We start from the raw sequence: 57,671 nt of genomic DNA on the forward strand, positions 1-57,671 counted from the left end.
TCACCGCCGCAGCACCAGCCAGCCGAACGCGCCGAGCGACAACATCGTGTAGATCAGCCCGGGCGCGGCCGCGGTGATCCAGGGCTGCCAGTTGCGCAGGTTGCCGATGTAGCCGAACACGTTGTTCAACAGGAAGAAGCTGATGCCGATCAGCACCCCGCCGAACACGTACCCGGTGATCCCGCGCGTGCGGAAGTGCAGGTAGGCGAAGGGCAGGGCCAGCACCACCATCACCATGCAGCTGAGCGGGTAGAACACCTTGCGCCAGAACTCGATCTCGTAGCGCTGCGAGGTCTGCTGGTTGGCCTCGAGGTGCCGGATGTACTGGAACAGGTCGATGGTGCTCATGCGATCGGGCTTGAGCAGCGCCACGGACACCATCTCGGGGCTGATCTCGGTGGGCCAGCGCAGTTCCGGCACCATGCGCCGCTCCACCCGCACCAGGGTGCTGCCCCGCCGCGGGAACTCGGTGCGCTCGGCCTGGCGCAGCAGCCACGCGCCGTCCGGCGCGAACTGCGCGTTGGCGGCCTGGGTCACCGAAACGATGTAGCCGCGCGCGTCGGATTCGAAGATGCGCACGCCCTTCATGTCGCCCTCGGGCGTGAGGGCGCCGACGTTGACGCTGTACGTGCGCTCCGGCTGCCGCTCCTTCAGCCAGGCGCCGGTCCAGCCGATGCTGATGCGGCCCTCCAGCCGCGCCTTCAGCAACTGGGCGGTGCGGTCCGCCACCGGCGCCAGGTAGTCGCCGGCGGCGAACGTGAGCAGGGTGAAGATCACGCCCAGGGCGAGCAGCGTGCGCATCGCGCGCCAGGGGCCCAGCCCGCTGGTACGCAGGATGGTGTACTCGGAACTCTGCGCCAGCCGCGCCATGACGAAGATCGTGCCGATCAGCACGGCAATCGGCAGCAGCTCGTACAGGTGGGCCGGGATCATCAGCGTCACGTACGCCAGCGCCTGTGTCAGCCGGTACTGGTCCGTGCCGCGGCTGACGTTGGGCAGTTCGTCGACGAAGTCGAAGAAGAAGAACAGGGCCAGGAAGCCGATGGCGACGAACACCACCGCGGCGAGCACTTCGCGGTAGATCAGGCGGCGAATGGTCCTCACGAGGCCGCTTCCCCGGGCCGGCGGCGCCGCAGCAGGTGCCGCAGCGTCCAGTTGTTGTGCTGCTTGGCCAGCCACGCGATCGCGCCCGCGAGCACGCCCCCGTGCAGCAGCAGCAGGGCGGCGCCGAACCCCAGCTGCCCATTGCCGACCCAGCTCTGGCCCAGGTTCAGGAGGTTGAAGTACACCACGAATGCGAACAGGGCGAAGATCAGGTTGCCGCTGCGGCCCGCCCGCGGGTTCACGCTCGACACTGCGACGGCGATCACGGTGAAGTTCAGCGCTGCAAGTGCCAGCCCGACGCGCCACGCCAGTTCGCCCAGGTTCTGCGGCGTCGGCTCGCGCACGAGGTCCAGGGTGGAACGGGTCTTGGGCGGCGGCGCGTCGCGCGCCGCGAGTTCGCCCGGACCGATCCGGTTGGCCAGTTCCTCGAATTCGCTCACCTTCATCTCGCCGGTCTTGTCGATCTCCAGGCGCTGCCCGTTGGACAGGACGACGAACTGGCCTTCGCCGCGGGTGACGATCTGGCCGCTGCGCGCCGAGGTCACCGTCTCCTTGCCCTGCTCGCGGGTGGAAATGAAGATGTTGCGGCCCGACCGGTCGTCCGGCGTGTCCTTGTCCAGGAAGAAGACGCGGTTGCCGCTGGCCGACTCCTGGAACTGCCCCGGTGCCACGCGCTCGATGTCGCCGCGCTTGCCGTACCGCTCGCGCAGCTCGCGTGTCTGCTGGTTGGCCCAGGGCCAGACCACCAGGGCGAGCGCCGCGACGACGAGCAGCATCGGCCAGGCAAAGCGCAGCAGCGGGCGCACGAAGGCGAACAGGCCCTGGCCGGCGGCGAACCAGATCACCATCTCGCTGTCACGGTACATGCGCGAGAGGGTGCCGACGACCGAGATGAACAGGCACAGCGCCAGGATCGGCGGCAGGTAGCCGAGCACCGTGTACCCCATGACCATCATGATGTCCTGGGGGTTCACGCTGCCGCGGCTGGCCAGGCTCAGCGTGCGCACCAGGGTCATGGTCATGACGATGGTGACCAGCACCACCAGCGTGGCGCCGAAACTGCGGGCCAGCTCCTTGCGCAGCGACGAATGGAATAACATCGACCGGATCGGTACAAAAACAATCCGGGGGATTATGGACTTCGAACTCAAGACACTGAGCCTGGACCGGGCGGCCGCCGAGAAATGCGACGCGCTGATCCTGCTGGTGGGGGAATCGTTCAAGCCGGGCAAGGACCCGCTCTCGCGCCTCGCGGCGGACGCGCTGAAGTCGCGCGACCTCGACCCCAAGCCGGGCAAGCTGCTGCATGCCTACCGGTCCCCCGGGATCGCCGCCACGCGGCTCGTCCTGGCCGGCGCCGGCGACGGCTCGGGCAAGCGGGTGCATGCCGCCGTGCAGGCGGCGGTCGGCGCGCTGCGATCGAGCACCGTCAAGCGCCTGGTGATCTGCGTGGCCCCCGATGCCGGCGAAGCGGCCGTGCGCGCCGCCGTGACGGCCACGGCCGAGAGCAGTTATGTCTACGTGGCCACCAAGTCCAAGCCCGAGGGCCGGGAACTGCAGCGCGTGACGATCGCCGTCGCCGACGCGGCCGCGCACCAGCCGGCCTTCAAGGCGGCCCGCGCCGCGGCCGAGGGCATCGAGTTCGCGCGCGAGCTGGGCAACCTGCCGCCCAACTTCGCCACGCCGACGCGGCTGGGCGAGGAGGCGCAGAAGCTGGCCAGGGCCCACAAGTTCCAGTGCGAGGTGCTGGGTCCCAGGGAGATCGGCAAGGCCAAGATGGGTTCGTTCCTGGCGGTGGCGCAAGGTTCCGAGCAGCCGCCGCGCTTCATCGTGCTGCGCTACCAGGGCGCGGCGGCAAGCGAGCCGCCGGTGGTCCTGGTCGGCAAGGGGATCACGTTCGACAGCGGCGGCATCTCGATCAAGCCGTCGGCCGACATGGACGAGATGAAGTTCGACATGGGCGGCGCGGCCAGCGTGCTGGGCACCTTCCGCGCGCTCGGCGAACTGAAGCCGGCGATCAACGTCGTCGGCCTGGTCCCGAGTTGCGAGAACATGCCCGATGGCCGCTCGGTGAAGCCGGGCGACATCGTCACCAGCATGAGCGGCCAGACGATCGAGATCCTCAACACCGACGCCGAAGGCCGCCTGATCCTGTGCGACGCCTTGACCTACGCGGAGCGCTTCAAGCCGCAGGCCGTGGTCGACATCGCGACGCTGACCGGCGCCTGCGTGGTGGCGCTCGGCGGCGTGCGCAGCGGCATGTTCGCGAGCGAGGACGGCCTGGCCGCCGAACTGCTGGCCGCCGGCGACGCGGCGCTCGATCCGTGCTGGCGCATGCCGCTGGACGATGAATACGCGGAAGGCCTCAAGAGCAATTTCGCGGATGCGGCCAACGTCGGCGGGCGCGCCGGCGGCGCCGTGACCGCGGCCAAGTTCCTGCAGCGGTTTGCCGGCGCCTACCCGTGGGCCCACCTGGACATCGCCGGCACGGCGTGGAAAGGCGGGCCGGCCAAGGGTTCCACCGGCCGCCCGGTCGGCCTGCTCCTGCAGTTCCTGCTGGGCCGGCAGCAGGCCGCGGGCAAGGGAACGAAGCAGGCCGCGAAACAGGCCGCGAAACAGGCCGCGAAAGGGCGCCGCGCGAAAGCGTAGGCCCTGCCCCTGGCCCCTACACCCCGGACGAGTGACCGAAGTCGCCTTCCACTTCAACACGCCCGACAAGGTCGGCTATGCCTGCCGGCTGCTGCGCAAGGCGGTCGGGGCGGGCGCCGCGGTGGTGGTGACGGGCGAGCCCGGGCTGCTCGACGAGCTCGACGCCACCTTGTGGACCTTCTCGGCGCTCGATTTCGTACCGCACTGCCGCGATGGCGCGGCGCCGGCACGGGTTGTCGCCGTGTCCCCGGTGGTGCTGACCGGCACGCCGCGGGCCGCGCCACACCACCAGGTGCTGGTGAACCTCGGCGAGACCGTGCCCGAGGGGTTCGAGACCTTCGAGCGACTGATCGAAGTGGTCACCGGCGACGAAGGCGACCGGCAGTCCGCGCGGCAGCGCTGGAAGCACTACGCGGCGCGCGGGTACGACATCAGGCGCCACGACCGGGCGCAGGAGCCGCAGTGACCGGCCGGCGCCCACCGCGCTACGTGCCGACGCTGACGGAGGTGGTTCCGCCGCCGGCGTCGCCCGCGAGCGATCCGGGCGGTGGGGGGGAGGCCGCCGCCATGGCGCAGGAGGAGGTCGTCCGGCGGGTCCTTCAGCGCGTGGATGCGATGCTGGAGCGCCGCCTGCGCGAACGGGTCGCGGCCGTCGTGATGGAGCAGACCCAGGCGCTTGCCCCGCTGCTGCAGGCCGAGATCGAAGCGTCGGTGCGGCAGGCGGTGGCCGAGGCGTTCGAGCAGGAATTCGGGCGCCGCCCGGGCGGCAACTGACCGGGCTGGGCGCCGAGCCGCCGCGCCAGCCGCCGGCTGCTTTCTGCGCTGGCGCAACGATGTGCGCTGCTGCCGGCCGCGGACGGCTCGTCCTAGCTGTTTCCCTCTGGTTGCGGTCCGCGAATTGCGCTATGTTCGCGCCCGTTGAGCACATTACCAATTTCTCAACTTTTCAGAAACTCTGGAGGTTTCCCATGCAGATGAAGATGAAGGTGACGGTGGCGGCGGCGATTGCGGCCGTGGCGGGAATTGCCGCCGCGCAGGACATGGTCGTGAAGATCGGCCATGTGGCGCCGATGTCCGGCCCGCAGGCGCACTACGGCAAGGACAACGAAAATGGCGCCCGCCTGGCCATCGAGGACCTGAACGCCAAGGGCGTGACGATCGGCGGCAAGAAGGTGAAGTTCGAGCTGCAGGCCGAGGACGACGCCGCCGACCCGAAGCAGGGAACCGCCGTGGCGCAGAAGCTGTGCGACGCGAAGGTCGCCGGCGTCGTGGGGCACCTGAACTCCGGGACGACCATCCCGGCCGCCAAGATCTACAACGACTGCGGCATCCCGCACGTCACCGGCGCCGCGACGAACCCCAACCTGACCAAGCCCGGCTACAAGACCACGTTCCGGATCATCGCCAACGACAACGCGCTGGGCGCCGGCCTGGCCTTCCACGCCGCCGACAAGCTGAAGCTGAAGAAGGTCGCCGTCATCGACGACCGCACCGCGTACGGGCAGGGCGTGGCCGACATCTTCAAGAAGACCGCCCAGTCCAAGGGCATGCAAGTCGTCGACTCGCAGTTCACCAACGACAAGGCGACCGACTTCATGGCGATCCTCACGGCCATCAAGTCCAAGAGTCCCGACGCGATCTTCTTCGGCGGCATGGACACGCAGGGCGGCCCGATGCTGCGCCAGATGGAGCAGCTCGGCCTCACGAACGCCAAGTTCTTCGGCGGCGACGGCATCTGCACCCAGAAGATCATCGAACTGGCCGCCGGCGCCAAGTCGCTCGCCAACGTGGTCTGCGCCGAAGGCGGCGCGTCGCTGAACAAGATGCCCGGCGGCGCGGCCTGGAAGGAGCGCTACGACAAGAAGTTCCCGGGCCAGTTCCAGGTGTACAGCCCGTACACCTACGACGCCACCATGCTGCTGGCGGACGCGATGGTGCGCGCCAAGTCGATCGATCCGAAGGTGTACATCCCGCACCTGCAGAAGTCGAACTACAAGGGCGTGACGGCCACCATCCAGTTCGAAACCAACGGCGAACTGAAGAACCCGGCCATGACGCTCTATACGTACAAGGACGGCAAGAAAGTCGCGCTGGACTGAGCCGCCGGCTCCCCCGGGAAGAAGCCGCCGCGAGGCGGCTTTTTTCATGGTGCGCCCCGTCGCTTCTACTCGGGGCAATCCGTGTGCCGCACGTCTGCGGTCCGCGACATGACCTGTAGTGCATTGGCGGCTCTTTCTGTAGGAGCACTCCTACGGGCCGCACCCTGCCTCGGTTTGCAGGGAGGGCATTGCCGAGCACGGTTGTCGCTGCGCGCGGAAGACAGTAATCTCGCCCGATTTATTGCCGTGCCGGCTGGTGCCCGATCGTGCTCCGGCGGCGTGTTGCTCAGTAGGGGGACAGCATGGAAGTAGTGGCGAAATTGCCTTCGGTTGATCAACGCGACAGCGAGCTGCGGCAGGTGCTCCGGGCCCTCGGCGCCTTCCGGCGCGGGGAGAGCGGCGTGACGCTGCCGACCGAATGGGACGGCGTGTACGGCAAGATCGCGGGCGAATTCAACGAACTGAGCGCCCAGACGACGCGCACCTCGCAGAAGCTGAGGGGGCTGGATGCCACCGTGCGCACCAACGGGAAGACCAAGCGGATCGGCGACGAGAAGCTCACCGGCTTCTGGCAAAGCGACGTCGCCTGCGTGAACGCAATCCTGGACGAGGTCGACCTGCTGTCCGAGCACACGCGCACCGTGCTGGCCGCGTTGAGCGACCTCAAGAAGGGCAACCGGGCCGCGCAGCTGCCGCAGGACTGGACCGGCGTCTTCGGCAAGGTGGCCGATGCGTTCAACGACGTCGTGGCGGAAAACCTTCGCATGTCGCATGAACTGGCGCGGCTGTCCAAGGTCGTCGGCAAGGAAGGCAAGCTCAGGGAGCGGGCTTCGGTGCCCAACTCGAGCGGGTTCTGGCGCGATTCCGCCGACTCGATCAACTCGCTGATCGGCGACCTGGTCCACCCGACTTCGGAAGTGGCGCGCGTGATCGGTGCCGTGGCCCAGGGCGACCTGTCCAAGAGCATGGCGCTCGAAGCCGACGGCCGTCCTCTGGAAGGCGAATTCCTGCGCACCGCCATGATCATCAACAAGATGGTGCAGCAGCTGGGGACCTTCTCGGCCGAAGTGACCCGGGTGGCGCGGGAGGTCGGCACCGAAGGCAAGCTGGGCGGCCAGGCCGACGTGCAGGGCGTGGCCGGCACCTGGAAGGACCTCACGGACTCGGTGAACTTCATGGCGTCGAACCTGACGGCGCAGGTGCGGAACATCGCCGAAGTGACGACGGCCGTGGCGGCCGGCGACCTGTCCAAGAAGATCACGGTGGACGTGAAGGGCGAGATCCTGGAGCTGAAGAACACCATCAACACCATGGTGGACCAGCTGCGGTCGTTCGCTTCGGAAGTGACCCGGGTGGCCCGGGAAGTGGGTACCGAAGGCAAGCTCGGCGGCCGGGCCGACGTGCAAGGCGTGGCCGGGACCTGGAAGGACCTCACCGACTCGGTGAACTCGATGGGCTCGAACCTCACGGCCCAGGTGCGCAACATCGCCGAAGTGACCAAGGCGGTGGCCACCGGCGACCTGTCCAAGAAGATCACGGTGGACGTGAAGGGCGAGATCCTGGAGCTGAAGAACACCATCAACAGCATGGTGGACCAGCTGCGATCGTTCGCCTCGGAAGTGACGCGGGTGGCCCGGGAAGTGGGTACCGAAGGCAAGCTGGGCGGCCAGGCCGAGGTGCAGGGCGTGGCCGGCACCTGGAAGGATCTGACCGACTCCGTGAACTCGATGGGCTCGAACCTGACGGCCCAGGTGCGGAACATCGCGGAAGTGACGACGGCCGTGGCGGCCGGCGACCTGTCCAAGAAGATCACGGTGGACGTGAAGGGCGAGATCCTGGAGCTGAAGAACACCATCAACACCATGGTGGACCAGCTGCGATCGTTCGCCTCGGAAGTGACCCGGGTGGCGCGGGAAGTGGGTACCGAGGGCAAGCTGGGCGGCCAGGCCGACGTGCAGGGCGTTGCCGGCACCTGGAAGGACCTGACCGACTCGGTGAACTTCATGGCCGGCAACCTGACCTCTCAGGTGCGCAACATCGCCGACGTGACGACCGCCGTGGCGGCCGGCGACCTGTCCAAGAAGATCACGGTGGACGTGAAGGGCGAGATCCTGGAGCTGAAGAACACCATCAACACCATGGTGGACCAGCTCTCCTCGTTCGCTTCGGAAGTGACGCGGGTGGCGCGAGAAGTGGGCACCGAAGGCAAGCTGGGCGGCCAGGCCGACGTGCAAGGCGTGGCCGGCACCTGGAAGGACCTGACCGACTCGGTGAACTCGATGGGCTCGAACCTCACGGCCCAGGTGCGGAACATCGCGGAAGTGACGAAGGCCGTGGCGGCCGGCGACCTGTCCAAGAAGATCACGGTGGACGTGAAGGGCGAGATCCAGGAGCTGAAGAACACCATCAACACCATGGTGGACCAGCTGCGATCGTTCGCCTCGGAAGTGACGCGGGTGGCGCGGGAAGTGGGTACCGAAGGCAAGCTGGGCGGCCAGGCCGACGTGCAGGGCGTCGCCGGCACCTGGAAGGACCTCACGGACAACGTGAACTCCATGGCCGGCAACCTGACAGCCCAGGTCCGCAACATCGCCGACGTGACCAAGGCAGTGGCCACGGGCGACCTGTCCAAGAAGATCACGGTGGACGTGAAGGGCGAGATCCTGGAGCTGAAGAACACCATCAACACCATGGTGGACCAGCTGCGGTCGTTCGCCTCGGAAGTGACCCGGGTGGCCCGGGAAGTGGGTACCGAGGGCAAGCTGGGCGGCCAGGCCGACGTGCAGGGCGTGGCCGGCACCTGGAAGGACCTCACGGACAACGTGAACTTCATGGCCGGCAACCTGACGTCCCAGGTGCGCAACATCGCCGACGTGACCAAGGCGGTGGCGGCCGGCGACCTGTCCAAGAAGATCACGGTGGACGTGAAGGGCGAAATCCTGGAGCTGAAGAACACCATCAACACCATGGTGGACCAGCTCTCGTCGTTCGCCTCGGAAGTGACGCGGGTGGCGCGGGAAGTGGGTACCGAAGGGAAACTGGGCGGCCAGGCAGACGTGCAGGGCGTCGCGGGCACCTGGAAGGACCTGACCGACAACGTGAACTTCATGGCCGGCAACCTCACTTCGCAGGTGCGCGGCATCGCCAAGGTGGTGACCGCGGTGGCCAACGGCGACCTCGACCAGAAGCTGACCGTGGAGGCCAAGGGCGAGATCGCCGCGCTGGCCGACACCATCAACTCGATGACGGACACGCTGGCCACGTTCGCCGACCAGGTGACGACCGTGGCCCGCGAGGTGGGCGTGGAAGGCAAGCTGGGCGGCCAGGCGAAGGTGCCGGGCGCCGCGGGAACCTGGAAGGGCCTGACCGAGAACGTGAACCAGCTGGCGGCGAACCTGACGACGCAGGTGCGGGCCATTGCCGAGGTGGCGACCGCCGTGACGCAGGGCGACCTGACCCGGTCGATCACGGTGGAGGCGCTGGGCGAGGTGGCGGCGCTGAAGGACACCATCAACGAGATGATCCGCAACCTCAAGGACACCACGCAGCTGAACACGGAGCAGGACTGGCTCAAGACCAACCTGGCCAAGTTCTCGCGGATGCTGCAGGGCCAGAAGGATCTGGTGGCGGTGGGTCACCTGATCCTGTCCGAGCTGGCGCCGGTGGTGGGCGCGCAGCAGGCCGAGTTCTACGTGCTGCGGTACACCCACGAGCAGCCCAAGCTGCGCCTGATGGCCAGCTACGCGTCTGACGGCCACGGTTCGTACGGCAAGGAGCTGGAGCTCGGCCAGGGCCTGGTCGGCCAGTGCGCGTACGACAAGAAGAAGATCCTGCTGACGTCGTCGATCCCGGAAACGCTGAAGATCGCCTCGGGCCTCACCGAGGTGCAGCCGCTGAACGTGCTGGTGCTGCCGATCATCTTCGAGGGCCAGGTCCGCGGGGTCGTGGAACTGGCCTCGGTCGAACGCTTCAACCCGACCCACCAGGCCTTCCTGGACCAGCTCACCGAATCGATCGGCATCGTGATCAACACGATCGAGGCCAACATGCGGACCGAGGACCTGCTGACCCAGTCGCAGTCGCTGGCGCAGGAACTCCAGAGCCGGCAGCAGGAACTGCAGCAGACCAACGAGGAGCTGCAGGAGAAGGCACGGTTGCTGGTGCACCAGAACCACGAGGTGGAGCGCAAGAACCAGGAAGTGGAGCAGGCGCGGCAGGCACTGGAAGACAAGGCCAAGCAGCTGGCGCTGACCTCCAAGTACAAGTCCGAGTTCCTGGCCAACATGTCGCACGAGCTGCGCACGCCGCTGAACTCGCTGCTGATCCTGTCGGACCAGCTGTCGAAGAACCCGGACGGGAACCTCACGGCCAAGCAGGTCGAATTCGCCAAGACGATCCACTCGTCCGGCAACGACCTGCTGATGCTGATCAACGACATCCTGGACCTGTCCAAGATCGAATCCGGCACCGTGGTGGTCGACGTCAACGACCTGCGCCTGTCCGACCTGCAGCTGTACGTGGAACGCACGTTCCGCCACGTCGCCGAGGCCAAGAGCGTGGACTTCATGATCCACACCGGCATGAACCTGCCGACCTCGATGGTCACCGACGTCAAGCGCCTGCAGCAGATCCTGAAGAACCTGCTGTCGAACGCCTTCAAGTTCACGCACCAGGGCCACGTCACGCTGGCCATCGAGGAAGTGTTCAGCGGCTGGTCACCGGACAACGAGGACCTCAATCGCGCGCAGCAGGTGCTGGCATTCGCCGTGTCGGACACCGGCATCGGCATCTCGGGCGACAAGCAGCAGATCATCTTCGAGGCGTTCCAGCAGGCCGACGGCTCCACCAGCCGCAAGTACGGCGGGACCGGCCTGGGGCTGGCCATCAGCCGGGAACTCTCGAAGCTGCTGGGCGGCGAGATCCGGCTCGCCAGCGCGCCGGGACAGGGCAGCACCTTCACGCTGTACCTGCCGCTCGTCTACTCGGGCACGCGGGCGGCGCGCCGCGTGGCGCAGTCGCCGGAGTCGCGCGCCGACTACACGCTGCCGGGCCTGCCCGGCATGAAGCGCACGCCCCGGTCCGAGCCGGAGGTGGTGGACGCGACCCCGGCGGCGCCCGAGGACAGCGGCGCCGTGCTCAACGAGGCCAACGACGACCGCGACACGATCCAGCAAGGCGACATGGTCCTGCTGATCGTCGAGAACGACCTGGCGTTCGCCCGCTTCCTGCTCGACGCGGCACGGGCCAAGGGCTTCAAGGGCCTGGTCACCTCGATGGGCGCCGGCGCGCTGACGCTCGCTTCCCAGTACAAGCCGTCGGCCGTCACGCTGGACATGTACCTGCCGGACATGGAAGGCTGGCGCGTCCTGGACCGCATCAAGCACGACCTCGGCGTGCGCCACATGCCGGTGTGCGTGATTTCCACCGACGACTCGAAGGAGCGCGCGTTCCGCTCGGGGGCGATGGCCTTCGTCGAGAAGCCGATCCAGTCCAAGGAAGTGCTGGACGCGATGCTCGACAAGCTGCAGTCCTACCTGGCCCGCTCCGAGAAACGGGTGCTGGTGGCCTTGCGCGACACCGCTGCGCGGCGCGAGCTGCTGGCGCAGCTGGAGGACGAGCAGATCCGGCCGACCGTCGTCAAGAGCGGCGAGAAACTGGTGGAAGCGCTGGAGGACGACAGCTTCGATTGCGTGGTGGTGGAGGACGGCTTCCCGGGCATCGACCCGCACGAGTGCCATGGGCTGCTGGCCGCGCAGGCCGACCTGGGCCCGCTGCCGCTGGTGGTGTACCGCGGCGGCGGCAAGGATGCGGGCAAGGTGGCGTGGCACTCCGACGACGCCATCACGGTGCGCGAAGCGCACACCGTGCCGAAGTTGTTCGACAACGCGCTGCTGGCGCTGCATGCCAGCCTGGCCCGGCTGCCGGAAGCCAAGCGCGCGCTGATCAACAACGTGCACGAGTCGACCAAGCCGCTGGCCGGCAAGCGCGTGCTGATCGTGGACGACGACATGCGCAACATCTTCGCGCTGGCCACGGTGCTGGAAGAGCACGGGATGGACATCGTGTGGGCCGACAACGGCCGCGATGCGATCAGCCGGGTGGCCTCCGATCCGCAGATCGAGGTCGTGCTGATGGACATCATGATGCCCGAGATGGACGGCATGGCCACCATGAAGGAGATCCGCAAGCTGCCGGCCGGCAAGGACCTTCCGATGATCGCCGTGACGGCCAAGGCCATGAAGGGCGACCGCGAGAAGTGCATCGAGGCGGGCGCCTGGGACTACCTGTCGAAACCGGTCAACACGCAGGACCTGCTGGCCGTCCTGCGCGCGTGGCTGCACCAGTGAGCCCCCGGTTGGAATCGAACGCCGCCCCGCCGCCGGAACAGGAGCAGGTCAACATCCTGGTGGTGGACGACCTGCCCGAAAAGCATGTCGTCTTCCGGACCATCCTGGACGAGCTGGGGCAGAACATCGTCAGTGCCCGCTCGGGCAAGGAGGCGCTGGCCTACATCCTCGAGATGGAGTTCGCGGTCATCCTGCTCGACGTCAACATGCCGGACATCGACGGCCTGGAGACGGCGGGGCTGATCCGGCAGTACAAGAAGTCCGCGCAGACGCCGATCGTGTTCATCACGGCCTACGTCGACGAGGTGCAGGCCAAGCGCGGCTATGCGCTGGGTGCGGTCGACTACATCCCGTCGCCGGTGGTGCCGGAGGTGCTGCGCTCGAAGATCCGCGTCTTCGTCGAGCTGTTCCGGATGAACCGGCAGCTGCAGGTGCAGGCCGCCGCGCGGGAGGCGCTGGCGCGGTCCGAAGCGGCGCGTGCCGCCGCCGAGGAAGCCATCCACCGCGCCGACTACCTGGCCGAGGCGAGCCAGCTGCTCGCGCGCTCGCTCGACCTCGACGACACGATCCGGGCCCTGTTCGAGGTGGCGGTGCCCATGCTGGGGGATCGCGCCGTGCTGGCGCTCGCCAATCCCGATGGCAGCCTGGCGCGAATCGAAACCCATCCGGCGCCGCCCGATGCCAGCGACCCGCTTCCGGAGGGGTTGCGCGCGGCATTGGCGCGCGTCATGGAGTCGCGCCAGTTCGAACTGCGGCGCGATGGCCGCCAGGCGATGGCGTTCTGCCCCCTGCTGGGCGGCGACCGCTCGCGCGGCGCCGTGGTGCTGGTGGCGGACGCAGACAGGATGGATGCGCCACGGCTCGCGCTCGCCAAGGAAGTGGTGAGCCGCGCCTCGATCGCGATGGAGAACGCCCGCCTGTACTTCGCCGTGCAGGAGGCCGACCGTCGCAAGAACGAGTTCCTGGCGATGCTGGCGCACGAGTTGCGCAATCCGCTGGCGCCGATCCGCAATGCCGTGCACATCATGCAGGGCGGGGACGTGACGCAGCTGACCATGAACTGGGCGCGCGACGTCATCGGCCGCCAGGCGGACCACATGGCGCGGCTGATCGACGACCTGCTCGACGTGTCGCGGATCGTGCAGGGCAAGGTCGTGGTCAAGCCGGAGCGGCTGACGCTGCGCGAACTGGTCGACCGGGCCGTGGAAGGCAGTTCGCCGCGGGTGGCCGGCCGTGACCAGTTGCTGTCGGTGCAGCTGCCACCCGAGGAGATCGAGCTCGACGGCGATGCGGTGCGGCTGGCGCAGGTGCTGGCCAACCTGATCAACAACGCGTCGAAATTCTCCGGGCCCAACACCCGGATCGCCCTCACAGCGACCTATTTCGCCGGCGAGCTGAAGATCTCCGTGCGCGACGAGGGCTCCGGCATCGAGCCGGCCTTCCTGCCCCACATCTTCGACCTGTTCGCCCAGGGCGACCAGTCGCTGGACCGGTCCCAGGGCGGCCTGGGCATCGGCCTCACGCTGGTCAAGCACCTGGTGGAGCTCCATGGCGGGCGCGTCGCTGCCCACAGCGACGGGCCCGGGACCGGCACCGAGGTCGAGGTCTACCTCCCGGCCCGCCCGGCGCCGGCCGCCGAGGCGGTCACGGTGGCGACGGACGGCCGCGAAAGCATTTCGCGCGGCAAGGCGCCCGGCCGGATCCTGGTCGTCGACGACCTGGCGGCGTCGGCCGAGACGCTGATGACGCTGCTGGAGATGGAAGGCTTCGAGGTCAAGGTGGCCAACGAAGGCATGAGTGCGCTGCAGATCGCCGAGCAGTTCCGGCCCGACGTCGTGCTGCTGGACATCGGCTTGCCGGGCATGAACGGCTTCGAGGTCGCGCACCGCCTGCGCCTGCAGCCGGGGTCGCGCGATGCGCTGCTGATCGCGCTCACCGGCTACGGCGAGGCGGAGAGCCGCTCCCGTTCGGCCAAGGCGGGGTTCGATTTCCACATGGTCAAGCCAGCGGACGTCAACCTGCTGCTGTCCATGCTCGCCAACCCGCAGCAGGCGCGGCGTGCCAGCGCGAAAGTGGCGTGACGCGGCCGGAAAGCGGGCGGCCCGCTGCTACAATGGCGGGCTTCGCAGGAGAGGTGGATGAGCGGTTTAAGTCGCACGCCTGGAAAGCGTGTGAGGGTTCATAGCCCTCCGCGGGTTCGAATCCCGCCCTCTCCGCCAGGACACTAGGAAACACGGGCCTTTGCGGCCTGTTTCTCTTATGTACCCAACAAAAAATCCACCTTTAATTTAGCGCCTGAGCGGCGGTCGCTGCTCGACGCGCTGTTGCAATATCCACTGATGCGCCATCTCTGGAAGGTCTGGAAAGCAAAATACTGGGGCCTGTCGATGCGGACGGACCTAGAGGACCTGAGCTTTTGGGAGGAAGGCGGCCGGCTCGACTACCCCCGCTGGCGTCGGGCACTGCGCAAAGTTAGAACCTGGGGCGCGGCGCATCCGTACGCGGCCAGCATGTGGCTGATCACGCTCCTGGGCACACTGGCCAGCATCATGGCGGCTTTGCGATAAACAGCAGGCGCCGGTTGTGGAGCTGGCGCCACTATCTCCCGCGGCGATCGACGTCGGCACGAGGCCCTGGCGCTGCCCGGCGGACACGTGGCCGGCAAGAGGCCCCGGCGGTGCCGCTCTGGTGGCCGCCTGCGGCGATCGACGTCAGCACGGGCTCTCGCGCTGCTGCCGGCGCACCGTGCCCAGCACGCGGCGCTGGCGGCACGGCCGGCGCACGCGGCTCTGGTGGCCGCCCGCTGCGATCGACGCCAGCACGCGGCTCTGGTGGTGCTGCCGGGCGATCGACGTCGGCACGAGGCGCTGGCGGTGCACGCCGTGGTCGGCATGAGGTGCTGCCGGTGCTGCCGGCCGGCGCACGATGCGGTCGGCATGAGACTGGTGGTGAGAGAGGAGCCGGTGGTGCTGCCGCGCTGATCGACGTCAGTACGAGGACCTGGTGGTGCTGCCGGCGCGCACGCCGTGGTTGGCACGAGGCGGCGCTGCAGCGATCGGCGTCAGCACGAGGCTCTGGTGGCCGCCCCGCGGCGCATGCCGTGGCCGGCATGAGTGCCTGGCGGTGCTGCCGCCCGCAAGCCGTGGCCAGCACGACGCGGTGCTGCGGCGATTGACGTCAGCACGAGGCCCTGGCGGTGCCGCCGACGCGCACGCCGTGGCCAGCACGAGGCGGCGCTGCAGTGATCGGCGTCAGCACGAAGCTCTGGCGGCCCGCCCGCGGCGCACGCGCGTGGCCAGCACGAGGAGCTGGTGCCGGCGCACGCCATGGCTGGCACGAGGCCCTGGCGGTGCTGCCGTCGCCCGGCGCCGCGGCCTCGCAACGCCGCGGCGCGAGGCGCGCAGGCTACGCGGTCTTTTCGCCGGGCGCCCCCGCTCCCGGCCCATCCGCTTCGCCTGGCACGAAGCGAATCCCAGACTCCGCGCCATGGGTCTTCGCTGGCCTCACGGTGATTGCGCGCAGCGCCTTGGCTGCCGCCTTCCCGATCTTCTTGCGCGCCTCATCGGCCTTGTCGCCCTCGAGGACCTCTCGCTTGATGACTTCCGCGGTAAGAACGTCGCGGATCTGGTCCGTGTCGATCTTCACGTCCGGCGACACGCGGCGCAGTTCGCGGCGGATCACGTCGAGCACTGGTTCACTCAGCAGCAGCGCGCCCACGAAGAAGCGCGACAAAGCTTGGCGCTGAGTGTGGTAGTCGTTCAGGACCGACTTCTGCCAACCCTCTTTGCAGAGGAGGAACAGCAACTCCAGATCCGCCTCCGACCTGGGGTTGATCGTGGTGAAGTCGATATTCACCACGAGCTCCTGCTCGATGGGCTTCAAGAATGCAATGTGATAGACGCGCCACGACACGCCATTGGTGAGCAGGACCCAGTCGACGCCTTGGTTCGCGGCATAGTCAACTGCCTGCTTCACGTGGGCCTCTTTCAGATCGAGCCCGATGGCCTTGACCTCGATCAGCGTCTGCAACACGCCCTCGATCTTGACGGCCAAGTCGCAGAAGGTTCCCCGGATGGCGAACTCTGAAGTGACCTCCGCGTACTTGTCGTACCCGAACAGCTCCGCGAGCATGTCCTTGACGATCGTCACGGTGTCCGCTTCGCCGACGTCGCGCGCCCGCGCGGCGTTGACGATAGGCTGGTAACGCTTGACGGCGGCCACGAGCCGCTCTGCGACCTTCTTCGGGATTGCCATGTCGGTCTCCTGCAGGGACCTCGGAATTAAGGGCGCTCGGGTGGCACGTGTCAATCGGCAAAGACGAGCCCGCTGCCGCGCAGGCGACAGCCGACGGGGCGCCGGTAGGACGGGGCGGCGCCGCAGTGATCGGCCCGCACGAGGCTCTGGCGGTGCCGCCGGCGGTCGACGTCAGCACGGAGCTGGTGCCGGAGGCGCGCACGCCGTGGCTGGCATGAGGCGGCGCTGCAGTGATCGGCGTCAGCTCGAAGCGCCCCGTCACCGCGCCGCCTCTCGGGCGGCGGCAGGGCCATCGCGCGCGAAGCGGCGTGCCCCTCGGCTGACGCCGATGCGAGCGGCGAGCTGCAGTGGCAGGGACAGGGGCAGCGCCCAAGGCTGGCCACCATCGGCGCCGGCAGCGATCGGCAAGGCCATCGCGTGCCGTGCACCCAGTCGACGGGAGGACCACTGCGCGAGCAACCGTCACTGATGCCAACCTCGAGCCGCGCGGGGGCAGCACGATCAACCAGGGCGGCCGGCGTGCGTGTGCGCAGCCCTGGGCGGGGTGTGACACGGTCATCCGCTCGCGCGAGCGCAGGGCACCAAACGGCAGGGCCATCGCGCGCGAAGCGGCGTGCACAGGCCGGCGCCGATGCGAGCGGCGCGCGGCAGTTGCAGGGCTGCGCCGAAGGCTGGCCCACCATGAGCGCCCGTCGCGCGCCGGCCTCGAGGGCAGCGCAGGGCCGGACGATGGAAACGATCAGCCGCAGGGAGGCGCGCGCAGGGCGCTAAGCAACCGCGCTCGGCTCAATGCACTTGCTGCTGATGGTGCCCACCCCGCCCGGCAGCAAGCACAGCCCAGCGCGCCACGTGGTTGACGCCCAGCCCCAGGCGGCGTAACTCGAACCCGTTCGGCGCCACGCCGATACGCGAGCGCAAGAACGTCCCGAGTGGGTACGCGCCTTCGATGCCCAGCTCCTCGAGCGTGGTCAAGAGTCTCCGCGCTTCGACGTTGTCGCACGAGCGCGCGTGCTGAATGAGCCCGGCACAAGTCCACTCGCCTTCGCCCATGAGCGCCCAAACGTCTTGCAGCAGCGCGAAGAACCCAGTCGATGGCCGAGCGGCCGGCGTACCCTCGACCGCTCGCCGCAGCGCGCGCACCTCGATCAGCAGCGCCTGAAGAAGAAGCTCACTCGTCATATGCGGCCCCGCGACCCGTCACACCTGGTCCAGTTTGCGCTGCACTTCCGCCGCCTCTTCGGCCGCCGCCTTGATGCGGTCCATGAAGTACCAGAGATCGTCGTTGCGGTAGGTGCCGTCCGGCTTGTCCGGCGCCCACTCGGCGGCCGGGCCCACCAGCGCCTCGAACATCTTGCCGCGAATTTCGTAGGTCTCGAACTGCTGCGGGATGATGAACGCGCCGGCATCGTCCACGCGGCCGACATCCACGCGAACGTATCCGGGCTCGCGCGGCGACGCCGGAACCTCCTGCAAAGCGCGGATCTCGAGGCGAAGGGTTTGGGCTGGGACGCTGATGATGCGAGGCATGTGTTGCTCCTTAGAAAAAATTACCGCGGCCAGGCGGCGATGTCGTACGTGGTGCCGTCAATGACCATGGCGAGCCAGATATTGGCCGTTGAAGTGCCGGGCTTGTTGGCGCTCGAAAACGTGGCGGTGGCAGCCCCGGATGCCGATCCACCGCTGAACGTGTACGTGTGTCCGGAGTTGCTGATCTGAACTGCACTGGCGGCAGTCCCGCCCGCGGGCAGGTAGACGCCAGTGTGGTTGTGGGTCGCCGCAGCAAATGCAGTTGCAACGTTGCCGTCGAAATATTTCGCGTTGAGGTTCCCTACGACCGTCGTGTTGTCCGTGTACATCGGACCGCTGACGCTCAACCCATAAGCACCGCCGGATCCATACGCGAGAACACCCGCGCCGCTCGCCGCCACTGCAACGCCCTCCACGCCGTAGCCACTGCCGCCAGTGGTGGACCCAAACACGCCGTCGCCTCCGGCGCTCGCGTAACCGCCCAACGCGATACCGCCAGAACCTCGTGCGGCGCTGGTGCCAGCTTCAACGCCGCCAGCCGTAGCGCGCAGCGTGTTCACCCTAAGTGCTTGGTACACAGAGCCGTCGAAGTTCGAGCCATTGATGATCGCAGAGCCTGTGACGGCGAGGTTCCCGCTTAGCGTGGCGTTGCCGGTGCTGCCGTCGATCGTGAACGTCGAGGTGCCACTGCTGTTCTTGCCAGTGAGTCCGCCCGCCCCGATGAAAACACCGCCCACACCGCTGCTGCTCTTGAACAGGTTGGCGTTGCTCATCACGATGCTGGTGCCGCTGCTCGCGAGGATCGAAGACGTCACGTCGGCATAGTCCGCAGGCCTGCCGCCGCTGTCCGTCACCTTGTTCCACGCCAGCGCCGCGATCTGCGCGCTGCTCGCCTGCCCGGCCGTCGCACTCACCGGCCCGACATACGCGCCGGCCGTGCCGCTCGTGTTGACGCACCGCGCCCAGAAGTACCGCGCGCCATCGGTGGGGAGTAGCCCGAGCTGGTCATAGCTGCTGGCCAGCCCCCAGGTGATCCGGCTCGCGGCGCCGAGCACGTTCGTCGTGCCCATCCAGAGCTCGACGTAGGCGAGATCGTCTTCGGCCGGTAGCGTGCCGCTCACCCTGATGCCGCCGATGATGGCCGTGGCCGACAACCCCGTCACGGACCCCGGCGTCGCCGTGATGCCGGCCACAGCGCTCACCGGCCCGACGAAGTCGCCCAAGTTGCCGCTGGTGTCGACGCAGCGCACCCAGAAGTATTTCGTGCCATCGCTCGCCGCCAGCCCGAGCTGGTCGTAGCTGCTGGCCAGCCCCCAGGTGATGCGGCTCGCGTTCGCGATGTTGCTGTCCGGTCCCATCCAGACCTCGGCATACGCCAGATCCGGGTCGCTCGGCAGGATGCCGCTGATCCTGATGCCGTGCTCGATGCCGGTCGCCGCGAGGCTGGTCACGTCGCCCGGCGCGTCACTCTTCCCCGCCACCTGGTGTGTGATCTGCAGCGACCAGTCCGACACCGCGATGCTGTTCCTGGTGCGCAGCTGGCAGTAGCCGACGTCACCTTCCTTCGCGCCCAGCAGGTAGACGTAGGTCTCGGCCGCCGGCACGCTGACGGTGTGCCAGCCCGCCTCGGTGGCCAGCCGGTAGCGCACCTCCACCTGGCCGCCGAACAGCAGGCTCTGGTCCGTGATCGCGTCCCACGCCACCTTGACGCGCGGCACGATGGTGCCGTCCCCCTGGCGCAGCAGATCCGCCGTGCCGCTGGTGACGGCGATGTTGGCCGGCGGATCGATGTCCCAGGGGCTGGGCAAGTTGGTGTTCGCGGCGTAGCCCTGCGGATCGAACGCGGCGTCGAGCTGGTAGATCGCCGCGGCGGTTTCCTTCAGCGTGAGCTGGATGCTGCCGTCGTGCGTCCAGGTGTAGCCCAGCACGATGAATTCCTTGGCGCTCCACCCGTAGCGGGCCAGCGTCAAGGCGACTGTGTCGAAGAGCTCGATGGGGTAGGCGCGCAGCTTGAATGGCAGCGTCACGCGCAGGCTGTCGCGGTCGTCCCGGATGATGATGCCGGCAACGTGCAGCGCCTGCGGCGAGTAGGTCACCGCCGGCATGTCCACTTCCTGCGCCAGCCAGGCGCCGTCGCGCGCGATCAGCGCGGCCGGCGCCAGTGGCGTCAGCGCCACCTGCTTGTACCCCTGCGCGCCGTCCCAGATGCGCGGCGTGATGACGTTGACCTTGTCGGCCCGCGCCTTGTGGGCGCCGATCACGATGGGGCTCTGCTGCTCGCTGCCGTCCGAGCCGCGCCGCACCACCGCCAGGTCGGCCTCGGTGAGCGTCATCACGGACGCGGTGTGCACGCCGGCCCGCAGGTAGAACTGGCCGCCGGCGTACGCCCACATGCCGCCCATGGCCTGGCAGAGGTCGTCGAGCGCGTCCTTGGCCGGCGCGCCGTAGGGGAGGACATAGCCGGCCGTGAACAGCTCGCGGGTGTCGGTGACGCCGCTGACGACGTAGCCGGTGGAGATGTCGCAGGCGTTCGCCGCCGCTGCGATGCGGGCATCCTCCGCGGCCGTGATGCTGGTGCGCTTGCCGAAGCTGGGGTGCGTCAGCAGATGCCGCACCATCAACGCCGGGTTCTCGCTGAAGGCGGTGCTGGCGTCGCGCGGGTCGTACAGCTTGGCGCCGCGGATCAGCGCCGACACGGACGGCAGGCCGGACGGGAATGCGGTCTCGTCGTAATCGAACTCGCACACCAGGTAGGCCACGCCCCGGGCCCGGTGGTCGGCCGTCCAGTCACCGGGGAACAGCGCCTGCAGGTCGGCGTCGGCCGTCTGGTCTGCCGTGCCCAGGTAGATGCGAACCTGGGCCTTGCTGACCTGGTCCTCGTACTGGTAGGTGATCGAGCCGTCGCCGGTGTACGGGGTGCTGCCGTCCGTGGTGATCGTGGCCGTGGTGCCGACGACGGACACCTGCAGCTGCGTGGTCACCGCGTCCTGCCCGGTGCCGGTGGTGTAGGTGGCCGAGATCGTGTCGGCGACCGGCGTGTGGCCCAGCGTGACGGTGGGCCCGGCGGCGAACGGCTCGATGGCCGTGCCCTTGCGGGTGAGCATGTACGGCTCGCTGGTGACGTTGCCGGAGCCGTCCAGCGTCACGGCCTGGTCGTTGAAGTAGACCGTCTCGACGCCGTCGATCTCATGGCCGGCCAGCGCGATGGCCAGGCAGAACTTTTCCTTGGTGGCCCCGGTCGACGCCCGGGCGAACACCGTGCCGGCCTTGCGCACGCGGCCCATGACCAGGTCGCGCTGGCCGATGGTGGTCACCACGTTGTGCATGCGGTCCACCTGGCTGGCGTTGTAGGCCTCGCGCTGCTTGCGCTGGGCCTTGCGGGCCTGCGACTGGGACATCGCGGCGCTGCCCAGGAGCATGCCGCCCGCCCAGATCGTTGCGGCGTAGTCGACCAGAAACGCGCCGATGGCGTAGGCGAGCGAGGACACGGCGACCTTGGCCGTGAGCGCGTAGCCGATGGCGGAGATGAATACGGGCATTACCCTACCCTCCAGGCCGCCTTCGCGAAGCCCATACCGCAAGCCACCATGCCGCCGGCGCCCGGGCCCAGCAGGCTGGTGCCGTTGCACACGCCCACGGCGGGATGGTTGCCCATGTCGAGCAGCACGATGTCGCCCACATTTGCCATGAGTGGCGGCACGCGCTCGCCAAGCTGTGAATCCACCAACGCCGCCAGCCCGCCACGTTCACGCAGGATCCGGCCGGCTTGCCGCTCGTCGCTGTAGGTGCCGCGCAGGCCAGCCGCCATGTCGTATCCGGTGACGGCCATGACAGCGTCGGCGCTGAAGAGAAAGCAGTCGTTCACGCCCCAGGCGAACGGCATGTCTTGCCGCTCGCGGGCGAACTCCGCCAGGCGCAGTTGCCAATCGTGCAGGCGTTTCATCGCAGGAACCACTCCCGCGAAGGCCAGATGATTTGCTTGTCGGACTGATCGTTCACGAACTGGAACGCCAGGTCGCCTGGGTAGAACACCTGCTGATCCGCGTGGGTGTAGGTCACGGGCACGCCGCGCAGGAGGTCGACGGCGGTGCTCTCGGCGGTGGCCGCAACAGAGCAGGTTTCGCCGTCCTCCTGGATGGTCAGGGTGTCGCCCAGCCCGGACCAGACGACGTCGGCGTCGATGACGGCGTAAGTGGTCGGGTCCAGCAGCGCGACGTAGATCGTGACCGGCGTGCCCTGCCACTCATCGGCGCCGTCCAGCGCCAGCGAAACGTCGGAGGCGGCTACACCACTGATCTCGAAGGAAAGGCCCTTGATCTCGCCGGGCGAGTTGTCGACTTGGCTGATGCTGCCCAGCCCGCCGGCGGCGTAGGTAGTACCGCCCCAGGTCAGGGCGAGGTTGCCGCTGTTGCGCGCGATGGTGCCGCTGGCAAATTCCATCTTGACGAGCAGCGCCATGGGCACCAGCCCGCCGGCGAGCGCGTTGGTCACGTCAGAGGTGAGGGTCTTCATGCTGCCCTCCGCATCGTCTGGCCACGCACAGGCAAGGCGCTGCGCGCCTCTGCGGAGGTGAGGGGCAAGCCCCCCAAGTCAACACGCGTCGAAGTCATGACAATCCTTGAGATTGAAAGCAAGTCCAATAAAGAGGTGGCACCGTGCCCGCTGCCCCGGCGCAGCGGTCCCGAGGTGCCTCGCCTTGCGGCCGGGCAAAAAAGGTGGCACCGTGCCCGCCGCCCCCGCAGCGGTCCCGAGGTGCCTCGCCTTGCGGCCGGGATTTGCATACATCAGCGTGTCGGCGGCGGGAGCGTCACCGATCCCGCGCCGAGCCAGAACAGCACGGCGCCGACAGCGACCCATGCCAGCGGGACGTAGACGAGCGCCAGGCCGTAGCCGATCATGGCCAGCCCGCCGAAGGCGAGCAGGTCCCGCAGGTCGACCAGGCGTGCGAGGAGTGTGAGCTTCGCCCTCATCAGCGCTTCGCCTTGAGCGTCACGTAGCGCGCTTGGAGCGTGAGGTGCTCGTGCTCGGCGGCCGGATCGGGCGACCGGCGCGCGGACTCGTCGCGCGCCTGGCCGCTTCCCACTCGGCCAGATTGCGCAGGCCCTTGCGTTTCAGGTGCTGACGGAAGGCCGCAACATCCTCGATGTCTCGTTGGCCGCGGTGGGGATTCTTGGCGTATTCAGTAGCCATGGTGCGTTCTCAGTTGGGTGGTGGTGTGGGTCGAGTCAGGCGGCGTTCAGCCAGCCCTCTTTGGCGGCCCTCTTGGCGGGCTTCACAGCAGGGACCTGCTGCGGTGCGGGCGGGATCCACTTCCGCACGTGCTCGGGCAGCTCCGCGGCCTCGATAAACCCGTAACGCGCCGCCTCGAGCAGGAACTGCGAAATGGTGCTGTTCGGCTCCGTGAGGTTGAAGCCCCGAAGGGGCATCGGGCGCAGGTGGCCGCCGAGTACTCCGTTCTGTGCCAGCCGGTCCCGCAGTTCCCACTCAGTGCGGACGTGGTCGGCCAGGCCGATGGCGGCCAGGGCCACGGCCCGCACGTGCGCCTGATGAGTCGGCAGCAGATCGGCGCAGATCGCCAGGCTCACCTCGGCGCGCAGGCCTTCGACCACTTGCTTCTGCAGGCCAACGGCCTCGCGCAGGACAGCAATGCGGTGCGTCACCTCGCCGAGGCTGCGCGCGACCTCATCGCGCTTGGCGATGCCGGCCGCGGCGGACTCCGAGAGCAGCGCATTCGCTTCGGCGCGAATTGCATTGCGCGTGTCCGATCCCGTGTTGCCCATCTGCTGCTGGATCTCCTGCCGCTGCCTTTCGGCCTCGCGCAGCTGCAGCTGCAGCTCGGTGTACCGATTCCAGGCGGCCGAGTAACGCGGGTCGCGCTCCAGGCGAGTGTCGACGGTGGTGGCTTGGTTCATGGTGGCTCTCTCTTTCGAGGTTGATGCCGCAGTGCGGCGGATGTGCGAAGCCGCCGGCCATGGCGACTCCGCGGGAACACTGGATAAGGCTCGCCGCGCCGGGTCGGAGTGAGTCGCAGAAGTTGACCCCCCCCCTCCGAAACTCGCGCGCGCAAAAAAATGACTAGGGGCTCGGTTTCCGGTGTGGGGTCCCAAGGAATTGACCCACCCCTCCCCCTGGGCTTCTTCACGTGGAACATGCGAGGCCACTCGCTGAGCCGCGGCGCTCGTCATGTGGCGGCGACCTCTTGCCGACGAAGGGCCTCGCGAACTCGGTCGGTGTACTGGGCGAAGCTTTCGCCGCCGTGCGCTGGCCATGCCGCCTGGTCCCACTTGCCGAGCCCGAGCTCGACTCCCTTCGCCTCGATGCTGGTCCGCCCGGCGTCCCATGCCTTCGTGGCTGCGTCGGGCAGCCGCGCAATCGCCTCCGCCTCCCGCAGCTGCTGGCGCAGCACGCCGATGGCGTAAGGGACGCCCTTGGCGACGCCTGCCGCGATGCGAGCCGCGCCCGCGAACTGCTCAACGGCCACGCCTTTCTGCAGGAGCGCAATCACGCTCGGGTTGCCGACCACCGCATCCTGCAGGCCGGCCTCCCGCATTGCCTTCACGGCTTGCGCATCAACACACACAACGGCGTCGTGCGCTGGCAGTGTGTGTGGTTCTTGGAGTCTGGAGTCTGGAGTCTGGAGAGCATTACATTTGCCATGCTCCGCTGATGCGGTCGCATCCTCCGGAACATGCGACCGCATCGAGGAGGATGCTTCCGACGCGTGCGCAGGCAACGCTTTCTTGTCGCCGCCGTGCCACCGCGCATTTGCGCTCGACCGAGCCTTGCTCTGCTTGGAATGGAAGCGCGCAATCTCCGCGTCGCAGCGCGTCTGGTGCCAGCCGTCCTCGCGCTTTTCAAAGAACTCTTGCAGCACGGTCTGGACGGCCTCGCGCTCTTCGCGCGTCCTTGCTCCGACCAGCCGCTGAACCTCCTTCAGCTCGAGCGGTAGCGCCGCCTCCGTCTTGTACACCTTGCGGATCAGGCGGCCGAGGGCCGCGTCCTCGACGAAAGACAGGTGCGCCGTTGCCTCCGAGTAGTCGCCGATGTGAAACTCGAAGTAGTTCACGCGGCTACCCTCCATGGGCCGGACCGCGCCTGGTGCAGCACGGAGTGCCCGTTTCGCGCCCGCGCGAAGGTGGGCGCGCGCACCCGCCCGGCGGCGTCGATAGTGGCCATTGAGCCCCTCTCTTTCGGGATTGGTGCCGCGGTGCGGCGGATGTGCGAAGCCGGCAGAGGCGGCCCCGCGTGAACTCTGGACGCGGCGCGCAGAGCCGGCGCACGCTGAGGCGCTGATCGCTTCCATCAACATCGAGGCGCCGAGAATCGCGAAGCCGGCGGCGTGCTCGCGCAGCGCGTTCGCGAACAGCTCCGGACCGCTCCCGCGTTCGCATGTGGAGTCGTCCGGTGCGCGGCGCTGGACGTCCTGCAGCCAGGCGTGAACGTCGGCGGGATGCCAGCGGCCGTCCGCGATCGGGGCAGGGAACGCGCCCGCCGTGACGAGCGCGGCCAGCGTGCCCGGCGCGAGCTTGCACCTGCGAAGAACCTCTCGCTTCGGGATCAGGGTAGTGGCCTTGCGGCTCACCCCGACCTCCGCAACAGCGCAGCGCGCGGCCGCTGCACCCACTCCGCCATCTGCGCAAGGGAGGAGGGCGCTCCCGCTTCGCCTTGCTGCCTCCTGCCTTCAACCCCCCCGGGGTAGTTTTTCTTTTCCATAAAACTCAAGCTAGGGGCTCGGTTTCCGGACGCCGGCGTGAAGGATCTGACCCACCCCCGCCCCCCGGGATGCCTCCCGCGGAACATCGCCCCCGGCCCTTGAGCACGCTGCTGCGTCACTGCGAACCTTCAGCGCGGATGGCCGGCGGCGGAGGAGGCGGCGCCCGCCTGCGCATCCCTGAATGCCGCGAGCGAGGCGATCTTCCACACGGTGGTGCGCGGCCCCAGCTTGATCGGAGGGGGAAAGTCGGCGCGCTCTTTGGCCCAGCGCCACAGGGTTGATTCGCCGATACCAAGGAACTGCGCAGCCTGGCGCGGCCTCACCGAGTTCGTTTCTTGAGTATTCATGCTGCGTCCCATGCTGCCCCGCGACAAGCGGTATGGGGCCAATTGGACGCAAGCTCAGCGATTTACGCCATTACGCTATTCACGAAAGTCTGTGCGACTGCGTAATGCATTGGCGCTGGCGCGGGCGCGGTCGATCGCATCGCGAACGGGGCGCGCCCCAGTTTGCAGGCCGAAGTGCGCGCCGAGCCGCTGCATGAACGCGACGAACCAACCGTCCTGGCTTATCGGCGGCAGCGTGCCGAAGCGGCGCCAGTACGCCTGCACCACAAGTCGTGTGAGCTCCGCTGCCGTCAGCGCATCGGGCTTCGACCTGGTGTCAGCGGGAATCGACTCAACGGCGTCGCGGGTAGCCGCTTCGAGCACCTCAACCCAATCCCAAGTGCGGGACAGCAGCCCCGTCGGATGAATCGTGTGCGCCTCGATCCCCTCGACGGCGTCACCGCCCAGCCGTTGCATCGCCTTCAGCAGATCTCCGGCCGCGACGACGACTGCCTCGACCTGCTCACGCTCGTGCGCGAACGTCAGGCGGCGCCGACCCTCCATGACAACTTGCGCGATCCTCCCGCAGGCAGCGAGGAAATCGTCAGCTTCCTGCGGGGTGTGCCGCTGCCGCTCCAGGATCACGGGAAGCAGCTGCAGGCGCAGGGAAGCCGGCAGGAACTCGGGATCCTCCCACCCGCCAGCGTCACCGAGAAAGGCCGGCTTCCGCAGCGGCAGCGCCCGTCGGCCGAGGGCCTTCGCCCCGGCTGGTTTCTTGGCCGGCGTCATTGGATCCTGCGGAGGTGCCGCACGTTCTGGTCCGGATCGCGCAACTGGTGGAGCGGAAAGACGTAGGCCCTGTCGCCCGGCGCTTTTGCGAGGTACCCGTGGAAGTACGTCACCCGCTTACCGTGCTGGTCCATGTACTCGCCGCACGAGGTGGTGACCCTCCTCAACCGATATTCGTCGACGATCTCCACCAACTGGAGGTGATAGTCCTCGCCGGGCGCCCAGATTGCCGCGGCGTCACCGACCTTGAAGCGGGCCGGACTGGGCGGTGCTGCCGTCAGCATCGCATCCCGCCCCGGATCAGGGAGCGTTTGCGACTCATGGAACCGCCGCAGCTCCCCCGTGATCTGCCTCACGAGGGCCGTGTACGCGGCGCGATTGCCGCGCGGGCCGTCTGACGTAAACCTTTGCTCTCTGGCATCCTCGAGGATCTCCTCCGCGAACTCGACGCAGACGCCCCTGTGCACGAAAGCGCCGCCAGGCATGACCTTGTCGGCTCGCTCGCTCCACATTTCCTCAAACACATTTCGCCTGCGGTAATCACGCTCGATGGTGGGCGTGATCAAGATGGTGACTTCGTCGTCAGCTTCAGTCGGGTTGCGCTGTTGTTCAGCCATGGCCGAACTCCGCGATGAAGCTCTCTTGCAGGGCGCCCCCAATCGCTTGGGCGAGCTCTCGGGAGGCCTGTACGGTGTCAGTGCAGGCCGCCAAGTAGTCGTCCTGCGACGCGGGGGCCATCTGGGTAAACGCCTCGCGGCCGGGGCCGAACGTCATCAGGAGAAAGGCCTCGAGCTGGTTGAGCTTCGTGATCAGCTCTCGATGAGCCTCGCAGGCCTGGGCTATGCTTGTGGTAGCCATGATGTGCGGTTCCTTTCAGGGTTGCACGTTGTGGTCAGAGGGGGATCGCGTGTGCCGCACGCCTTCCCCCTCGCTTTGCCGCTGCGCCGCGCGGCCCGGTTGCCTGGTGCCTCAGGCGGCGTGTTTTCTCCCCTTGATCGGAACGACCGCTGCGCCCTTCGTGTGCGGCGCGGCGCAGAACCGCGCCCAGTCGTTCATCATCCGGCGGCGCTTGTCCATCAGCTCGCCGCGACGGTATGCCGCTTCAACCTTGTCGCCGATCGCGTGCGCGAGGGCCATCTCGGCCACGTCGCGCGGGTGGTTTGTGAACTCGGACGCCCAGTCGCGGAACGTCGAGCGAAACCCGTGCGGGACCGCATCCACCTTCATGCGGCGCATCACGGCCGTGAGGGTCATATCGCTCAGGGTCTTGCCAGTCGGCGATGGGAAAACGAGTTCCGAGCCTTCGATGCGGGGCAGGGCGCGCAGCAACTTGAGCGCGGCCGGCGACAGGGGCACGCGGTGCTCCTTGCCGGCCTTCATGCGCTCGCCTGGAATGGTCCAGACGCCGTCCTCGAGGTCGAGCTCTGGCCAGGTCGCGCCGCGCACCTCACCGGAGCGGGCGGCCGTCAGGATCGCGAATTCCAGTGCGCGGGCGCCCATGCCGTTCTGCTCGCGCAGCGCCGCCATGAATCCCGGAAGCTCCTTCACATCGAGCGCGGCGTGATGCTCCACCTTGGCGACCTTCGTCGGTGCCGGCAGGAGCTTGTCGAGGTGCCCACGCCAGCGCGCCGGGTTCTCGCCGCTACGATAGCCGCGGACGGTGGCCCAGTTCAACACGGATTCAATGCGGCCGCGCACGCGCGAGGCGGTCTCCGTCTTCGTGGTCCAGATCGGCTCCAGTATTTTGAGCACATGCGCCAGGGTGACGTCGCGCACCAGCAGTTTCCCGACGACGGGGTTCGCGTACAGCTCAAGGGTGTTGCTCCACTGCTGACGGTGCTTGTCGTTGCGCCACTCGGCCGACTTCGCGTCGACGTAGCTGATGACGCATTCGGCGAAGGTCTTCGCAGCGGCCGCGGTGGCACGCAGGGCGCTGCGCGCTTCCTTGCGCTCCTCGATCGGGTCTATTCCGGCGTCGATCTTGGTGCGCGCCGCCCGTGCCTTGTCGCGCGCGGTGGCCAGCGTCACATCAGGGAAGCCGCCGAGCCCCATGTCCCGCCGGCGACCGGCGAAGGTGAACCGCAACACCCACGTTCGCGCGCCACTATCCGTTACCTGCAAGTGCAGCCCCGAGACGCCGCCCACGGCGTGCAATCCGGGCGTCTTGAGGCGGCCGACCTGCAGCGCCGACAGTTCAGGAGCCTTGCGAGGCATGTAGTCTCCTCGTTGGTACTTCGGTATCTGGAATTTTCTCCGCCATGTCTTGGTATCCAACGTGATACCCAACAATCTAGCGTAGATTGTGCGAGAGTGCAAGAGAGGATGCGAGAGGGATTATCGGCGCCGCTCCTCTGGAAATCAGCGCGCGCGAGAGTTTGCAAGACTTCCTGAAGTTCTATTCCGGCAGACGCCCTCTCCGCCAAAACAGAAAGCCCGCCATCGGCGGGCTTTGTGTTTTGGTGAACAGGCGGGATGCAGAACCCGCGCCGCGGGTTCGCTCGGCACGGCCGCGGGACGGCCGTGACGGACGGCGCAGCCGGGCCCAGCGGGCCGCCGAGGCGGTGAGCCGCCGCAGCGCAATCCCGCCCTCTCCGGCCCGCCATCGGCGGGCTTTGTGTTTTGGTGAACAGGCGGGATGCAGAACCCGCGCCGCGGGTTCGCTCGGCACGGCCGCGGGACGGCCGTGACGGACGGCGCAGCCGGGCCCAGCGGGCCGCCAAGTCGGTGAGCCGCCGCAGCGCAACCCCGGCCGCTCCGCCAGAACCGGTTGCCGTGTCTCGGCCCATGGCATCGATAACGGGCGGCCGTGGACCGTGCGGCGCTCGCGACGGCAGGTTGACGAAACGCAACAATCAGATCGCCGACGTGGACGCGCGATAAAAGTCGAGGCAGAGTTCGGCACCGACAAGCTCAGCCATTGGGTGTGTCGCAGATCCACATGCCATCGCCAGCCACCTCCAGCAGCACCAGCGTTGTTCGCCTCTCTTCCGATTCCCAGATTGATGCCCTGCTGGCGCAGGTGAAGTGGGGCGGCGCCGTCGGCACCGGCGCAAGCCTCACCTTCAGTTTTCCGTGGACGACCAACTCGTCTGCGTTATTTTCCGGCTACGACGGCGCGACATATTCCTCGCTTGGTGAAAACACGGCGGCGTACCGCTTTGGATTGAATGCCACCCAGCCCGCCGCGGCCACGGGCGCCTTGCGGGCATGGGCCAACGTGGCCAACATCAGCTTCTCCGAGGTCACGGACACCAGCAGCAGCGTGGGAGACATCCGCTTCGGCTGGACCTCGGCGACGGAGAGCACCAGCACCGGCAACGAGCCCTGGGGCTGGGCCTACTATCCCAACGCGTACTGGCCGAGCGGCGGAGACATCTGGATCAGCACGCTGTCCTCCGGCGCCAGCGCCTCGTCGTGGGCGGTCGGCTCGTACAACTACATGTCGCTGATCCACGAGATCGGCCATGCGATCGGACTGAAGCACACCTTCGAAGACAGCCCGACGCTAGCGGCGTCGCTGGACACGCGCCAGTACTCCGTCATGTCCTACACCGACGCGGCGCACAGCCTCTTCGTGGACCTGACTCAAAACGCGAACGGCTCGGTCTCGTGGCGGTCCTATAACGTGCAGCCCGAAACGCCGATGGTGCTGGACATCGCGGCGATGCAATACATCTACGGCCCCAATCTGGGCCACAGGACCGGGGACGACGTCTACACCTTCGATCCGGCGACGCCGTTCCTGAAGACCATCTGGGACGCGGGCGGCAACGACACGATCTCGGTGGCGAATTTCTCCCGGGGCTCCACGATCGACCTGCGGCCGGGTCACTATTCCAGCATCGCCATCCTCTCGGACTCGACGGCAGGGTACAACTGGACGACGCCCCCGCCAACGCCCACTTACGACGGGACGGACAACCTCGGCATCGCTTACAACGCCATGATCGAGAACGCCGTCGGCGGCGCCGGCAGCGACGTCCTGCGAGGGAACGACGTGGCCAACCACCTGGATGGCGGCGCTGGCAACGACGTCCTCTACGGCGGGGCCGGTAACGATTTCTTCGACTGGGACGCCACGAAGCGCGGCGGCACAGACGTCTTCTATGGCGGAACGGGGGACGACCAGTTCGTGCTCACGCCGGGGGATCAGGTGATCGAGTACGCCGACGAGGGCGCCGACACCGTCTACGTGAGCATGTCGTACACGCTCGGCGACAACCTGGAGAACCTCTTCCTGCTGGGTTCCGCGGGCCTGGCGCTCACCGGCAATGTGCTGGACAACCTGATCAAGGGTGGTGCCGGAAACGACACGATCAGCGGTGGGGCCGGCAATGACGTTGCCGTCTACGACCGGCCGAGTTCCGAGTACGTGATCGTCGTCACCTCCAGCAGCAGCACCCTCTCGTCGACCGCCAGCGGCAACGATGTGCTCTACGGTGTCGAGTTCGCGCAATTCTCCGACAAGCGCGTCGCGCTGATCGACACCGTCGCGCCCACGCTTGTTGCGCTCAACCCGGCGGACGAATCCACGCGCGTTGCGATTGGTACGAACGTGGTGTTGACGTTCAGCGAGGCGATCCAGCGCGGCACGGGCAGCATTGTCCTGAAGACTGCTGCCGGCACGGTGGTCGCCACCTATGACGCTGCCAGCAGTGCCAACGTGAGCATCTCAGGTAGTACGCTGACGATCAACCCCAGCGCCGATCTGTCGTACAGCACAAGCTACAAGGTCGAATTCGCCAGTGGCTCGATCAAGGACCTGGCCGGCAACAGCTACTCGGGCACCGCCGACTACAACTTCACGACGGCGGCACCGCCCGATCTGATTGCGCCCGCAGCGATCACGTTCAGCCCCGCCGACGCGGCAACCGGCGTGACGGTTGAGAGCAACGTGGTGGTCACCTTCAGCGAGCCGATCCAGCGCGGCACGGGCAGCATCATCCTGAAGACGGCAGCTGGCGTCACGGTGGAGACGTACAACGCGGCGACCAGCGCCAACCTGAGCATCTCGGGCAGCACCCTGACGATCAGTCCGGGCGCCGACCTGAGCTACGGCACCGGTTACAAGGTGGAGTTCGCTGCCGGCACGATCAAGGACCCGGCGGGCAACAGCTATGCGGGCACCACAAGCTATGACTTCGCCACGATAGCGGGCTTGAAAATCATCGGCACGCAAGCGGCCGACACTCTCAGTGGGGGAGCGGGGGTCGATCAAATATTTGGCCAATCCGGGGACGACGTGCTGAGCGGACTGGGGGCCGAGGACCACCTGGATGGCGGCGCCGGCACCGACACGGCGGCTTACCTCGGACAGCGCGACCAGTACAGCCTCGGCGCCATCCTGACCGGCGGCTCCGCTGGCTTTCAAGTGATCGGCTGGCCGACCCGAGAAGGCACGGACACCCTGGTCAACATCGAACGGCTGCGATTCACAGACACCAAAGTGGCGCTGGATCTCGATGGCAATGCAGGTACGGTAGCCAGGATTCTGGGGGCTGTCTTTGGCGCGCCCATGCTCCAGAACCAGGCATTCGTAGGGATCGGCCTGAGCCTCGCGGACACTGGCTTGTCCTCCGAGCAGTTGATGCAGCTGGCGCTTGATGTCAGGCTGGGGCAGGGCGTCCGAAGTGCGCAGGTGGTGGAACTGCTCTACACCAACATCGTTGGCGTGGCACCCGATGCGGACACCATGGCAAGTTTCGTCCAGCTGATCGAGGGAGGCACCTTCACCAACGCAGGCTTGGGCGTCTACGCGGCCGAGACCGACTACAACGCCGAACACATTGGCCTGGCAGGTCTGGCGCAGACCGGGATTGCGTACTTGTAAGGCAGATGGCGCCTGACGGGCGGGAGCCATGCCACCTGGCTGATCCTGGTGAGCAAGAGGGCCGTCGACGATGTCGACATCGCGCGGCACGCAACACGAGAGGCGACGGGCGGATCTACGAAGCCGTTGACGCGGCCGTGGCCCGCTCCGGCCGAACACGAAGGCGCGCGGCAGTGGCCCTTGCTGTTTCTGGCTCTGGGCGGGACGCCGGAGCCGGGCAGCCGCTTCAGTACCCGATGCTCAGCGCCGGAACGTCCACGTGCACGACCGGCTTGCCCAGCGCCGCGCTGGCCGCACGGGCGAATTCGCCGGCCCAGCCGGCATCCGTGAACTTCGACGGCCCGGCGGCCTGCGCCACCACGACTACCTTGTCGGCCGTGAGCACCTTGCCGGTCGGGCGCAACGGCTCGCAGCCCATCTCGGTGAATTGCCGGTCCAGCCAGGCCCGAGCCGCCTCGGCGCTCATGGGCTCGGCCTTCTCGAGGTCCATCCGCAGCGGGGCGGTGTCCTTGAACGTGACGGTCACTTCACTCCTCATGGCAGCTCCTGTTGCCTCGGCCGGCGGCCGATGCCCGGATTATGGCTGGCGCGCGGAGCCGGTTTCGTCAGAGCCGGCAGGAGCGGCCGCAAGGCAAGGCCACGTGAGCACCTGCCGCTGACGGCATGCTGACGTGCGTCAAACAATGCCGGGAGCCCTCGGCTTCAAATAGCCGGCAGACATGGACGAGATGGCCCAGTTCTTTCTCCTGTTCGAGGAGTGGGAAGTCGCCGATCACGCGGCGGCCCGGGCGGAGTGCTGCCTGGGCCGGACGCTGGACGCCTTCTGCGACGGCCGCGGCCCGGCGCCCAGCGTCGTCAGCGTCCAGGAGGCCAGGCGCCTGCGCCTGGCCGCCGTCGATCGGCTGCGCGCCCTGCGGGCGCTGGCCGAGCGGGCGCGCAGGAACGCCCGGGTGCTCTGACTCTTCTGTAGGACAACATCCATTCTTTCGGCTGAGCCAACACAGCCAAGCTGTGCAGCAGTAAAGTCTGCCGAACGTCCAGCGCTTGTGCTGGGTTGTCAACGGGAGAAGAGCATGATCGAGACCACGAACGAAACCCCACGGCCGCGTGCGAAGCGCGGTTTTGCCGTCATGGACCCGACCCGCGTGCGCGAGATCGCGAGCATGGGTGGCCGTACGGCCCATGCGAACGGCCGGGCCCATGAATTCACGTCCGAGGAGGCGCGAGCCGCCGGCAAGAAGCGCCACCAGCGCCGCGTCGAGGCCACGCCCACGGCCACCTGAGCCCGACCGCGGCGCGCCCGCAGCGCGTACCGCCCCGAGAAGACGGCGCCCACCCAGGGCGCCGTTTTCATTCCGGTCCAGCCAACAGTGGTGACCGGCAGTCCGGCCCACGGACGGTGTCGCTTGAGTGACACCGCTCCCCGCGCCGGCCCTGGGCGCCTGATCTTCCCGTCGAGCTTTCCACTCCGGCACCACCGCACGGTCCGCGCCGCGTGCTCCCGCGTACATTCCTCGATGGCGCAAGGACGGGGCTGCTTCTTTGCATACACTTCGCGCCTCGATTCACGATTTTGGCCGCAGCAGTGAAAGGCCCGCCATGAGATTCCGCTTTCCGATCGTCATCATCGACGAGGACTACCGCTCGGAGAATACGTCCGGCCTGGGCATCCGTGCCCTGGCGCAGGCGATCGAAAGCGAAGGCTTCGAAGTGCTGGGCGTCACCAGCTACGGCGACCTGTCGCAGTTCGCGCAGCAGCAGAGCCGCGCCAGCGCCTTCATCCTGTCGATCGACGACGAGGAGTTCACGCCCGGCCCCGACCTGGACCCCGCCGTGCTGAACCTGCGCCAGTTCATCGAGCAGGTGCGCCGCAAGAACGCCGACGTGCCGATCTACCTGTACGGCGAGACCAAGACGTCGCGCCACATCCCGAACGACATCCTGCGCGAGCTGCACGGGTTCATCCACATGTTCGAGGACACGCCGGAGTTCGTCGCGCGCCACATCATCCGGGAAGCGAAGAGCTACCTCGAGGGCGTGCAGCCGCCGTTCTTCAAGGCGCTGCTCGATTACGCCGAGGACGGCTCGTACTCGTGGCACTGCCCGGGCCACTCGGGCGGCGTGGCGTTCCTCAAGAGCCCGGTCGGACAGATGTTCCACCAGTTCTTCGGCGAGAACATGCTGCGCGCCGACGTCTGCAACGCGGTGGACGAACTGGGGCAGCTGCTCGATCACACCGGGCCGGTGGCGGCCAGCGAGCGCAACGCGGCGCGCATCTTCAACGCCGACCACTGCTTCTTCGTCACCAACGGCACCAGCACGTCCAACAAGATCGTGTGGCACCACACGGTGGCGCCGGGCGACGTGGTGGTCGTGGACCGCAACTGCCACAAGTCGATCCTGCACGCGATCATCATGACCGGCGCGATCCCCGTGTTCATGAAGCCGACGCGCAACCACTTCGGCATCATCGGGCCGATCCCGCAGAGCGAGTTCGAGCCGGCCGCGATCAAGGCCAAGATCAAGGCAAATCCGCTGCTGCAGGGCGTGGACCCGGAATCGGTCCAGCCGCGCGTGATGACGCTGACGCAGTCGACCTACGACGGCGTTCTCTACAACACCGAGACGATCAAGAAGATGCTCGACGGCTACGTCGACACGCTGCACTTCGACGAGGCCTGGCTGCCGCACGCGGCGTTCCATCCGTTCTACGGCACCTACCATGCGATGGGCAAGAAGCGCACCAAGCCGCGCGACTCGCTGGTCTTCTCCACGCAGTCGACGCACAAGCTGCTGGCCGGCATCAGCCAGGCGAGCCACGTGCTGGTGCAGGACTCGCAGAACCGCAAGCTCGACCGGCACCTGTTCAACGAGTCGTTCCTGATGCACACGTCGACCAGTCCGCAGTACGCGATCATCGCCAGCTGCGACGTGGCGGCGGCGATGATGGAGCCGCCGGGCGGCACCGCCCTGGTGGAGGAGTCGATCGTCGAGGCGCTCGACTTCCGCCGGGCCATGCGCAAGGTGGAGGGCGAGTACGGCAAGGACTGGTGGTTCAAGGTCTGGGGGCCGGACAAGCTGGTGGAGGAGGGCATCGGGCGCGCCGACGACTGGATCATCAAGGGCGAGGCCCGCACGGCGAAATGGCATGGCTTCGGCAGCCTGGCCGAGGGATTCAACATGCTGGACCCGATCAAGGCCACGATCGTGACGCCCGGCCTCGACCTGAACGGCAAGTTCGCCAAGACCGGCATTCCCGCGTCGATCGTCACCCGGTTCCTGGCCGAGCACGGGATCATCGTGGAGAAGACCGGCCTCTACAGCTTCTTCATCCTGTTCACGATCGGGATCACCAAGGGCCGCTGGAACACGCTGCTGTCGGCGCTGCAGCAGTTCAAGGACGACTTCGCCAAGAACCAGCCGATGTGGCGCATCCTGCCCGAGTTCTGCCAGCAGTTCCCGCGCTACGAGCGGATGGGCCTGGCCGACCTGTGCCAGCACGTCCACGAGCTGTACGCCAGGTACGACATCGCCCGCCTGACCACCGACATGTACCTGAGCGAGCTGACGCCGGCGATGAAGCCGAGCGACGCCTTCGCCTACATTGCCCACCGCAAGACGGTGCGCGTTCCGATCGATGACCTGGAAGGGCGGATCACCACCTCGCTGGTGACGCCGTACCCGCCCGGCATCCCGCTGCTGATCCCGGGCGAGGTCTTCAACAAGAAGATCGTCGACTACCTGAAGTTCTCGCGGGAGTTCAACGCGCAGTGCCCCGGGTTCGAGACCGACATCCACGGCCTGGTCGAGGAGGTGGGGGCCGACGGCCAGATCCGCTATTTCGCCGACTGCGTCCCGCTCTGACGCCGGCGGCGCCTCCCGTTCGTCGCGCAACCGCGCAGTCCGTCGCCCCTGCCGGCAATCCGTCGCAAGGCACGAGCGCCCGCTGAGGCGCCTGCCTACAGTCCTCCTCGCCGGCCGACCTGGCCGTCCAGGAGGACCCATGAACCGCTTCGAAAGCCCCGCCTTCCACCAGCCCGGCGGCCGCTGGCCGGCCGCCGCCATGCGCGGACTGCTCGGCGTCGCCGCGCTGGCTTTCACCGCCGGACTGTGGGTGGCGGTCGGCACCCAGGCCGGCCAGTTCGGCGAGCACGATGCGCGGGAGCACGTCACCCTGCCGCCGGTCGTGGTCGCCGGCGGGCGCCTGCCGCCCGAGGCAATGACTGCCACGCTGGGCGCCGGACCGGCCGCCGTGGACTGCGGTCAGAACGCTTTCCCGCTTGACGCGCGAAGCCTGAATCGCGTTAACCTCGGCCGATGACGAAGAGCTGGGGAAGTTCCGGCCGCAGCCGCGGCGCCATCCTCGACTGGCTGGTGCGCGTCAACGCGCAGGTGTCGCAATGGGCCGCCTCGATGTCGTGGTGGCGCCTGATCCTGCTGTTCGTCGTGATCCTCGTCGCCGGCTCGATCATCGGCGAGACGCTTGGCCTCAAGCACGAGCGGGTGCGCGAAGTCAGGTCCGGCCGCGACACGGTGATTTCCATCGGCGGCAAGGACGGCATCCGCATCACCAAGACGCCCCGGGGAGCGAAGGACGCGGTGCCGGCGCCGCCGCTGCCACCGCGGGTCGGGGCGCCGCCCGAGGCCCCGGGCGGCGGCGACGAGGCCGCCGCCCAGACCCAGGAGAAGGCCGCCGAACAGGCGATCGAGGACGCCGCGCAGAGCGTCGAGAAGGCCCTGTCGAAGGCGCTGGGGGACGAGGAGGTCGTCGTGCGGCGCCAGGTGGTCACCTTCCGCGGCATCGTCGGCGACCTCGGCGCCGCCGCGATGGTGATCCTCTTCGCGTATCTCGTCGCCTCCAAGATCATCGTGAAGAAGGTGGCGCAGGCCGACGCCAAGGTGCGCACGGCGCAGGACACGGCGGAACGCGAGACCATGGAGCGGCAGCTCGCGCAGGCCCGGCTGCAGGTGCTGCAGGCGCAGGTGGAGCCGCATTTCCTGTTCAATACCCTGGCCACGGTGGACTACCTGATCGAGACCGATCCGCCGCGCGCCAGCAAGATGCAGAAGGCGCTGATCACCTACCTGCGCGGCGCGCTGCCGCAGATGCGCCAGCAGTCGTCCACCCTGGGCCGCGAACTGCGGCTGGTGACCTCGTACCTCGACCTGATCAAGATGCGCATCGAGGAGCGGCTGGAGGTGGAAATCGCCGTGCCCGAGGCGCTGCGGTCGGCGGAGTTCCCCCCCATGATGCTGCAGACGCTCGTGGAGAACGCCATCAAGCACGGCATCGAGCCCAAGCCGGACGGCGGCAAGGTGCGCGTGGCGGCCTCGCTGCAGAACGGCCAGATCGCGGTGGAGGTGAGCGACACCGGCGTGGGCCTGCCGGACGGCGAGTTGCTGGACGGGCCGACTTCCGGCACCGGCGTCGGCCTGCAGAACATCCGCGACCGCCTGGCCATGCTCTATCCCGGCCGCAGCACGCTGATGCTGCACTCAGGCGCGGCGGGCGGCACGCTGGTGCGCATCACGCTGCCGCATCGGGTGGCGACGGAACCCGCGGCACAGGGGATGCCGCCGGAGGGCAAGCTCGCATGAAGCCGGCGACGGGACCGCTGCGCGCGCTGGTGGCCGACGACGAGCGGTTGCTGCGCGAGCAGCTCAAGACGCGCCTGGCCGGCGTGTGGCCCGGCCTCGAGGTGATTGCCGAGGCGCGCGACGGCCAGGAGGCACTGGACAAGGCACAGGAGCTGCGCCCGGACGTCGTCTTTCTCGACATCCGGATGCCGGGCATGACCGGCCTCGAGGCGGCGCGAGAGATCGTGGCGCTGCCGGGCTGGGCCGGGGAGATCGTGTTCGTCACCGCCTACGACGAATATGCGATCGCCGCCTTCGAGCAGGGGGCGCTCGACTACCTGCTCAAGCCCGTGGAGCCGCAGCGCCTGGCGCAGACGGCGCTGCGGGTGCACGCGCGACTGCAGGGCAAGCGCGCGGCGGCGCTGCCCGACGATGCAGCGCTGGACGCCCTGCTGGCCAAGCTGGCACGCATCGGGCAGGGCATAGCCCGCGGTGGCGCGCTGGACGAGCCGCTGCGCTGGATCCAGTGCTCGGTCGGGTCGACGACCCGCCTGATCGACGTGAAGGACGTCCTGTTCTTCCGCTCGGACGAGAAGTACACGCGGGTGCAGACGCGACAGCTCGAAGCCTTCATCCGCACGCCGATCCGCGAACTGGTGCCGCGCCTGGACGGCCAGCAGTTCTGGCAGATCCACCGCTCCACGCTGGTGAACCTGGCAGCGATTTCGAGGGTGACGCGCGACGAAACCGGGCGCCAGCGTGTGCACATCGAAGGCCACCCCGAGGTGCTCGAGGTGAGCCGCAGCTTCGCCCACCTGTTTCGCAGCGCGTGACGGCCGGCCGCGAATACCGCGACCCGCTGCTTACTCGACGACCGCCACGGCGTTGTGGCTGAAGCCGCCGTCGACGTAGGTGATCTCGGAGGTCATGCCGGCCGACAGGTCGCTGAACAGGAACGCGGCGACGTTGCCGACGTCCTCGATCGTCACGTTGCGCCGCAGGGGCGAACCGTTGGCGGCGATCGCCAGCAGCTTGGTGAAGTCCTTGATGCCGCTGGCCGCCAGCGTGCGGATCGGGCCGGCGCTGATGCCGTTGACGCGGATGCTGCGGCCGTCGGGCAGCTTGCCGACCGCCTCGGCCAGGTAGCGCACCGACGCTTCCAGGCTCGCCTTGGCCAGCCCCATCGTGTTGTAGTTCGGGATCGCGCGGACCGCCCCCAGGTACGACATCGTCAGCAGCGCCGAGCGGTCGTTCAGGTAGGGCAGCGCCGCCTTCGCCAGCGCCGGGAAGCTGTACGCGCTGATGTCGTGGGCGATGCGGAAGTTCTCCCGCGACAGGCCGTCGAGGAAACTGCCGCTGATGGCCTCGCGCGGCGCATACCCGATGCTGTGCAGGAACCCGTCGAACTTCGGCCACCGCGCCGACAGGTCGCGAAACAGGTTCTCGATCTGCGCGTCGTCGCCGACGTCGCAGTCGAAGATCAGGTTCGACCCGAAGTCGGCGGCCAGCTCCGTGATGCGGTCCCTGAAGCGCTCGCCGACGTAGCTGAATGCCAGTTCAGCCCCCTGGTCGTGGCAGGCCTTGGCGACGCCATACGCGATCGAACGGTTCGACAGAACGCCGGTGATCAACAATTTCTTGCCGGAGAGGAATCCCATAGGCCTCGTTGGTTGCATATTTCTGTGCAGAATTGTCGCATGCGACTTTGGTTCCTGGTCCTGATGTGGTTTGCGGCCCCCCTTGCCTGGGCCGCGCCGGGGTACGCGGTGTGGGGCACCTTCAAGTACCCGCCAGGCTTCACCCACTTCGACTACGTGAATCCCCAGGCCCCCAAGGGCGGCGAACTGCGGCTGGTGGCCGGCTCGCGCATCTCCACGTTCGACAAGTACAACCCGTTCACGCTCAAGGGGACGGCCCCCTCGTTCCTGGGCGACCTGCTGTTCGAGGGGCTGCTCACCGGGTCGATGGATGAAATCGGGGTTGCCTACGGGCTGCTTGCGCACGACGTGGAGGTGGCGCCGGACCTCCTGTCGGTCACGTTCCGGCTGCGTCCGGAGGCCCGCTTCCACAACGGCGACCCGGTGCTGGCCGCCGACGTCAAGCACAGTTACGAGACGCTGGTTTCCAAGTACGCGGCGCCCGGCTACGCGACCCTGCTGGTCAACGTCGAGGGCTGCGACGTGCTGGACGAGCGCACGGTGCGCTTCCGGTTCAGGAAGCCGGACCGGCAGTCGCCGCTGGTGGTCGGCGGCCTGCCGGTCTTCAGCCGCAAGTGGGGCGGCGGCAAGCCGTTCGACCAGGTGGTGACCGACGTGCCGATTGCCACCGGCCCGTACCGGATCGGCCAGGTGCGCTTCGGCAAGGACATCACGTACGCCCGCGACCCGAATTACTGGGGGCGCGACCTGCCGGTGCGCCGCGGCATGAACAACTTCGACCGGATCACCGTCAAGATCTACCGCGACAACACGGCCCAGCTGGAGGCGCTGAAGGCCGGCGAGTTCGACCTGATGCTGTTCTTCTCGGCCGGCGACTGGACGCGCCGCCTCAACGGGCCGCGGATCGACAAGGGGGACCTCGTCAAGAGTCCCTTCCGGCACCGCCAGCCGGACGGCTTCCAGAGCTATGTCCTGAACAGCCGGCTCGAGAAGTTCCAGGACCGCCGCGTGCGGATGGCCCTGGAACTCGCGATGGACTACGAGTGGATGAACCGGCAGCTGTTTCGCAACAGCTACAAGCGCGTGAAGGGCATCTTCGGCAACACCGACTGCGAAGCGAACGGCCTGCCGTCGCCCGAGGAGGTGGCGCTGCTGGAGCCGTTCCGCCACAAGCTGCCGGCCGACGTGTTCGGGCCCATGGCCCTGCCGCCGCGCACCGACCCGCCGAACTCTCTGCGCGCCAACCTGTTGAAGGCGCGGGCACTGCTGAACGAGGCCGGCTGGCAGATGCGCGACGGCGCGCTGCGCAACGCCAAAGGCGAGGCGCTGACAGTGGAGTACATGGATTCGACCGAGGGCCGCGCACTGACAACGACCGTGGCATGGAGGCGTGCGCTGGAGAAACTGGGCATCGAGTTGCGCTATCGCACCGTCGACTTCGCGCTGTACCAGGAACGGCTCGACACGTTCCAGTTCGAGATGGTGAGCATCGCCTTTCCCGGGACCCATTTCCCCGGAGCCGAGTACGCGGACCTGTTCGGCAGCAAGGCGGCCGACACCAACGGCTCCGGCAATTACGCCGGCGTGAAGAGTCCGGCGGTCGACGCGCTGATCGCCGGCATCACGGGCGCGGAGAACCGCGGCGAATTCCTGGCCGCCTGCCGGGCCCTGGACCGCGTGCTCGCCCACGGCCACTACATGGTGCCGGCCTGGACCACCAGCGAGCAGCGCGTCGCGTACAGTCGCTGGAAACTCGAGCGGCCGGCCGTCGTGCCGCCCCACCCGCCGGAGGGCGTCGCCTACATGGACTGGCCGATGACCACCTGGTGGGCACGGAACCCGCCGATCACTTCCAAGTGACCGAATGACCGCGTACATCGTCAAGCGAATCCTGCTGATGCTGCCGACCCTGTTCGGCGTGCTGCTGCTCACCTTCGTGGTGACCCAGTTCGTCCCCGGCGGGCCGGTGGAGCAGTACATCGCCGAAGCGCGCCGCGGCGCCGCAGCCGCCGGCGACGCGGGCGGCTACCGGGGAGGGCAGGGGGTCGATCCGAAGAAGATCGAGCAGATCAAGGCCCTGTACGGCTTCGACAAGCCGCCGGCCGAGCGTTTCTGGCAGATGCTCAAGCAGTTCGCGCAGTTCGACCTGGGACGCAGCTTCTTCCAGAACAAGGACGTGTGGCAGTTGATCAAGGAGAAGCTGCCGGTGTCCATCAGCCTCGGGCTGTGGACCTTCTTCATCAGCTACCTGATCGCCGTACCGCTCGGGGTCGCCAAAGCCGTGCGCGCTGGCTCGCGCTTCGACCTGGTCACCACGCTCATCGTCCTGGTCGGCTACGCCATTCCGGGTTTCGTGCTCGGGGTGGCCCTGCTGGTGGTCTTCGGCGGCCAGCTGCAGTGGTTCCCGCTGCGCGGCCTCACGTCGAGCAACTGGGAAGAGCTCGGTTGGGGGGCGCGCATCGTCGATTACCTGTGGCACATCGCCATGCCGGTGACCGCCATGGTGGTCGGCAGCTTCGCCGTCACGACGATGCTGACCAAGAACTCCTTCCTCGAGGAGATCCGCAAGCAGTACGTGCTGACGGCGCGCGCCAAGGGGCTGTCCGAGCGGCGCGTGCTGTGGAAGCACGTCTTCCGCAACGCGCTGATCCCGATCGTCACCGGCTTCCCGGCGGCGTTCATCGGCGCCTTTTTCACCGGCGCGCTGCTGATCGAAACGCTGTTCTCGCTGGACGGCCTGGGCCTCCTCAGCTACGAGAGCGTGATCCGGCGCGACTATCCCGTGGTCATGGGCACGCTGTACTTCTTCACCCTCATCGGGTTGTTCACCAAACTCATCAGCGATCTGAGCTATGTCTGGGTCGATCCCCGTGTCAAGTTCGATTGACCCGCAGCCGGCCGCGGCGCCGCCCCGCGAGTACCGCTCCGAGAGCCCGGGCGCGCGCGCCTGGCGGCGCTTCCGGCGCAACCGGCTGGGATTCTGGAGCCTCGTGATCTTCAGTGCGATGGTGGTCCTCAGCCTCTTCGCCGAGGTGCTGTCGAACGACCGGCCGCTGGTGGTGCGCTACAACGGCTCGTATTATTTCCCGCTGGTCAACGACTACCCGGAGACGGTGTTCGGCGGCGACTTCGGCACGCCGGCGGACTACCTCGACCCGTTCATCAAGGACAAGCTGACGCAGGGCGAGAACTGGGCGATCTATCCGCCCAACCCGTATGGCGCCAGGACCTTGAACTACTTCGCGAAGGAGCCCAACCCCTCGGGGCCGAATGCCGAGAACCTGCTGGGGACCGACGAGCGCGGCCGCGACCTGTTCGCGCAACTGGTGTACGGCTTCCGCGTCAGCGTGCTGTTCGGCCTGGCACTGACCGTCGTGGGCGTGCTGCTCGGCGTGCTGACGGGCGCAATCCAGGGGTACTTCGGGGGCAAGACCGACCTGGCCTTCCAGCGCTTCATCGAAATCTGGGGCTCGATGCCCGAGCTGTACCTGCTGATCATCTTCAGCGCGGTGTTCGCCCCGAGCGTCGCGCTGCTGCTGATCCTGCTGTCGCTGTTCGGCTGGATGGGACTGTCCGATTACGTGCGCGCCGAGTTCCTGCGCAACCGGCAGATGGACTACGTGCGGGCCGCGCGGGCCCTGGGCGTCGGCAACGGCCGGATCATGTGGAAGCACATCCTGCCCAACAGCATGACGCCAGTGGTGACCTTCCTGCCGTTTCGGATGAGCGCGGCGATCCTGGCGCTGACGTCGCTGGACTTCCTCGGGCTGGGCGTGCCGCCCGGCACGCCGTCGCTCGGCGAATTGCTCAGCCAGGGGAAGACCAACCTCGACGCGTGGTGGATCTCCATGTCCACGTTCGCCGTGCTGGTCGTCACGCTGCTGCTGCTGACCTTCATGGGCGACGCCTTGCGCGATGCGCTGGATCCGAGAAAGGCCGATACGTGATGTCCGCGCAACTGCTCCAGGTGCAGGGCCTGCGCGTCGCCTTCGGCGGCAAGGAAGTGGTGCGCGGCGTCGACTTCACCATCGCGCCGGGCGAGAAGCTGGCACTGGTGGGAGAGTCGGGCTCCGGCAAGACCGTCACCGCGCTGAGCTTGCTGGGACTGGTGCAGAACGCCGAGCTGACGGGCTCGGCGCGCTTCGCGCCGGAACCCGGTGGCGCCGCACGCGACCTGCTGGCGTTGCCGGAACGCGAGCTGCTCGCCGTGCGCGGCCGCGAGATCGCCATGATCTTCCAGGAACCGATGACGGCGTTGAACCCGCTCTACACGGTAGGCGACCAGATCGCGGAGGTGCTTCAGCTCAAGGAGGGCCTGAATGCCAGGCAGGCCTGGCAAGGCGCCGTCGCCGCGCTGGCTTCCTGCGGCATCCCGGATCCGGAGCGGCGTGCCGCCGCCTACCCGCACCAGCTCTCAGGCGGCCAGCGCCAGCGGGCCATGATCGCGATGGCGCTGTCCGGGCGGCCGCGGCTGCTGCTCGCCGACGAGCCGACCACGGCGCTGGACGTGACCTTGCGCGGCCAGATCCTGGACCTGCTGACCGACGTGCAGCAGCGAAACGGCATGGCGATCCTGCTGATCACGCACGACCTCAACCTGGTGCGCAAGTTCGCGGACCGGGTCGCGGTCATGGAAAACGGCCACCTGGTCGAACAGGGGACCGTGGCGCAGGTGTTCTCCGACCCGCAGCACCCGTACACCCGCAAGCTGATCGACAGCCGCCCCGAGCGCGATGTCGCGGAGGCGCCGTCCACCGGGCAGGCGCCGGTGATGCGCGCCAGCGGCCTGCAGGTCGCTTATCCGGTCCACCTGCCGGGAGTGCGCGGCTGGTTCCGCAAGGGCCGGTTCGTGGCCGTGCGCGATGCGGCGTTTTCGATCGATCCCGGCCGCACGCTGGGCGTCGTCGGGGAGTCCGGATCGGGGAAGTCCACCCTGGCGCTGGCGGCGCTCGGGTTGTTGCCGCACAGTGGCGATCTCGACGTCGTGGGCACGCGCTGGGGGCCTGATGCGACGAAGAACAAGGCGATCCGCCGCGTCGTCCAGGTCGTCTTCCAGGACCCGTTCTCCTCGCTGTCCCCACGCATGACCGTGGAGGAGATCGTGGGCGAGGGCCTGCTGGTGCACGAGCCGGCACTGCCGCAACCAGCGCGCCGCGAGCGGGTGGTCCAGGCCCTGGCGGAGGTCGGCCTGGCCGAGGAACAGTTCCCGGGCCTGCTGCAGCGCTACCCGCACGAGTTCTCGGGCGGCCAGCGGCAGCGGCTGGCCATCGCCCGCGCGCTGATCGTCGGGCCGCAGCTGCTGGTGCTGGACGAGCCGACCAGCGCGCTGGACGTCACGATCCAGAAGCAGGTCCTGCGGCTGCTGCAGCGGCTGCAGCGCGAGAAAGGGCTGAGCTACCTGCTGATCACCCATGACGTCGACGTGATCCGGGCGATGGCGCACGACGTGGTCGTGATGAAGGACGGCGACATCCTGGAGGCCGGGCCGGTGCGCGAAGTGCTGGACGCCCCCCGCCAGGAGTACACGCGGGTGCTGGTGGCCGCGGCTGCCTGAGGCGTGCCATGGCCGACGCACCGCCCGTCGTCATTCCCGAGTCGGAGGTGGAAGTCACCGCCGTCAGGGCCCAGGGCGCGGGCGGCCAGAACGTCAACAAGGTCTCCAGCGCGATCCACCTGCGCTTCGACATCCGCAAGTCGTCGCTGCCGCCGGACCACAAGGAGCGCCTCCTGGCCTTGTCGGACCGGCGGATCACCCGGGACGGCGTGCTGGTCATCAAGGCCCAGTCGCACCGCACCCAGGAGCTGAACCGGGCCGAGGCGTGGGGGCGCCTGCACGAGCTGGTGGGGAGCGTGGCGCGGCCGCCGCGCCAGCGCCGTCCCACCAAGCCGACGGCGGCCTCCAGGCGGCGCCGGCTGGAGGAAAAGAGCCTGCGCTCGCAGGTGAAGCTGCTGCGCCAGCCGGTCTCCGGGTAGCCCCGGCCGCGCGCCCCTGGCCATGGGCCGTCGGGCCCCGCGGCCATGCGCGTTTGACGCGCCTGCGGCCGTTGCACCCCCGTGAGTTCAAGGGTACAATACTTGCTTCACGACCAAACGGGCGGGTACTCACCGCCCGTTTTTTTTGGGCTGCCCTTCGAGAGCGCTGAGGGCGGGCATTGTCTTGGTCGGGCATGAATTTTCGACTGGAGCGCAACAGGCCTTGGCATTGCAGGACATCGTGGCACAGACCGTGACCGGGCTCGGTTACGACCTGGTGGAGATCGAACGCTCCGCCGGAGGGCTGTTGCGCGTCACGATCGACCTGCCGTGGCATCCCGGGGCCGGGCAGTTCGTCACCGTCGAGGACTGCGAGAAGGTGACGCGCCAGCTGCAGTTCGCCCTGGAAGTCGATGGCGTCGACTACAAGCGGCTGGAAGTGTCGTCGCCGGGCATCGATCGGCCGTTGCGCCATGAGCAGGATTTCGAGCGTTTTGCCGGCGAGATGGTGGACATCACGCTGAAGGCGCCGATGGGCGCGGCCGCCGGGGGACAGGTGGCGGCCAACCGCAAGAAGTTCCGCGGCCGCCTGGAGCGTGCCGAAGGCGGCGGCTGGCAGATCGTGTGGAGCGACGAGCCGGCAGCCAAGCCGGGCCAGAGGGTCAGCCGCAAGAAGGCGCCGGCGCCGCTGCAGGCGCTGGGCTTTTCGCTGGACGAGTTGAAGGAGGCGCGACTGGCGCCGATTGTGGATTTCAAGGGCCGGAAGACCGGCGGGGCGGCGCCATCGCAAGCCGGTGCGCCCTCAAATGATCAGGTAGGAGAGCCGTAATGAACCGCGAACTGTTGATGCTGGTGGAAGCGATCTCGCGTGAGAAGAACGTCGAGCGCGACGTGGTGTTTGGCGCGGTGGAATCGGCGTTGGCGCAGGCCACGAAGAAGCTGTACGAGGGCGACGTCGACATCCGCGTCGCGATCGACCGCGACACGGGTGCCTACGAGACGTTCCGCCGCTGGCACGTGGTGCCCGACGACGCCGGCCTGCAGCTGCCTGACCAGGAGATCCTGCTGTTCGAGGCGCGCGAGCAGATCCCCGACATCGACGTCGACGACTACATCGAGGAATCGGTGGAGTCGGTGCCCATCGGGCGCATCGGCGCGATGGCCGCCAAGCAGGTGATCCTGCAGAAGATCCGCGACGCCGAGCGCGAGATGCTGCTGAACGACTTCATGTCGCGCGGCGACAAGATCTTCGTTGGCACCGTCAAGCGCATGGACAAGGGCGACATCATCGTCGAGAGCGGCCGCGTGGAAGGGCGCCTCCGCCGCGGCGAGATGATCCCCAAGGAGAACCTGCGCAACGGCGACCGGGTGCGTGCCATGATCATGGAGGTCGACCTGACGCTGCGCGGCGCGCCGATCATCCTGTCGCGCGCGGCCCCCGAGTTCATGATCGAGCTGTTCCGCCAGGAAGTGCCCGAGATCGAGCAGGGCCTGCTGGAGATCAAGAGCTGCGCCCGCGATCCCGGTTCGCGCGCCAAGATCGCCGTGCTGTCGCACGACAAGCGCGTCGACCCGATCGGCACCTGCGTCGGCGTGCGCGGCACCCGCGTCAACGCCGTCACCAACGAGCTGGCCGGCGAGCGCGTCGACATCGTGCTGTGGAGCGAGGATCCGGCGCAGTTCGTCATCGGCGCCCTGGCGCCGGCCAACGTGTCCTCGATCGTCGTCGACGAGGAGAAGCACGCGATGGACGTGGTGGTGGACGAGGAGAACCTCGCCATCGCGATCGGCCGGGGCGGGCAGAACGTGCGGCTCGCCAGCGACCTGACCGGCTGGAAGATCAACATCATGGACGCCAACGAATCGGCCCAGAAGCAGGCCGAGGAGACGGACACGATCCGCAAGCTGTTCATGGAGAAGCTGGACGTCGACCAGGAGATCGCCGACATCCTGTTCGCCGAGGGCTTCACCAGCCTGGAGGAAGTGGCGTATGTGCCGATCCAGGAAATGCTGGAGATCGAGGCGTTCGACGAGGACACCGTGAACGAGCTGCGTTCGCGCGCCAAGGATGCCCTGCTGACGATGGAGATCCAGCGCGAGGAAAGCGTCGAGGAAGTGTCGCAGGACCTGCGCGACCTCGAGGGGCTGTCCCCCCAGCTGATCGCCAAGCTGGCCGACGCCGGCGTCCACACCCGCGACGACCTGGCCGACCTGGCCGTCGACGAACTCACCGATATCACCGGCCAGTCCGCGGACGAGGCCAAGGCCCTGATCATGAAGGCGCGCGAGCACTGGTTCAACACCACGGCCACCGCCGCCAGCGAGTGATGGAAGGCACCAGAACACATGTCCAGTACCACCGTCGCCGAGTTTGCCAGCGAACTCAAGAAATCGACCGAGACGCTGCTCGAGCAGCTTCGCAGCGCTGGCGTTGCGAAGAGCTCGGCCAATGACGCGCTGAGCGAGTCCGACAAGCAGAAGCTGCTCGGCTACCTGCAGGCGAGCCACGGCACCGCCACGTCGGAACGCCGCAAGATCACGCTGGTGAAGAAGTCCACCAGCGAGATCAAGCAGGCCGACTCGACCGGCAAGGCACGCACCATCCAGGTGGAAGTGCGCAAGAAGCGCACCTTCGTCAAGCGCGACGAGGGCGGCGACACCGCCGTCATCGAGGCGCCGGAGGCCGAAGCGCAGGCGCCCCAGCCGCCGCGGCACGACGAGGCCGACCTGGTCCGCCGCGAGGAAGAGGCGCGCCGCCAGGCCGAGCTGATCCGCCGCCAGGAAGAAGACCTGGTCGCCAAGCGCGCCGAGCGCGAGGAGAAGGAGCGCCGCGAACGCGAGGCCGAGGAACGCGCGGCCGCGCACATCGCGGCCCTCGAGGCCAAGAAGGCCGAACAGCACGCCGAGAAGGAGCAGGCCGCGCAGGAAGCTGCCGCGGCGGCGGCCGCGCGCCAGAAGGCCCAGGAAGAAGCCCGGGCCAAGGCGGAGGCCGAGTCCCAGGCCAGGGCGGCCGAGGAAGCCGCCCGGGCCAACGATCTGGCCGAGCGCCGTCGCAAGGCCGAAGCCGAGGCCGCGGCCATCCGCTCCATGATGTCCACGCCGAAGAAGGTGCTGGTGGCCAAGAAGCCGGAAGAGCTCAAGCCGGTGGCCAAGGCCGCCGATGCCAAGCCGGGAGCCAAGGGCACCTTGCACAAGCCGGCGGTCGGCACCGGCACGGGCCGGCCCGCGACGGGCGCGCCTGCGCCGGCGGGCCCGGGCGCGGGCAAGGAAGTGAAGTCGGCCAAGCTGTCGTCGAGCTGGGCCGGCGATCCGGCCAAGAAGAAGGCCATCCCGACCCGCGGCGACACGTCCGGCGGCGTCGGCCGCAACGCCTGGCGCGGCGGGCCGCGTGGCCGCCGCGGCAACGACCGCGACCATCGCGACGACCATGTGTCCGCCGCGCCGGTCGAACAGCGCGTCATCGAAGTGCACGTGCCGGAGACGATCACCGTCGCCGAGCTGGCGCACAAGATGTCGGTGAAGGCGTCCGAGGTGATCAAGCACCTGATGAAGCTGGGACAGATGGTCACCATCAACCAGCCGCTGGACCAGGATACGGCCATGATCGTGGTCGAGGAAATGGGCCACAAGGCCGTCACGGCCGCACTGGACGATCCGGAGGCATTCACGGAAGCAGACGTCGGCGCCGCCGAAGGCGAAGCGCTGCCGCGCGCGCCGGTCGTGACCGTGATGGGCCACGTCGACCACGGCAAGACCTCGCTGCTGGACTACATCCGCCGCGCCAAGGTGGCTGCGGGCGAGGCCGGCGGCATCACCCAGCACATCGGCGCGTACCACGTCGAGACGCCGCGCGGCGTGATCTCGTTCCTGGACACCCCGGGCCACGAGGCGTTCACCGCCATGCGGGCGCGCGGCGCGCAGGCCACCGACATCGTGATCCTGGTGGTCGCGGCCGACGACGGCGTCATGCCGCAGACCCGCGAAGCCATCAAGCACGCGAAGGCGGCGGGCGTCCCGATCGTGGTGGCGATCAACAAGATCGACAAGCCCGACGCCAACGCCGACCGCGTCAAGCAGGAGCTGGTGGTGGAGGAGGTGGTGCCGGAGGAGTACGGCGGCGAGTCGCCGTTCGTGCCGGTGTCCGCCAAGACCGGGGAAGGCATCGACACGCTGCTGGAGCAGGTACTGCTGCAGGCCGAAGTGCTGGAACTGAAGGCGCCGGTCGACGCGATGGCCAAGGGCCTCGTCATCGAAGCGCAGCTGGACAAGGGCCGCGGCCCGGTGGCCACGGTGCTGGTGCAGTCCGGCACGCTCAAGACCGGCGACGTGGTGCTGGCCGGCCAGACCTATGGCCGGGTGCGCGCCATGCTGGACGAGAACGGCAAGTCGATCAAGTCGGCCGGCCCGTCGATCCCGGTGGAGATCCAGGGCCTGACCGAGGTGCCGCAGGCCGGCGACGAGTTCATGGTGCTGTCCGACGAGCGGCGGGCCCGCGAGATCGCGACCTACCGCGCCGGCAAGTTCCGCAACACCAAGCTGGCCAAGCAGCAGGCCGCCAAGCTGGAGAACATGTTCTCCGAGATGACGGCGGGCGAAGTCAAGACGCTGCCGATCATCGTGAAGGCGGACGTGCAGGGCTCGCAGGAAGCGCTGGCCCAGTCGCTGCTGAAGCTGTCGACCGACGAGGTGAAGGTGCAGATGGTCTACGCGGCCGTCGGCGGCATCAGCGAATCGGACGTCAACCTGGCGATCGCGGCCAAGGCCGTCATCATCGGCTTCAACACGCGGGCCGACGCCGGCGCGCGCAAGCTGGCCGAGAACAACGGCATCGACATCCGCTACTACAACATCATCTACGACGCCGTCGACGAACTGAAGGCGGCGATGTCCGGGATGCTGGCGCCGGAGAAGCGCGAGGAAGTCATCGGCACGGCGGAGATCCGCACCGTGTTCGTGGCCTCGAAGATCGGCACGGTGGCAGGCTGCATGGTCACCAGCGGCATGGTCAACCGCAACGCCCACTTCCGCCTGCTGCGCGACAATGTGGTGGTCTACACCGGCGAACTCGAGTCGCTCAAGCGGCTCAAGGACGACGTGCGCGAAGTCAAGGAAGGCTTCGAGTGCGGTATCAAGCTCAAGAACTACAACGACATCCATGAGGGTGACCAGCTGGAGTTCTTCGAGATCAAGGAAATCGCACGGACGCTGTAAACAGCCGAACGCAGAAGCCGCAAAAACATCGCAGAAGCCGCAGAATTGTTTTCTGAAGTCTTCTGCGGTTTTTGCGCAACTTCTGCGGCTTCTGCTTCCTTGCCCCCGCATTCCCAATGCCAAAGAAATCAGCCACCCCCAACCGCGCCTTCAAGGTTGCCGATCAGATCCAGCGCGATCTGACGGAGCTGATCGCGCGCGAGCTGAAGGACCCGCGGGTCGGCATGGTCACCATCCAGGCCGTCGAGGTCACGCCCGACTACGCCCACGCCAAGGTGTTCTTCAGCGTGCTGGTGGGCGATCCCCAGGAGTGCCAGGACGCCCTCAACCAGGCCGCCGGCTTCCTGCGCAACGGCCTGTTCAAGCGCCTGCACATCCACACGGTGCCGACGCTGCACTTCCAGTTCGACCGCACCACCGAGCGTGCCGCCGACATGAACGCCTTGATCGCCAAGGCGGTTTCCTCGCGCGCCAAGGAGGAGTAGCCGTGAACGCGCCGCGCACCAGGGTGCAGAGGCGCCCTGTGCACGGGGTGCTCCTGCTCGACAAGCCGCTGGGCCTTTCCAGCAACCAGGCCTTGCAGAAGTGCAAGTGGCTCCTGCGCGCCGAGAAGGCGGGCCATACCGGCACGCTCGATCCGCTGGCCAGCGGCGTGCTGCCGCTTTGTTTCGGGGCCGCCACCAAGTTCAGCCAGCTGCAACTGGACGCCGACAAGACGTACGAGGCCACGGTGCGGCTGGGGGTGAAGACCAGCACCGGCGACGCCGAGGGCCAGGTCGTCGCCGAACGCGACGTGCCCGCCATCACGCCGGAACTGCTTGCCGGCGTGGCGCGGCAGTTCACCGGGCCGCTGCGCCAGGTGCCGCCGATGCACAGCGCGCTGAAGAAGGACGGCAAGGCGCTGTACGAGTACGCCCGCGCCGGCGAGGAGGTCGAGCGCGAAGCGCGCGACGTCGTGATCCACTCACTGGCGCTGAGCGCCATCGACGCTCGGACGCTGCGCCTGGCCGCGACAGTGAGCAAGGGCACTTACATCCGCACCCTCGGCGAGGACATCGGCGAGGCGCTGGGCTGCGGCGGTCATCTCACCGCCTTGCGCCGCACGGCCACTGGCCAGTTCGACGTGTCGCAGTGCGTCACGCTGGACACGTTGGAGGCGATGCCGGAGCCCGAGCGCCTGGCGCGCCTGCTGCCGACCGAGGCCCTGCTGCCGGCCCACGATCCAGTCACCCTGCGCGGCGACGAAGCCGCGCGCTTCCTGAGCGGCCTGCGGCGGCGCGGCGCCTGGCCCGACGCAGGGCAGGTCGCCGTGTTCGGCGATGCACCGCGCTCGCTCCTCGGCACCGCCCACGTCAAGGCCGGGGAACTGATCCCCTCGCGCCTGCTGAGCCCCATCGAAATCCAGCAAATCCTCGGCCAGACCGAGCTGCCAACCCCATGACCCAGATCCGAAACATCGCCATCATCGCCCACGTCGACCACGGCAAGACCACCATGGTCGACCAGTTGCTGCGCCAGTCCGGCACGTTCGCCGAACACGAGAAGGTGGTCGACACCGTGATGGACAACAACGCCATCGAGCGCGAGCGCGGCATCACCATCCTGGCCAAGAACTGCGCCGTGAGCTGGAAAGGCACGCACATCAACATCGTCGACACCCCCGGCCACGCCGACTTCGGCGGCGAGGTGGAACGTGCGCTGTCGATGGTCGACGGCGTGCTGCTGCTGATCGATGCGCAGGAAGGCCCGATGCCGCAGACCCGCTTCGTCACCAAGAAGGCGCTGGCGCTGGGCCTGCGGCCGATCGTCGTGGTGAACAAGGTCGACAAGCCGGGCGCCAACCCGGACAAGGTCGTGAACGCCGCGTTCGACCTGTTCGACAAGCTCGGCGCGAGTGACGACCAGCTCGATTTCCCGGTCGTGTACGCGTCCGGCATCAACGGCTGGTCGTCGCTGGAAGAGGGCGAGGCCGGCGCGCAGTGGGGCGCGGACATGTCGGCCCTGTTCGACACCATCCTCAAGCACGTCCCGCAGCACGAGGGCGACCCCGCCGCGCCGCTGCAGCTGCAGATCTCGGCGCTGGACTACTCCAGCTTCGTCGGCCGCATCGGCGTCGGCCGCATCAACCAGGGCACGCTGCGCCCGGCGATGGACGTGCTCGTGATGGAGGGCCCGGACGGCAAGTCGGTGAAGGGCCGCGTCAACCAGGTGCTCACCTTCGAGGGCCTCACCCGGGTGCAGGTCAAGGAAGCCGGGCCCGGCGACATCGTGCTGATCAACGGCATCGAGGAGATCGGCATCGGCGTCACCGTCACCGACCCGGCCAATCCGGCGCCGCTGCCGATGCTGAAGGTGGACGAGCCGACGCTCACCATGAACTTCTGCGTCAACACCAGCCCGCTGGCGGGCCGCGAAGGCAAGTACGTCACCAGCCGCCAGATCTGGGACCGGCTGCAGAAGGAATTGCAGTCCAACGTGGCGCTGCGCGTGAAGGAGACCGACGAGGAAGGTGTCTTCGAGGTGATGGGCCGCGGCGAACTGCACCTCACGATCCTGGTGGAGAACATGCGCCGCGAAGGCTACGAGCTCGCGGTGTCCAAGCCGCGCGTGGTGTTCCGCGACGTGGACGGCGTGCGCAGCGAACCGATCGAGCTGGTGACCGCCGACATCGAGGAGCAGCACCAGGGCGGCGTGATGCAGGCGCTGGGCGAGCGCAAGGGCGAACTGGTCAACATGGAGCCGGACGGCCGCGGCCGTGTGCGCCTGGAGTACCGCATCCCGGCGCGCGGCCTGATCGGTTTCTCCAACGAGTTCCTGAACCTGACGCGCGGCTCCGGGCTGATCTCGAACATCTTCGACGGCTACGAGCCGTACAAGGGCGAGATCGCCAGCCGGAAGAACGGCGTGCTGATCTCGATGGACGACGGCGAGATCTTCACCTACGCGCTGGGCAAGCTGGACGACCGCGGCCGCATGTTCGTCAAGCCCAACGACCCGGTGTACGAAGGGATGATCGTCGGCATGCACAACCGCGACAACGACCTGGTGGTCAACGCGACCCGCACCAAGCAGCTGACGAACTTCCGCGTCTCCGGCAAGGAAGACGCGATCAAGGTCACGCCGCCGATCGAGGTGACGCTGGAGTACGGCGTCGAGTTCATCGAGGATGACGAGCTGGTGGAGATCACGCCGAAATCGATCCGGCTGCGCAAGCGCTTCCTGAAGGAGCACGAGCGCAAGCGGGCCTTGCGCGAAGCGGCTTGAGCACTCGGAAAAGTCGCATGCGACTTTTTCGAGTGGCCTGATATGTGTAACGAGGACCGGCAAAGCCGGATTCTCGTCACATGAGGGACCACGCTGCATGTCATTCCGCGCGGTCCTGGCGCCGCTAGCGGATAACATCCGTCATCCCCGCGGAGGCGGGGATCCAGGGCTTCCGAAGAAGCGACAAGCACAACGATCTCCGTGAAACTCACGCACACCAAAGCCGTGTTCGTCATGATCGGCGTGACCATGATGTGGTCCATCGCCGGCGTGGTGACGCGGCACCTGGAGCAGGCGCGCAGCTTCGAGGTGACCTTCTGGCGCAGTTTCTTCACCGTGCTGTCGCTGCTGGTCATCCTGCCTTTCTTCCAGGGCCGGGACGTGTTCTCGAAAATCAGGCACGGCGGCTGGGCGCTGTGGCTGTCCGGCCTGTGCTGGAGCGTCATGTTCACGGCCTTCATGGTCGCACTCACGCTCACCAGCGTCGCCAACACCCTGGTCACGATGGCGCTCGGGCCGTTCCTGACGGCGCTCATCGCGCGGGTGGCCATCGGCCACCGGATCGCGCCGCGTACCTGGGCGGCGATCGCCATCGCGGGCGTGGGGATCGCGTACATGTACGGCGTGCAGATCGAGGCCGGCCGGTTCGTCGGCACCATGGTGGCGCTGTGCGTCCCGATCGCTGGCGGCATCAACTGGACGATCACGCAGCGCGCCAACGCGCAGGGGCAGGGCGTCGACCTGGTCCCCGCGGTGCTGGTGGGCGGTGCGATTTCCATGCTGCTGACGCTGCCCCTGGCCGTGCCGTTCCAGGCTTCGAGCCACGACATCGGCCTGCTGGCCCTGCTGGGCGTGGTGCAACTGGCGATTCCCTGCTCCCTGGCGGTGGTCTGCGCCCGCGTGCTGAAGGCCCCGGAGATGTCCCTGCTGGCGCTGCTGGAGGTGATCTTCGGGATCCTGCTGGCGTGGATCGGCGCCGGCGAGGTGCCGCGCCCCACGGTGCTCACCGGCGGCGCGCTGGTGATCGGGGCATTGGTCATGAACGAACTGGTTGGATGGAGGCAGAGGGCATGAGCGATGTGGCGACCGAACTGCGCGGCAGCGCGGGCCTGATCACGCTGAACCGGCCGAAGGCGCTGAACGCCTTGTCGCTGGACATGATCCGCGACCTGACGGCCGCGCTGCTCGCCTGGCGCGACGACGCGCGCGTCGAGCGGGTGGCGATCCGCGGCATGGGCCGGGAAGGCCCGTTCGGCGCCTTCTGCGCCGGCGGCGACATCCGTTTCTTCCACCAGGCGGCGCTGGCGGGCGACCCGCGCCTGGAGGACTTCTTCACCGAGGAATACACGCTCAACCACCTGGTCCACGGCTACCCGAAGCCGTATGTCGTCTTCATGGACGGCATCGTCATGGGCGGAGGCATGGGAATCTCGGCCCATGGAGGCGACACCAGCCTGCGGATCGCGACCGAGCGCACGAAGATGGCGATGCCCGAGACCAACATCGGACTCTTTCCCGACGTCGGCGGCGGCTGGTTCCTGGCACGCTGTCCGGGCCGGCTCGGCGAGTACCTGGCGCTGACCGGGCATCTGATCGGCGGTCCCGATGCACAGGCGGCGGGCCTGGCCGACGGCGTGCTGCCGTCCGCCGAGCTGCCCGCGCTGTGGGACAGCCTGGGCGACCACGACGGCTTCGAGCAGCTGCGCGAGCGCCTGCAGCGGCCGCCGGCGCCTGCGGGCGACCTCGCCGATCACCGCGCGCAGATCGACCGCTTCTTCGCGTTGCCGACCGTCGCCGGCATCGTTGCGGCCCTCGAAGCGGATGGCTCCGCCTGGGCCGCGCAGACGGCCGCCTTGCTGCGCCAGCGCTCGCCCCTGATGCTGCACGTCACGCTGGAGCACGTGCGCCGCGCGCGCCACATGACGCTGGCCGACGACCTGCGCATGGAACGCGGCCTGGTGCGCAACTGCTTCCGGCTGCGGCCCGGCGCCGCGGGCGAAACCGTCGAAGGCATCCGGGCGCTGGCCGTCGACAAGGATCACGCGCCCCGCTGGAACCCGGCCCGCATCGAAGACGTCGAACCAGCCGCCGTTGCCGCGTTCTTCGAAAGTCCATGGCCGCGCCATGCGCACCCGTTGCGCGGGCTGGCCTGAGCGCCGGCCAGACTACCAGCAGACCGGCTCAGGCAGCGTCGGCACCGCGGCAGGCGGCTGCAGGACATTCAACGGTGGCGTGACTTCATGGCCCGCTCGACTTCGCGCTTGCCCTCGCGGTCCTTGATGGTGTCGCGCTTGTCGTGTTCGGCCTTGCCCTTGGCGAGAGCGATCTCGCATTTCACCTTCCCCGCCTTCCAGTGCAGGTTCAGCGGCACCAGGGTGTAGCCTTTCTGTTCGACCTTGCCGATCAGGCGGCGGATCTCGTCCTTGTGCATCAGCAGCTTCTTCGTGCGCACGGCATCGGGGTTGACGTGGGTGGAAGCCGTCTTCAGCGGATTGATCTGGCAGCCGATGACGTACAGCTCGCCGTCCTTGATCACGACGTAGCCGTCGGTCAGCTGCACCTTGCCTTCGCGCAGCGCCTTCACTTCCCAGCCTTGCAGCACCATGCCGGCCTCGAACTTTTCCTCGAAGAAGTAGTTGTAGGCGGCCTTCTTGTTGTCGGCGATGCGGCTGGAGGGTTCGGGTTTCTTGGCCATGGACTGACGTGGGGGCGCCCGGCGCTATCTACAATGGCCCGCGGGCCCCGCATTCTCTATGAAAACAGTCCACAAATCCGTCCTCATCTGGTACAGCCCGGAGGAAATGTTCCAGCTGGTCACCGACGTGGAGCGCTATCCCGAGTTCCTGCCGTGGTGCAACAAGGGCATCGCCGTGGAGGAATGGGACACGGGGATGCTGGCCGAGATCGGGATCTCGTTCATGGGCATCCACCAGACCTGGCGCACCCGCAACGAGCACGTCCCCGGCCGCGAGGTCAGGCTGCACCTGGAGGAGGGGCCGTTCTCCCGCCTCGAAGGCAAATGGACCTTCACGCCGCTCGGCACGGGCGAGCAGCGCGCCTGCAAGGTCGAACTCGAACTGCACTACGGATTCGAGAATTCCACGCTGGGCCGCCTCGTGAGCCCGGTGTTCGACAAGATCGCCGGCACGATGGTCGACGCGTTCGTGAAGCGCGCCGAGCAGGTCTACGGCTGACGGGCACCCATGCGGGTGACGGTGCTGTACTCGCCGGCAGCGCGCGAGGTTCTGGAATGGGAAGTCGGCGTGGAGCCGGGCGCCACCGTGGCGCAGGCGATCGAACGCAGCGGGATGGCACTGGCGCGCCCCGGGCTCGACTGGCACCGCGCCAG

50 protein-coding genes and 1 tRNA gene (1 of these 51 only partly in view) are annotated in these 57,671 nt (G+C 67.8%); 31 read left to right on the forward strand and 20 right to left on the reverse strand.

Going from position 1 to position 57,671, the window contains the following annotated elements; genetic code table 11:
• Complete coding sequence (gene lptG / locus RAMLITH_RS01625) at window positions 1–1,104, reverse strand: LPS export ABC transporter permease LptG (protein ID WP_168105583.1); 1,104 nt, start codon at window positions 1,102–1,104, stop codon at window positions 1–3.
• A complete protein-coding gene (gene lptF / locus RAMLITH_RS01630; protein WP_168105584.1) occupies window positions 1,101–2,204 on the reverse strand; it encodes an LPS export ABC transporter permease LptF in 1,104 nt (367 codons plus the stop codon). The genes lptG and lptF overlap by 4 nt, the downstream gene beginning before the upstream one ends.
• Before the next feature lie 34 nt (window positions 2,205–2,238).
• Here lptF and RAMLITH_RS01635 point away from each other — a divergent pair, with 34 nt between their 5' ends.
• From RAMLITH_RS01635 to RAMLITH_RS01670, 8 genes are all read left to right on the forward strand, one after another.
• Window positions 2,239–3,753: a leucyl aminopeptidase gene (locus RAMLITH_RS01635; protein WP_168105585.1), complete on the forward strand. Its 1,515-nt coding sequence runs from the start codon at window positions 2,239–2,241 to the stop codon at window positions 3,751–3,753.
• Window positions 3,754–3,784: 31 nt separating this feature from the next.
• On the forward strand, window positions 3,785–4,219 hold the full coding sequence (locus RAMLITH_RS01640) for a DNA polymerase III subunit chi (protein WP_168105586.1): 435 nt from the start codon (window positions 3,785–3,787) through the stop codon (window positions 4,217–4,219).
• Window positions 4,216–4,527, forward strand: a complete 312-nt coding sequence (locus RAMLITH_RS01645) for a hypothetical protein (protein ID WP_168105587.1) — start codon at window positions 4,216–4,218, stop codon at window positions 4,525–4,527. Before RAMLITH_RS01640 ends, RAMLITH_RS01645 begins: the two co-directional genes overlap by 4 nt.
• A gap of 194 nt (window positions 4,528–4,721) precedes the next feature.
• Window positions 4,722–5,852 carry a branched-chain amino acid ABC transporter substrate-binding protein gene (locus RAMLITH_RS01650; RefSeq protein WP_168105588.1) on the forward strand — a complete coding sequence of 377 codons (1,131 nt, stop codon included), beginning with the start codon at window positions 4,722–4,724 and terminating at the stop codon, window positions 5,850–5,852.
• Window positions 5,853–6,253: 401 nt separating this feature from the next.
• Entirely contained in the window at window positions 6,254–12,199 is a 5,946-nt protein-coding gene (locus tag RAMLITH_RS01655; protein WP_337786090.1) for a HAMP domain-containing protein, read from the forward strand.
• A gap of 8 nt (window positions 12,200–12,207) precedes the next feature.
• Complete coding sequence (locus RAMLITH_RS01660) at window positions 12,208–14,280, forward strand: hybrid sensor histidine kinase/response regulator (protein WP_168105589.1); 2,073 nt, start codon at window positions 12,208–12,210, stop codon at window positions 14,278–14,280.
• Window positions 14,281–14,327: 47 nt separating this feature from the next.
• Window positions 14,328–14,418: transfer RNA gene (locus RAMLITH_RS01665), tRNA-Ser, on the forward strand.
• Window positions 14,419–14,538: 120 nt separating this feature from the next.
• Entirely contained in the window at window positions 14,539–14,766 is a 228-nt protein-coding gene (locus tag RAMLITH_RS01670) for a hypothetical protein (RefSeq protein ID WP_168105590.1), read from the forward strand.
• A gap of 144 nt (window positions 14,767–14,910) precedes the next feature.
• Here RAMLITH_RS01670 and RAMLITH_RS01675 read toward each other — a convergent pair whose 3' ends face one another.
• Window positions 14,911–15,078, reverse strand: coding sequence for a hypothetical protein (locus tag RAMLITH_RS01675; protein WP_168105591.1), 168 nt, complete (start codon window positions 15,076–15,078; stop codon window positions 14,911–14,913).
• Window positions 15,079–15,604: 526 nt separating this feature from the next.
• On the reverse strand, window positions 15,605–16,453 hold the full coding sequence (locus RAMLITH_RS01680) for a type I restriction enzyme HsdR N-terminal domain-containing protein (protein ID WP_168105592.1): 849 nt from the start codon (window positions 16,451–16,453) through the stop codon (window positions 15,605–15,607).
• Window positions 16,454–16,500: 47 nt separating this feature from the next.
• Between RAMLITH_RS01680 and RAMLITH_RS01685 the strand changes: the two genes are divergently transcribed.
• A complete protein-coding gene (locus tag RAMLITH_RS01685) occupies window positions 16,501–16,671 on the forward strand; it encodes a hypothetical protein (RefSeq protein ID WP_168105593.1) in 171 nt (56 codons plus the stop codon).
• A gap of 568 nt (window positions 16,672–17,239) precedes the next feature.
• Here the strand turns inward: RAMLITH_RS01685 and RAMLITH_RS01690 are convergent.
• The 13 genes from RAMLITH_RS01690 to RAMLITH_RS01750 form a co-directional block, all read right to left on the reverse strand.
• Complete coding sequence (locus tag RAMLITH_RS01690) at window positions 17,240–17,632, reverse strand: hypothetical protein (RefSeq protein WP_168105594.1); 393 nt, start codon at window positions 17,630–17,632, stop codon at window positions 17,240–17,242.
• An 18-nt stretch (window positions 17,633–17,650) separates the two neighbouring features.
• Complete coding sequence (locus RAMLITH_RS01695; RefSeq protein WP_168105595.1) at window positions 17,651–17,980, reverse strand: hypothetical protein; 330 nt, start codon at window positions 17,978–17,980, stop codon at window positions 17,651–17,653.
• A 20-nt stretch (window positions 17,981–18,000) separates the two neighbouring features.
• Window positions 18,001–21,519 carry a phage tail protein gene (locus RAMLITH_RS01700; RefSeq protein ID WP_168105596.1) on the reverse strand — a complete coding sequence of 1,173 codons (3,519 nt, stop codon included), beginning with the start codon at window positions 21,517–21,519 and terminating at the stop codon, window positions 18,001–18,003.
• Window positions 21,519–21,923 (reverse strand): DUF6950 family protein, encoded by a 405-nt coding sequence (locus tag RAMLITH_RS01705; RefSeq protein ID WP_168105597.1) that lies wholly within the window; start codon window positions 21,921–21,923, stop codon window positions 21,519–21,521. The genes RAMLITH_RS01700 and RAMLITH_RS01705 overlap by 1 nt, the downstream gene beginning before the upstream one ends.
• A complete protein-coding gene (locus RAMLITH_RS01710) occupies window positions 21,920–22,492 on the reverse strand; it encodes a DUF2163 domain-containing protein (RefSeq protein WP_168105598.1) in 573 nt (190 codons plus the stop codon). Before RAMLITH_RS01710 ends, RAMLITH_RS01705 begins: the two co-directional genes overlap by 4 nt.
• Window positions 22,493–22,764: 272 nt before the next feature.
• The gene (locus tag RAMLITH_RS01715; RefSeq protein ID WP_168105599.1) at window positions 22,765–22,950 is read right to left on the reverse strand and encodes a hypothetical protein; all 186 of its coding nucleotides are present in this window, start codon (window positions 22,948–22,950) and stop codon (window positions 22,765–22,767) included.
• 255 nt (window positions 22,951–23,205) lie between these two features.
• Complete coding sequence (locus tag RAMLITH_RS01720; protein WP_168105600.1) at window positions 23,206–23,892, reverse strand: hypothetical protein; 687 nt, start codon at window positions 23,890–23,892, stop codon at window positions 23,206–23,208.
• Window positions 23,893–24,161: 269 nt separating this feature from the next.
• Window positions 24,162–25,562 carry a DUF1376 domain-containing protein gene (locus RAMLITH_RS26175; RefSeq protein ID WP_168105601.1) on the reverse strand — a complete coding sequence of 467 codons (1,401 nt, stop codon included), beginning with the start codon at window positions 25,560–25,562 and terminating at the stop codon, window positions 24,162–24,164.
• A 260-nt stretch (window positions 25,563–25,822) separates the two neighbouring features.
• Entirely contained in the window at window positions 25,823–26,053 is a 231-nt protein-coding gene (locus tag RAMLITH_RS01730) for a helix-turn-helix transcriptional regulator (RefSeq protein ID WP_238343975.1), read from the reverse strand.
• A 63-nt stretch (window positions 26,054–26,116) separates the two neighbouring features.
• Window positions 26,117–26,809 carry a hypothetical protein gene (locus RAMLITH_RS01735; protein ID WP_168105602.1) on the reverse strand — a complete coding sequence of 231 codons (693 nt, stop codon included), beginning with the start codon at window positions 26,807–26,809 and terminating at the stop codon, window positions 26,117–26,119.
• Complete coding sequence (locus tag RAMLITH_RS01740) at window positions 26,806–27,426, reverse strand: hypothetical protein (protein ID WP_168105603.1); 621 nt, start codon at window positions 27,424–27,426, stop codon at window positions 26,806–26,808. The genes RAMLITH_RS01735 and RAMLITH_RS01740 overlap by 4 nt, the downstream gene beginning before the upstream one ends.
• Window positions 27,419–27,667 (reverse strand): hypothetical protein, encoded by a 249-nt coding sequence (locus RAMLITH_RS01745; protein ID WP_168105604.1) that lies wholly within the window; start codon window positions 27,665–27,667, stop codon window positions 27,419–27,421. Before RAMLITH_RS01745 ends, RAMLITH_RS01740 begins: the two co-directional genes overlap by 8 nt.
• A gap of 111 nt (window positions 27,668–27,778) precedes the next feature.
• Window positions 27,779–29,023: a tyrosine-type recombinase/integrase gene (locus tag RAMLITH_RS01750; protein ID WP_168105605.1), complete on the reverse strand. Its 1,245-nt coding sequence runs from the start codon at window positions 29,021–29,023 to the stop codon at window positions 27,779–27,781.
• A 709-nt stretch (window positions 29,024–29,732) separates the two neighbouring features.
• Here RAMLITH_RS01750 and RAMLITH_RS01755 point away from each other — a divergent pair.
• Window positions 29,733–32,639, forward strand: coding sequence for an Ig-like domain-containing protein (locus tag RAMLITH_RS01755; protein ID WP_168105606.1), 2,907 nt, complete (start codon window positions 29,733–29,735; stop codon window positions 32,637–32,639).
• Window positions 32,640–32,865: 226 nt separating this feature from the next.
• Here the strand turns inward: RAMLITH_RS01755 and RAMLITH_RS01760 are convergent, their stop codons facing one another.
• On the reverse strand, window positions 32,866–33,177 hold the full coding sequence (locus tag RAMLITH_RS01760; RefSeq protein ID WP_168105607.1) for a hypothetical protein: 312 nt from the start codon (window positions 33,175–33,177) through the stop codon (window positions 32,866–32,868).
• Between the two features lie 181 nt (window positions 33,178–33,358).
• On the opposite strand from RAMLITH_RS01760, the gene RAMLITH_RS01765 reads away from it, so the two are divergent.
• The 6 genes from RAMLITH_RS01765 (at window position 33,359) to RAMLITH_RS01790 (ending at window position 39,049) form a co-directional block, all read left to right on the forward strand.
• Window positions 33,359–33,598 (forward strand): hypothetical protein, encoded by a 240-nt coding sequence (locus tag RAMLITH_RS01765; RefSeq protein ID WP_168105608.1) that lies wholly within the window; start codon window positions 33,359–33,361, stop codon window positions 33,596–33,598.
• 114 nt (window positions 33,599–33,712) lie between these two features.
• A complete protein-coding gene (locus tag RAMLITH_RS01770) occupies window positions 33,713–33,922 on the forward strand; it encodes a KGG domain-containing protein (RefSeq protein ID WP_168105609.1) in 210 nt (69 codons plus the stop codon).
• A gap of 316 nt (window positions 33,923–34,238) precedes the next feature.
• Window positions 34,239–36,503, forward strand: coding sequence for an arginine/lysine/ornithine decarboxylase (locus tag RAMLITH_RS01775; protein WP_168105610.1), 2,265 nt, complete (start codon window positions 34,239–34,241; stop codon window positions 36,501–36,503).
• Between the two features lie 139 nt (window positions 36,504–36,642).
• Complete coding sequence (locus RAMLITH_RS01780; RefSeq protein ID WP_168105611.1) at window positions 36,643–36,960, forward strand: hypothetical protein; 318 nt, start codon at window positions 36,643–36,645, stop codon at window positions 36,958–36,960.
• Window positions 36,957–38,237, forward strand: a complete 1,281-nt coding sequence (locus tag RAMLITH_RS01785) for a sensor histidine kinase (RefSeq protein ID WP_168105612.1) — start codon at window positions 36,957–36,959, stop codon at window positions 38,235–38,237. Before RAMLITH_RS01780 ends, RAMLITH_RS01785 begins: the two co-directional genes overlap by 4 nt.
• Window positions 38,234–39,049: a LytR/AlgR family response regulator transcription factor gene (locus RAMLITH_RS01790; RefSeq protein ID WP_168105613.1), complete on the forward strand. Its 816-nt coding sequence runs from the start codon at window positions 38,234–38,236 to the stop codon at window positions 39,047–39,049. Before RAMLITH_RS01785 ends, RAMLITH_RS01790 begins: the two co-directional genes overlap by 4 nt.
• Window positions 39,050–39,079: 30 nt before the next feature.
• Here RAMLITH_RS01790 and fabI read toward each other — a convergent pair whose 3' ends face one another.
• Entirely contained in the window at window positions 39,080–39,874 is a 795-nt protein-coding gene (gene fabI, locus RAMLITH_RS01795; protein WP_168105614.1) for an enoyl-ACP reductase FabI, read from the reverse strand.
• A 39-nt stretch (window positions 39,875–39,913) separates the two neighbouring features.
• On the opposite strand from fabI, the gene RAMLITH_RS01800 reads away from it, so the two are divergent.
• The 13 genes from RAMLITH_RS01800 to RAMLITH_RS01860 all read left to right on the forward strand — a co-directional run bounded on the left by RAMLITH_RS01800 (window position 39,914) and on the right by RAMLITH_RS01860 (window position 56,475).
• Window positions 39,914–41,734 carry an extracellular solute-binding protein gene (locus RAMLITH_RS01800; protein ID WP_168105615.1) on the forward strand — a complete coding sequence of 607 codons (1,821 nt, stop codon included), beginning with the start codon at window positions 39,914–39,916 and terminating at the stop codon, window positions 41,732–41,734.
• Between the two features lie 4 nt (window positions 41,735–41,738).
• The gene (locus tag RAMLITH_RS01805; protein WP_168105616.1) at window positions 41,739–42,761 is read left to right on the forward strand and encodes a microcin C ABC transporter permease YejB; all 1,023 of its coding nucleotides are present in this window, start codon (window positions 41,739–41,741) and stop codon (window positions 42,759–42,761) included.
• Window positions 42,727–43,821, forward strand: coding sequence for an ABC transporter permease (locus RAMLITH_RS01810; RefSeq protein ID WP_168105617.1), 1,095 nt, complete (start codon window positions 42,727–42,729; stop codon window positions 43,819–43,821). The genes RAMLITH_RS01805 and RAMLITH_RS01810 overlap by 35 nt, the downstream gene beginning before the upstream one ends.
• Window positions 43,821–45,428, forward strand: coding sequence for an ABC transporter ATP-binding protein (locus RAMLITH_RS01815; protein ID WP_168105618.1), 1,608 nt, complete (start codon window positions 43,821–43,823; stop codon window positions 45,426–45,428). Before RAMLITH_RS01810 ends, RAMLITH_RS01815 begins: the two co-directional genes overlap by 1 nt.
• 8 nt (window positions 45,429–45,436) lie before the next feature.
• Window positions 45,437–45,847, forward strand: coding sequence for an alternative ribosome rescue aminoacyl-tRNA hydrolase ArfB (gene arfB / locus RAMLITH_RS01820; protein WP_168105619.1), 411 nt, complete (start codon window positions 45,437–45,439; stop codon window positions 45,845–45,847).
• Between the two features lie 223 nt (window positions 45,848–46,070).
• Window positions 46,071–46,676: a ribosome maturation factor RimP gene (rimP, locus tag RAMLITH_RS01825; protein ID WP_168105620.1), complete on the forward strand. Its 606-nt coding sequence runs from the start codon at window positions 46,071–46,073 to the stop codon at window positions 46,674–46,676.
• Window positions 46,676–48,175: a transcription termination factor NusA gene (gene nusA / locus RAMLITH_RS01830; RefSeq protein ID WP_168105621.1), complete on the forward strand. Its 1,500-nt coding sequence runs from the start codon at window positions 46,676–46,678 to the stop codon at window positions 48,173–48,175. The genes rimP and nusA overlap by 1 nt, the downstream gene beginning before the upstream one ends.
• Before the next feature lie 18 nt (window positions 48,176–48,193).
• Window positions 48,194–51,058, forward strand: coding sequence for a translation initiation factor IF-2 (gene infB / locus RAMLITH_RS01835; RefSeq protein ID WP_168105622.1), 2,865 nt, complete (start codon window positions 48,194–48,196; stop codon window positions 51,056–51,058).
• A 116-nt stretch (window positions 51,059–51,174) separates the two neighbouring features.
• Window positions 51,175–51,543, forward strand: coding sequence for a 30S ribosome-binding factor RbfA (rbfA, locus tag RAMLITH_RS01840; protein WP_168105623.1), 369 nt, complete (start codon window positions 51,175–51,177; stop codon window positions 51,541–51,543).
• A 2-nt stretch (window positions 51,544–51,545) separates the two neighbouring features.
• A complete protein-coding gene (gene truB, locus RAMLITH_RS01845; protein ID WP_168105624.1) occupies window positions 51,546–52,499 on the forward strand; it encodes a tRNA pseudouridine(55) synthase TruB in 954 nt (317 codons plus the stop codon).
• Window positions 52,496–54,322 carry a translational GTPase TypA gene (gene typA / locus RAMLITH_RS01850; RefSeq protein ID WP_168105625.1) on the forward strand — a complete coding sequence of 609 codons (1,827 nt, stop codon included), beginning with the start codon at window positions 52,496–52,498 and terminating at the stop codon, window positions 54,320–54,322. Before truB ends, typA begins: the two co-directional genes overlap by 4 nt.
• Window positions 54,323–54,523: 201 nt before the next feature.
• Window positions 54,524–55,396: an EamA family transporter gene (locus tag RAMLITH_RS01855; protein WP_168105626.1), complete on the forward strand. Its 873-nt coding sequence runs from the start codon at window positions 54,524–54,526 to the stop codon at window positions 55,394–55,396.
• A complete protein-coding gene (locus RAMLITH_RS01860) occupies window positions 55,393–56,475 on the forward strand; it encodes an enoyl-CoA hydratase/isomerase family protein (protein WP_168105627.1) in 1,083 nt (360 codons plus the stop codon). The genes RAMLITH_RS01855 and RAMLITH_RS01860 overlap by 4 nt, the downstream gene beginning before the upstream one ends.
• Window positions 56,476–56,543: 68 nt before the next feature.
• On the opposite strand, the gene smpB is transcribed toward RAMLITH_RS01860, so the two are convergent.
• Window positions 56,544–57,017: an SsrA-binding protein SmpB gene (gene smpB, locus RAMLITH_RS01865; protein WP_168105628.1), complete on the reverse strand. Its 474-nt coding sequence runs from the start codon at window positions 57,015–57,017 to the stop codon at window positions 56,544–56,546.
• Window positions 57,018–57,075: 58 nt separating this feature from the next.
• Between smpB and RAMLITH_RS01870 the strand changes: the two genes are divergently transcribed.
• On the forward strand, window positions 57,076–57,516 hold the full coding sequence (locus RAMLITH_RS01870; RefSeq protein ID WP_168105629.1) for a type II toxin-antitoxin system RatA family toxin: 441 nt from the start codon (window positions 57,076–57,078) through the stop codon (window positions 57,514–57,516).
• A gap of 9 nt (window positions 57,517–57,525) precedes the next feature.
• A protein-coding gene (locus RAMLITH_RS01875; RefSeq protein WP_168105630.1) for an RnfH family protein crosses the window boundary here: on the forward strand, window positions 57,526–57,671 show its start. 181 nt of this gene lie beyond the right edge of the window; only the first 146 of its 327 coding nucleotides appear in the window; the start codon lies at window positions 57,526–57,528; its stop codon lies off the right edge, out of view.

The sequence above is a fragment of the Ramlibacter lithotrophicus genome, assembly GCF_012184415.1.
GTDB lineage: Bacteria > Pseudomonadota > Gammaproteobacteria > Burkholderiales > Burkholderiaceae_C > Ramlibacter > Ramlibacter lithotrophicus.

Coding starts and splice junctions, on each gene's coding strand:
- RAMLITH_RS01870 (WP_168105629.1), top strand. CDS start 57,076: ATGAAAACAGTCCACAAATCCGTCCTCATCTGGTACAGCCCGGAGGAA.
- RAMLITH_RS01770 (WP_168105609.1), top strand. CDS start 33,713: ATGATCGAGACCACGAACGAAACCCCACGGCCGCGTGCGAAGCGCGGT.
- RAMLITH_RS01650 (WP_168105588.1), top strand. CDS start 4,722: ATGCAGATGAAGATGAAGGTGACGGTGGCGGCGGCGATTGCGGCCGTG.
- fabI (WP_168105614.1), bottom strand. CDS start 39,874: ATGGGATTCCTCTCCGGCAAGAAATTGTTGATCACCGGCGTTCTGTCG.
- typA (WP_168105625.1), top strand. CDS start 52,496: ATGACCCAGATCCGAAACATCGCCATCATCGCCCACGTCGACCACGGC.
- RAMLITH_RS01775 (WP_168105610.1), top strand. CDS start 34,239: ATGAGATTCCGCTTTCCGATCGTCATCATCGACGAGGACTACCGCTCG.
- RAMLITH_RS01805 (WP_168105616.1), top strand. CDS start 41,739: ATGACCGCGTACATCGTCAAGCGAATCCTGCTGATGCTGCCGACCCTG.
- rbfA (WP_168105623.1), top strand. CDS start 51,175: ATGCCAAAGAAATCAGCCACCCCCAACCGCGCCTTCAAGGTTGCCGAT.
- RAMLITH_RS01800 (WP_168105615.1), top strand. CDS start 39,914: ATGCGACTTTGGTTCCTGGTCCTGATGTGGTTTGCGGCCCCCCTTGCC.
- RAMLITH_RS01670 (WP_168105590.1), top strand. CDS start 14,539: ATGCGCCATCTCTGGAAGGTCTGGAAAGCAAAATACTGGGGCCTGTCG.
- RAMLITH_RS01810 (WP_168105617.1), top strand. CDS start 42,727: ATGTCTGGGTCGATCCCCGTGTCAAGTTCGATTGACCCGCAGCCGGCC.
- nusA (WP_168105621.1), top strand. CDS start 46,676: ATGAACCGCGAACTGTTGATGCTGGTGGAAGCGATCTCGCGTGAGAAG.
- RAMLITH_RS01745 (WP_168105604.1), bottom strand. CDS start 27,667: ATGGCTACCACAAGCATAGCCCAGGCCTGCGAGGCTCATCGAGAGCTG.
- lptF (WP_168105584.1), bottom strand. CDS start 2,204: ATGTTATTCCATTCGTCGCTGCGCAAGGAGCTGGCCCGCAGTTTCGGC.
- smpB (WP_168105628.1), bottom strand. CDS start 57,017: ATGGCCAAGAAACCCGAACCCTCCAGCCGCATCGCCGACAACAAGAAG.
- RAMLITH_RS01750 (WP_168105605.1), bottom strand. CDS start 29,023: ATGCCTCGCAAGGCTCCTGAACTGTCGGCGCTGCAGGTCGGCCGCCTC.
- infB (WP_168105622.1), top strand. CDS start 48,194: ATGTCCAGTACCACCGTCGCCGAGTTTGCCAGCGAACTCAAGAAATCG.
- RAMLITH_RS01635 (WP_168105585.1), top strand. CDS start 2,239: ATGGACTTCGAACTCAAGACACTGAGCCTGGACCGGGCGGCCGCCGAG.
- RAMLITH_RS01735 (WP_168105602.1), bottom strand. CDS start 26,809: ATGACGCCGGCCAAGAAACCAGCCGGGGCGAAGGCCCTCGGCCGACGG.
- RAMLITH_RS01710 (WP_168105598.1), bottom strand. CDS start 22,492: ATGAAGACCCTCACCTCTGACGTGACCAACGCGCTCGCCGGCGGGCTG.
- RAMLITH_RS01765 (WP_168105608.1), top strand. CDS start 33,359: ATGGACGAGATGGCCCAGTTCTTTCTCCTGTTCGAGGAGTGGGAAGTC.
- RAMLITH_RS01700 (WP_168105596.1), bottom strand. CDS start 21,519: ATGCCCGTATTCATCTCCGCCATCGGCTACGCGCTCACGGCCAAGGTC.
- RAMLITH_RS01730 (WP_238343975.1), bottom strand. CDS start 26,053: ATGGGACGCAGCATGAATACTCAAGAAACGAACTCGGTGAGGCCGCGC.
- RAMLITH_RS01785 (WP_168105612.1), top strand. CDS start 36,957: ATGACGAAGAGCTGGGGAAGTTCCGGCCGCAGCCGCGGCGCCATCCTC.
- RAMLITH_RS01780 (WP_168105611.1), top strand. CDS start 36,643: ATGAACCGCTTCGAAAGCCCCGCCTTCCACCAGCCCGGCGGCCGCTGG.
- RAMLITH_RS01695 (WP_168105595.1), bottom strand. CDS start 17,980: ATGCCTCGCATCATCAGCGTCCCAGCCCAAACCCTTCGCCTCGAGATC.
- RAMLITH_RS01790 (WP_168105613.1), top strand. CDS start 38,234: ATGAAGCCGGCGACGGGACCGCTGCGCGCGCTGGTGGCCGACGACGAG.
- RAMLITH_RS01705 (WP_168105597.1), bottom strand. CDS start 21,923: ATGAAACGCCTGCACGATTGGCAACTGCGCCTGGCGGAGTTCGCCCGC.
- RAMLITH_RS01760 (WP_168105607.1), bottom strand. CDS start 33,177: ATGAGGAGTGAAGTGACCGTCACGTTCAAGGACACCGCCCCGCTGCGG.
- RAMLITH_RS01815 (WP_168105618.1), top strand. CDS start 43,821: ATGTCCGCGCAACTGCTCCAGGTGCAGGGCCTGCGCGTCGCCTTCGGC.
- arfB (WP_168105619.1), top strand. CDS start 45,437: ATGGCCGACGCACCGCCCGTCGTCATTCCCGAGTCGGAGGTGGAAGTC.
- RAMLITH_RS01720 (WP_168105600.1), bottom strand. CDS start 23,892: ATGAACCAAGCCACCACCGTCGACACTCGCCTGGAGCGCGACCCGCGT.
- RAMLITH_RS01680 (WP_168105592.1), bottom strand. CDS start 16,453: ATGGCAATCCCGAAGAAGGTCGCAGAGCGGCTCGTGGCCGCCGTCAAG.
- RAMLITH_RS01690 (WP_168105594.1), bottom strand. CDS start 17,632: ATGACGAGTGAGCTTCTTCTTCAGGCGCTGCTGATCGAGGTGCGCGCG.
- RAMLITH_RS01860 (WP_168105627.1), top strand. CDS start 55,393: ATGAGCGATGTGGCGACCGAACTGCGCGGCAGCGCGGGCCTGATCACG.
- RAMLITH_RS01740 (WP_168105603.1), bottom strand. CDS start 27,426: ATGGCTGAACAACAGCGCAACCCGACTGAAGCTGACGACGAAGTCACC.
- RAMLITH_RS01715 (WP_168105599.1), bottom strand. CDS start 22,950: ATGAGGGCGAAGCTCACACTCCTCGCACGCCTGGTCGACCTGCGGGAC.